The following is a 57,671-nucleotide window of genomic DNA, read 5'->3' on the forward strand; positions in this document are numbered from 1 at the left end:
GTGATCAGAAATAAGTAGCCAGCATCAAACAGATTCACTTGGTTGACCAGATCAGAAAGGGTAGTTAATTCGAGGTCATAAAACATACCGGCTAAAAATTGGCCATTTTCTTTTACTGGCGTACCAACAGAGATGATAACGTTTTTCGAAGACGCATCGACGTACGGATCGGTTACGACCAAATCGCCTTTGCTCTTAGCTGCAATAAACCAAGGACGCTGACGTGGGTCGTAGTCTGGACCCGCATCCCAGCCGTCGTCATTTTCAATCACAAAGCCATTACTTTCATAACCAAAACCGATGGCAAGGAAGCTGCTTTTTGGCGTCGGTCTTTCAAGTATGTTTTGAACATAGCTATGTGAACTGGGATCAAGCTCAATCACTTCAGTAATGGAGCGAGCGAGATCCTTCTTTGCATTCATTTCTGATTGCACAGTGTTACCAACACTGGTCAATATCTCGTTGACACTTGAGTCGATTTGCTCCTGAGTTTGGGAGCGGATGGTCATAACTTGTTGTGTCGACAATAACGACACAGTAATTAGCAGCAAAAATGAAGAGGCTGTGACAACCTTATGTCTGAATTTCATGAGCTTTCCTCTGATTCTCCCGGTTGGTTCCACTTTGCTTTCGCCTCTTTTAAACCGAGCGAATTGGGCATAAAGAGAAACCTATTGTGTTTGGTTATATTTTTATCGACATCTTTGTCAAAAACATGAACTCATTTGTCGTCTTTTTTAACTAAATTTAAACAAACCGACAATTTACGTTAAAACTTGTGAGTGTGATCATGTTTGCGAGCTCGATTAGTGAAATTGTCATAATGAAAAGAATTGCTTAACAAACAGTGGCATTAACTGGCTTTACAGGTGAGGTGATGAAAATTTTGTTGGTGCTGAAAGGTGTTTTGTTGAAGTTTTGTCTTTGTAAATTATGAGCTTTTTACTAAAAGCCTAATGTGGACGGAGTTTTAGGTATAAAAAAGGCCCCGACGATGCGGAGCCTTTGTTAATTGACGTCTCGATTTTAGAAAATAAGATGAGCAACGCCAGCAATCACAGGTAACGTGATTAGCGTACGTAAAATGAAGATTACGAAGAGCTCTACAATGTTTACTGGAATTTTGCTGCCTAACAGTAGGGCACCTACTTCCGACATGTAGATAAGCTGAGTTACTGACATTGCCGCAATAACAAAACGTGTCATTTCGTTATCGATTGAGGCCGCTAAAATTGCTGGAATAAACATATCCGCAAAGCCAACAACGATTGTCTGTGATGCTGCAACAGCTTCAGGGACTTGCAGTAGCTCTAGGTATGGGATAAACGGTTGACCCAGAATCGCAAATACAGGCGTGTATTCTGCAATCACCAATGCAACGGTACCAAGACCCATAACTACAGGTAGTACGCCAAATACCATGTCGACTGCGTTGTGTACGCCTTCTTTAAATACAGACTGAACCGATGTGACTTGACCAGCACGCTTAAGAGCTAGATCCATACCCCAAGAGAATGTGGTGTGGCCTTCTGGCACTGCATCTGCGTCTTTATCTGGGTTGCTGCCGTCAATGTAGCGATCTTTCTTCAGACTAAGCGGAGGCAGGCGAGGAATGATAATCGCAGCTACGATACCAGCTAGACAGATAGCGCCGTAGAAAGGCAAAAATAAGTGCTCTAGTTTTACCTGAGCGATAACAACTAAGCTAAACGTGATCGATACTGCTGAGAAAGTGGTCCCGACAACAGCCGCTTCACGCTGAGTGTAGAACTTATTTTCGTATTGCTTGCTGGTTAGCAAGATACCAACACTTCCGTCGCCTAACCAAGATGCCATACAGTCAATTGCACTGCGGCCAGGTAGGTTGAATACCGGACGCATTATTTTACTGAGTAACGCACCAAATAGCTCCAGAAGACCGAAGTTCAAAAGAAGCGGAAGCAGTAAACCCGCGAAAATGAAAACGGCAAACAGAGTAGGTAGAAGACCAGTAAGAACAAGCCCGCCAGTGTTCTCTTCCCAAATTGCTTTTGGACCCAGTTGGAAGAACGTCATTAACACGGCAGCGCCGCCGATTAAACGAACAACGAGCCAAAGTGGAGATGGATTGAAGAGACCGTTTAAAAAACCATTACGTAAAATTGCAGCTGGCTTAAAAATTTTGCAAAGAACAGAAGCAACGGCCATGAAAGCGATGATACTGGTGACGATAGCAATCAAGGTATCGCCTAACACCGCTGGGATGACTTTTGCCATCACGGCAACGGGAATGGTTAGGCCGCCATCGTAAGAGATCGGAGCCATAAAGAGTAGAAGACCAATTAGGGAAGGGATGAAAAACATCCAAAAGTTGCCCTTAGGAGCTTCAGTAGCATTAGTGGTGTTATGCATAGTTGTCTCGTGTTACTACTAGTCAATACTTGCCATTTCCATGACATAAATATTCACTAAACATCCGTATTTAATCACAGTTTTGCGGAGGGTACCCGCAAACTGCATCCATTGCAATACTATTCATTAAATACATCTAGTTATTCAGCCGATTTGTCGGGTAATTGGTCAAATAACGTCTAAGTGTATGCGAATATGTTGCTTGTGTTAGAAAATTGTAGCACGAGGGGCGAATTGCGCAGTGAATTATGGGGCGCATTGTGACTGGAATAATAAAATGGTAAACAAATGTGATTTTGATCTAACTAACTTCTTTGCCAGAAATTCAGTTAGCCTTATCTATTTTAAGGTTTTTAGTGGTGTCAAAATACCGTTCAGCGTTTCTTGTACCGTTGCAGTGTGAACCTATTGAGCCAAATCCGATTGAAGTATGTCACTTCAATCGGATCGAAATTTTATGCTTTTTGTTGACGGCTAAGTATGTATAGGTAACTCCAGTAAATCAGAGCTGTAGAAAAAGCCAATATTGCTGGGAAAACCAGCGTATATAAACTATATACCGTAAATAGAGCCGCTCCCGCGACGCCGCCAAACAAAAAGCCAAAGAAAATGAATAGGAATAATTTAGCTTTACGTCGGTCAAATTGACGACCTCTCAAGCTCTCTCCAATCATAATCCCTAGATCGGTGATGATTCCGGTCATATGTGTGGTTCTGACTACTGCGCCGCTAAACGTGGTGATCATGGCGTTTTGTAATCCACATGCTGCTGATGCTAGATATTGGCCGTACAAATCCCCTTGCACCAAAAAGCCCAGGCTGAGTAAGAGCAAGCTCCCTTCTATGCACAGTGCAACACCATATCTTCGCCCTAGTTTTAACGCACTGCTTTCAATAAAAAAGCCGCTAAAGGCAGCGCCAATCAAAAAGCTAAATACGATGAAGAGCAGGTGAATGGAGCTATCCACACCTGTTAGCAAGCTGTTCCCTAGCTGAGTTACGGTTCCCGAAAGATGAGTTATCGCTTGGTGTTGAAAGCCGAGAAGACCAACGGCGTTGACGCAGCCCGCGAGAAGAGCTAGTAGAAACGCGCCATATTCCACCCAACGAGGAAGTCTGGAAATCACAATAAACCCCCACCAAATATTAGGAGCCGATTATAACGCTCACACCGAGTTACGAAACCCTTTACAGTAAAACTCGATTGATCATTCTCAAAAAAATCTCACTTATAGGGTGTTTGTCCGAGCCAAAGTAAATATGTGAACGTGGATTGCCCGCTAGCAGATGTGTTCCGTTGTGCATTCGAAACTCACCCACCCGTGTTTCATTTGTTCATAGACTGAAACGGTAGGTTGGTGGAACTCTTTATCGGTAAATAGACCGACGGGAATGATCATGATTTCCGGGTATGCAGAAACGAACAACCTCATTGTCGTGCCGCAGGATGGACAAAAGTCATACTGAACCTCACTGCCATCATCTCCAATTCGGGTATAGCTAGTGACTTCACCGTTTAAAGTGACGTGCTCTTTTTCAAAGCGAGCTTGTACCCCAAAAACACTGCCAGTTCGTTTTTGGCATTCGAAGCAATGGCAGACAGACGTGTGGGTGGGCTCTCCCTTACAACGGATCTCAACTAAACCGCAGGCGCACTCGCATGTATGAATGGTTTTTGTCATCGTGATTACCTATTTGTCCCAATACACCAATAGACCTAGAGCACAGAGCTTGTGTCACTAGCTCGTTATGAGCTCTGGACTTGAAACTATTTGGATACAATCAGTTTAGTTTAATTTTGAAACACTTGAAGAGGTGAAATCATTTGGGTATACAATGGTATACTCGCTTTTCGTTTATACCTTGAAACAAGGAAGTCTTCATGACTCACAAAAAAATCCTGCCGATACCACTTATTCTACTTATTCCAATCGTTTTATTAGTTGTGGTTGTGATCGCAGGTGTTTATCGTTTTAGTTTGTCTGATGACGAGATCATGGCTAAGTTTCCTCAAACAAAAGTAGAAACGAACGTTATTGTGCAAGAGACGCTTGGTATCACTGCACGTAATCCTTGGACGATCCAAGTCCCCGAGCAGGGTGCGGTCACTTTTCTTGATGAGTGGGATAAAGAAAACGGCTATTTGATAGGTGACTATGATGCAGGTGTGACGAAAGGTCAGGTACTTGTTCCAACTGCGTCGATTAGTCAGCGTGAGATTGAAGGTGTTTCATGGGTTGTTGCACCGATGATTGTAACAACACAAGGTAGCGGTTCGTTTAACTATGTTGGCTTGTTCAAGTTTGACCCCTTGCCGAGCCGAGTTGTCCTTTTAGACAGTATTTTTGTTGGTGACCGCGTGAAATTTACTCAGCTCGAATGGAAAAGTGATACAACTATCACGCTTTCATATTTAGCGCACGGTGACGATCAAGCAATGGCAGACACGCCAAATCAATTCAATTCATACACATTACAGCGTGTAGGGAATAACTTACATATGCAACAGTGATGAATTTTTTTTGAGTTCTGTAAAAATTCAGTATTTTCTGCGCTAGATCTCGAAATTTCCTAGTGATTTCTTATTCGGGAATGCATAAGCTATGAGCCTTGTTTGAAAGGAGATAGTAATTCCCGTGTCTACAAATGAAATTACAAGACGGTTGCCGAATCTGACAAGTCGTAGAGCGCTGCTGTTATACTCCTTGCCAGTTTTAGTTGCGATTGGTGTTTCTCACTCTCTCAAAGAGTCATCTTTAACCAAAACCATCGCATTGAACCTACCTGAATCTCAGGTCGTTGAAAAAATTCTTGATGCGACAACTGCCGAAGTTGTCACTCCCCCGAACTTCGAATATCAAATCCAAACAGGTGACAACCTAAGCACTATTTTTAGTCAGCTCGGTTTCGGTTACAGCTCGTTAATGAAAGTAATGGAAACGGATTTGAACTACTTGGCACTTGATACACTTAAGCCGGGCAATACGCTCCGTTTCTGGCGTGATGATGCAACAGGCGAGTTAGCGAAAATGGAACTGCAATTTTCTATTGCAGATAAAGTGGTCTACAAGCTGAATAGTGATGGTAGCTATGACTTTACTGATATTTCCATTCCTGGCGTGTGGAGCCAAGAACCTTTAGTTGGCGTTATTCAAGGCAGTTTTTCTTCTTCTGCCAGTCGTTTAGGTTTAACGTCGGCGGAAGTGAGTCAAGTCGTAAGCTTACTCAAAGAACAACTTAACTTTGGACGTGATCTTCGTGCAGGTGATCGATTTGAAGTTGTTCGTCGCTCACAAAGCATCAATGGTGTACCAACAGGTAAGAACGAAATTGAGGCGATTAAGATTTATAATCGCGGCCGCGAGATCACCGCTTACCTTCATACTGATGGTCAATTCTACAATGCCAAAGGTGAAAGCTTACAGCGCGCATTCCAGCGTTACCCTGTAAGTAGTCGTTGGCGTATCAGTTCTGGCTTCAACCCTAATCGTTTACATCCAGTAACGGGGCGTGTTGCGCCGCATAACGGCACTGACTTTGCTGTACCAACCGGTACACCAGTCGTTTCTACTGGTGATGGTACAGTGATCATGACTCGTAAACACCCATATGCGGGTAACTACGTGGTTGTTGAGCACGGCAGCAAATACAAAACCCGTTACTTACACCTAAGTAAGATTTTGGTGAAGAAAGGGCAAAAGGTTTCTCGAGGCCAGCGTATCGGTCTTTCTGGTAAAACAGGTCGAGTGACTGGGCCACACCTTCACTATGAGTTGATTGAATACGGCCGTCCAGTTAACGCTATGCGAGCAAATATCCCAATGGCGAGTTCTGTTCCTAAGAAAGAGATGGCTACTTTTGTCGCGAACAGAGATGAAATGGATAGACTATTACGCGATAAAGAGAAAGCAGTGCTGTAATAAAGTACTTCGCTTAAAAAACAAAAAGAGACTAAGCATAGCTTGGTCTCTTTTACTTTGTGCATTAACTAGATTTGAATTCTATGACAGCAGTCTGTTCAGTACGTTAGGCACTCCGCACTTCACGTTCATTTATCAGGTGTACGATTTCTTCAACACTGTGTGGACGAGAGTAAAAATAACCTTGGATGTAGTGGCAGCCCATTTCAATTAACTTTTGTAGTGCTCTATCGTCTTCTACGCCTTCGGCAATCAAATCCACATCAAGCAGCTCTGCCAATTGTGCTATCAAAAACACTACTTGTTCAGAGGTTGTATTTGAGAGCATGTTCTGCACAAAGGTAGCATCGATTTTGATGCTATCAATCGGATAATTGTGTATATAGTTCAAGCTTGAGTATCCCGTACCAAAATCATCCAGTGCGACTTTAAAACCCAAGTATCGCAACGAGTTAAGTACCATCTGTTCACGGCCACTTTGTGAGAGTAAGACGGTCTCGGTGAGCTCTATAACAAAGTCTTTTGCTTCGTGCTGATACTTTTCAACCATGTTGGTTAAGTGATTAATATAACGGTTGGAATCAACCAGCTCATACGCTGAGCAATTGATGGAGAGTTTGACTTTATAGCCTAGGTTCGCTTCGAGTTCTTGCTTTGCGATACACGCGAGTTCAATAATCCGTTCACCTAACTCGATAATCAGGCCTGATTGCTCGGCAGCTTCAATGAACTCCGCTGGAGAGATATTTCCATAGATATTGCTATTCCAACGAGTCAAAATTTCAAAGTAATTCCAGCGGTCGCTCGTGATATCGACGATCGGTTGAACCACTACATACAACTCATCGCTGTCTTGTATATCAGTACTTAGCTGGATTCGCATTGCCTCAATAAGCTGCGTCCTACGGTGGTATAACGCACTAAGGTGTGTGTCGTAATGCTGAATCCGTGTATCGCGGTGTTTTTTACAATCTTTGAGAGCGAGACTGGCATTCAAAATCAGCTCATCGCTGTTCAACATATGTACTGGGGCACGTGCAATACCAATACTAACGGTGAAAGAAATCCGGTTAGATTTGTCGCTGTAGCCGCTTTCAATTTTGTCGAGTACTTCCTGACACACGGCGACAGGATCTTCGTCGTACGTGATGAAGGCGAATTCATCTCCTGCAACACGGAACGCATTGTTTGGCGACGACAAGCTCTGTTGAATGGCGTTAGCTGTGAACTTAATGATTTGGTCGCCGATATAGTTTCCGTTGATATCATTGATCGATTTGAAATTATCGATATCAAGATACGCCAAACTGAATGGGCGAGTCGCCTGCTGCGTTAATGTCTCCAAGGTATCAGCTAAACAGCTACGGTTGAGCAGTCCAGTTAGGTTATCATGCGATACCTCATAGCTAAGCTGATTAAGAAGCTTATCTGAACGTTCACTGACCCACTTTTCACGTAAGCTATGAATAATGACATTGGCATAAAATCGGTGGAAGTCGAGGATATCTTGCGCTTCTTTCGCGTGGATGCTTCGGGTAAAGGTAGACAGTAAAATTCCCAGAACTTCGCCATTTTGTGTCTTCAATGGCAGGCCAATGTAAGCTTGAATGCCATCTTCTTGAAACATCTGATCTTCAGGAAAACGCTTGTATACCTGGTCTTGATAGAAAATATGTTCGCCAATGTCTTTCGCCACTTTTTCACAGGGGGTGCCTGAAAGGTGGTAGCTTAGGTTGTCTGTAATTTTTCCATTGCTGGCGAAGGAAATGGTATGAGCCGAATGCTGAAGATGCGCAACTTCTACGACGCAAGTGCAATGGCTCTGCAAGTGTTGATGAATATCTAGCGTGACCCGGTTTAGCTGAGCCGTGCCGTTTAGCTTCAATATCTCATCAATTTTGTGGAAACTGATTTGTACCTGACCCATTGAGCATTTCACCTAGCGTTGTTATTAACATATCGTGTAAGACACGACGAATTATTATTTGATATGCATCAAATAAACTATCGGTTACTAAGGCAGATTTTTCAAATTTTGTGAACGAACAAATCATTATTTTCATGTTTTTATGCTTGAACCTTTTAAAGCTATAGCGATAAAAACGCTAAGCTAGGCTCGCTTCTCCTCTTCTAATCGTGATTTGAGATAATCGAGGAATAGCTTAGTTCGGGTATGCTGATAATCCAGCTTTGGATAGTAGGCATATACAGTGGCTTTATCCGCTGTGATATCGGGCAGGATAGGGACTAACGCGCCGGATTTGAGATCATCTTTGATCATGACGTTGTTCGTCATCAAAATACCCATGCCTCTTTTGGCACCATGAAACAGCGTTTCTGGGTTGGTCGTGGCAAAGTTACCTGACAAGCTGATACGCTTACCTCGATTTGTTTTGATTTCTCGTGAGGGTTTTTCTCCCCAAATCAGGACATTATGCTCTGTCAGATCCTCAACGCATTGTGGGGTGCCATATTTCTTTAGGTAACTAGGCGCGGCGTAAAACTGGGCTTTATGTTCGAAAAGCGCAGTAGCTTTGAAACTTAGAGAGTTCAGTTGCTCTAATTCCCGGCTAATAAATAGGTCTAAACTTAGCTCTGGCAATTGGCCTGGTAGCGTTGTGGTTAATTGAAGTGTGATGTCTGGATATTTATCAAGAAAATCATCAAGATAATGAACTAGAAATTTAGAACCAACGGCCAGCGTTGCCCCAATTTTTAATAGCCCTGCTGGTGATTGGTTGACTGAGCGAGTCTCATCTAATACCGATTGCCATGAATCAAGCTGACTTTTTGCTCGTTGATAAAACAGAGCACCAGCTTCAGTTTGGCTAATTGAGCGGGTCGTACGTTTGAGTAGTTGAACGCCAATTTTATCTTCTAGCCATTGAACTCGCTTACTGATAGCTGAGCTGGTGGTATTGAGTTTCCGCGCTGCTGCATTAAAGCTACCTTCTTCGACCACACGAATATAACTCTTCACGCTTTGAATCCAGTCCATTGTATCTCCTTGGGAATTAATTCCTTTCTAACTTAGCTGATTATCATCTTTGAGTATCAAATATACACTGTTTGCCATCAATCTGTCACAAAGTAGGAGGAACGTTTGCGTAAAACACCATTGTTATTAGCGATGATGATCATTGCCACAGGCCAAGTTGGCGTTAGTATTTATCTTCCTTCTTTGCCATTGATTGGTCATGACTTGAATTTGCCGCAACATTCGATTCAGAATCTCGTCACGCTATTTCTCGTTGGCTTCGGTATCTCTCAGCTTTTTTACGGCCCATTGTCTGATGCGATTGGTCGTCGGCCGGTGTTTATTCTGGGGCAAAGTGTATATCTAGTTGGTACGGTTATTTGCATCGCGTTTTCGGACAACATTGTTGCCCTTGAAGCGGGACGGTTACTGCAAGGCCTAGGAGCGGGCAGCGCTTCGGTACTTGGTCGGTCAGTACTGCGTGATAGTTATGACGGTATGCAATTAACCAAAGCGCTATCTTATATTTCAGTCACTGCTTCAGTGATGCCAATTATTGCTCCGCTGTTTGGTGGCTGGATTGCTTTTCACCTGAGTTGGCATGCTGTCTTCGTGTTTGTGCTGATTTACTTAATGGCAATTTTTACACTTGGTTTATTGGTGCTGCCAGAAACGCTGCCTTATCCGAAGAGAAAATTTAAAGTAGGCGAAGTAAGCGCGAACTATTTGCGTCTGTTAACGAATACACAAGTGATTGGTAGTGCGAGCTACAACTGGCTTAGTTATTTATCGGCTCTGGTTACGCTCTCCTTGTATCCATTTTTAATGCAACAAGAGTTAGGATTAACGGCGGCGGATTACGGCTCGTTGATGATCATACCGTCAGTTGGTTTGCTGACGGGTAGCTTAGTGCTGAATTTGATCAATGCTCGTTACAAAGCTCAGCAAATCTTGCTGATGAGTTTCGCGATTGTTGCTGTTGCTGGCTTCATGTTGTTGGTTACCCCCTTCAGTGTATTTTCATTGCTGACGGCATTCACGTGTTTAAGTTTTGCCCAAGGCATGTCATTCCCAGTATCGATTAGTTTGCTACTCTCGCCACATAAGCAACAGGCAGGCGCGGTTTCTGCGTTATCTGGCTCTATTCAAATGTGTTTAGCAGGTTTGTTTGGTGGGTACTTAGTAGACTCATGGGTTACGAATCAGCAGCAGCTTGGGGTGTTTTATTTGTTTATTGCGTTACTTTCTTGCTTTGTTCTTGTACTAAGCCAATTTCGTAAAGTGCCAGAAGGGACGGTTCAAGCAGAAACTTCCATCTGAATATACTTGCAACCAGAAGGTCGGCTTTCTAAAATGCGCAGCTAAATTAAGTCTGGCTTGTTGTGTATACTGAATGACTTGGTTTGAAAGGAAGAGGGCGAACCTTGATACTTCTCTCAAGCTTGGAATACATTTCTGCCCAATGGCTATCCGATCTCTAATCGTTAGGTGAAAGAATGCAACAAAACGAATTTGAAACACTGGTAAAAGAAATTACTCAGCAAGAAAGCATGCCAAAGGCACTTGAAATCTTGAAGGCGTGTGAGGAAGAAGAAGTTGCACAAGCGGCGCAATCCCTAACGGGTCAGTTTGGCCTTGCAGAAGTTGATGGTGAGAAACGTATTTACCATATTACCACTCAAGAAGATGAGTCCGGAGAAGAGCAAGAATACGTAGAGCACGTCATGAATGAAGGCGATCACTTGATCAAGTTTGCTGCGTGGTTCTTTGAAACATTCTTTGAAATCAAACAGAAAGATACGTACGTCGCAGCGGGTAAAACATACCAACAACCTAAGCGATAGACGCTCATTTCAAGAAATCCACGAAAATCAAACTGAAAGTTAATTACAAAATAAATGTGACTGGAGTCTTGTTTTTATCTAATTGTGGTGTAAAATTACAACATAGTTAAGTCAATACATTCAGGAGAAGGTCATGGGTAACGAACTTGGTGGTGCTTATATTGGCCAGATGATTGCAAAAGACGCGATGCACAAAGCGCTTTACGGTAAAGCGAAGAAGAAAAAAGCTTCTGTTTTTGCTCGTGTTATTAAAAAACTGGCGAAATAATTTAAAAAGCCCTGATTGAAAAATCAGGGCTTTTTGCTTTTCTCTGTTTTGTTGTTAGTAAGTAGCCAACATATTGCACAACATTGGCAAAACGCTACTCAAAGACTGATGACATTTAAATCTAGAATTACGCGGATTGGCTTGGTATCTCCACAACATTGTTAGGCACTTTATCTAGCCCCTTTGCTGATAACCACTTCTCTAAATCGTCAGCCCCTCCAATATATTTTCCATCTAACCAAATTTGCGGCACTGTTACCGGTGTTTTTTCGCCAATGATGGCTTTTACTTCAGGAATCATGCGGTATAAGGCGGCGCTGTCTTTAACTACATCATGGTACTCATACTGAACGCCAGCCTCGTCAAGTAATTGTTTGGCTTTGACACAGTAAGGGCAAGTTGCTTTACCATAAACAATGTTGCCTTTTAGCTCATCGCGTTTTACCCACTCAGCAATAACAGACTGTACAAGCACACCCCGATTCAATGCTTCTCCTTGACTGATAACTTTCCCTTCGACAAGAAGAATGGGTGCATGCCAAGCCCCCGCTTTTAATGGTTCCCACCAGTGAGATAACCAATCTTTTATCTCGAGTTCAACGGGCACATCGGCTAGTTCGTTTTCAAAAGTATCCTTTAAAATATCTTTGGTTAATGTACATTCACCACAAGGAATATTGACTTTGAATGGGCCCCAACTACCAGCCCAGCGATACAGTGTAATTTTGATTGGTTGACTCATATGGGTTCCTCATTTCCTTTCCTGAAAATATAGAACTTTTAAATTAGATTTTTCTTTCAACTAACTTTGTCTTTTTCGCTTCCCAATGCGTAATAAACGCAATAGATGCAATAATAATCGCAGCACCTAACCATAAACGACCAGGTGGCACCCAACCAAACACCAACCAACCAGCAACAACATTCAAAGGCAGTTTGGCGTGATCAAATGGTTGCACAAATGAGGCGTCTGCTACTGCATATGCTTTAACGATAGCCCATTGAGCGAGTGCTGTAAGTGCACCTGCGGCTAAAAGCACACCCCATATCGTCCACGTATCTGGCATAGTAAACGTCGGTATCGCTAACAAGATATTAAATGGCGTTATCAGCAGTAATAAATAGACGACCATGGTTGAAGGCGGATCGTTTACCGACATTTTTTTAACCATTAATGAATACGCTGCCCAGAAAAATGCGGCGCCAACAGGGAGCAGGGTCGCCCATGTAAATGAGTCTGCCCAAGGCTCAAGAATGATCATGGCACCAACAAACCCCGTCAATGTAGCGAGCCAGCGTGCAGTACCTACTTTCTCTTTGAGTAACAAGCCAGAACCAACTGTGGCAAATAACGGGGAGGTCATGAGAAGTGCAATACCTTGCCAAATTGGAACTGGGTAAGCGAGAGCCCATAACCAAAGTTGAATCCCGATAACAGAGAGAAAAATGCGGAATGCATGCCAGCCAAAGTGTTGGGTTCTTAAAGAACGTCTAATCCCAAGTGTACGTAGGTAGGGCAGAATAACAAATAAGGCGATTGCATATTGGAATAACGCAAATGTGGTGGAGGAGACACCAAAGTTGATGCTAGCAATTTGGGCGAAGCTGTTCACTATGGCGAATGCCAAGCCTGCTGTTAGCATCCAGGACGCACCTTGAACAGGATGATGATTCAATTGAAAAATTCCAGTTTGATAGAGGTGGCGGGATCATACGTCCTATTGTTTTTCGCGCCAATAAAAAAATGCCTCCCAGAGGGAGGCGACATTACCAATTCAAAGGACGTGCCTGTTATAACAGGTACAAAGAACGAGAAGCACAAACGCTGCCATGCATTTGCATAAATAATATTGCAGAACACGTGCCAACTTTTATATATTTGATTTTAAATGGTTTTTTGGTTTTTCTATGTTGTCGATTAGATGAAATGCACTAACTTAGTGATCAATCGCATTAAAAGAGGGCAGAAGTAGGCGTCGTTACGCTCGTTTTTCATTGCTGAGCGATGCTTGGATAGTGTGAAAACTTATCGAGTTGTGTTGGGTTAAATAAAAAATGGCCAGCAAAGGTGCTGGCCAAGTGGACTCGCTCTTAGGACAAGAGTGAATTAGAAATCGTAACGTACGCCTAGGCGCAGTGTATCTTCGCCTTCTGTTACTAGACCTGTTGTTGCATCTTTTGCTTCATCAAGTTGGTTGATGTAGTAAGACAGGTAAGTACGGAAGTTGCTGTTTAGTTTGTAGTAACCAACAAGCTCGATACCTTCAACGGTGTCGTACTTTGAACCGTTGTCTGGATCATTCTCTTGAGCTGTGTATAGAGCTGCAAGTGTCACTTTGCTTGCTACTTTGTAGCTTGCGACTAGCTCGTAAGCCGTAAAGTCTTCAGAGTCAGTCAGGGAACCTTGAGAATAAGTACCTGCTAGGTAAAGGTTGTCCATCGAGTAAGCGATACCACCTAGAATTTGATCTTCAGAGTTATCTTTATCTACATCGCCACCAGAGTATGCAAGACCAAAGTCGAGGCCCATTGGTAGTGAGTACATTCCAGAGATGCCGTATTTATCTTCGTTATCGCTAGAGTTTGCTTGGTAGGTTGCTTGAAGTTGTAGTGCATCAAACGCACCACGGTATGCGAAAACGCTGTCTTGCTTATCAGACGACGAATCAATAACTTGCTGAACACCAGAGAATTCAGTGATATCCGTCATGTCAGAGATGATGACTGCAGCCATGTCTTGACGACCTACAGAGAAAGCACCGATATCAGAGTCGACGCCTGCATACATGTAGCGGTTTTTGAATTCACTCTTGCCCGTTTTTTGTTCGGCTTCGTAAACACCGAAAGCAGAAAGGCCGTTGCCGATGTCTGTTTTACCTTTTAGGTTAAGACGAGCACGGCTTTTATCTTCCATAGAACCTTCAACTTCAGCACCGTCTGAACCGATGAAGTCACCACGAAACTCAACGCGGCCGCCAACTTTTAATTCAGTACCGTCGTTTTTGTATACAGTTGCTGCGAATGATGGTGCTGATACCAATGCTGTAAGAATTGCAGTAGTTAGTGCTGCCTTTTTCATTTTCTTATTACCCTAGTTGTAATCGATGGGCTTTCTTGCCCGATGTGTTGATGACGCTAAGGTAAAGGCTGAAAATGAAAGATAGATTTCTGTTAAGTTATGATTTGATTGCACTTTTATTGCTGGCGAGAATAAGTGCCCCTTCTCATACCACTTATAAAAAGAAAGGTTTATCTTTTTTGAGGTTTTTTCCTCTCCGTTGAAGACTGTGTTTTTTTCAAAAAGTTCCTGAATTGTTTCTTGACCCTAAATGTAAGTAAACATTTCAATTTGGCAGGGAAGTTTGGCCTAAAAATAGCGAATCATCAGCTATTTGTGAGCTAACTCTCTCTAAAGCATTTCTTATTGTAAGGTTTTTATTTCTCGATTTCTTGAAGGCTAAGTAAACGATTGCTTTTTAGGTTTTGTCTGAGATCTTTTCACTCGGTTGTCAGGAACTAATCAAATAAAGTGTCGGCAGTTGTTACACAAAGGTAAAACTAATCTGGTGGAAACGATGCCTCGGATAGCCTTTGTATTCCTCTCTTTGTTCATCATTTCGTTTTTACGAAAGTGAAACAAAGCCGGGTCTAAAACTGACTAACCAACTAATAAGTAATGGATTTAGAAATGAATAAAAAATTATTAGCAGCGGCAATCGCGGCAGCAACCTTCGGTACTCAAGCAGTTGCAGTGGAACTATATAATAACGATGGCACAACATTTTCGATGGGCGGCCACGTTTCTGTTAATTTAAATGGATCAGAGCAAGGTGACACGGATGTGGGTACTAACTCTCCTCGTATCAATATCTCTGCGACACAGGATTTGGGTAATGGCTTCACCGCAGACGCACGTGGTGAATGGGCGCTAAACTACTTAGACGGTGGTGAAGAGTCGTTTAAAACTCGTCTAGGTTACTTAGGTATAACGCATGAGGTTTATGGTCGTGCAGTAGGTGGTACGCAATGGTCACCTTACTACGATGTCGCAGGTATTGCAGATATGCCAATCGCGTTTGCCAACGACTTCATCTATGACGATCATGGAAACCTTGGTACTGGCCGTGCGGATAAAATGCTTTCTTACCGTAATGCCATCGAGCTGGGTGAAGCGGGTGTGATCAACTTTGGTCTTGGTTGGCAGGGTGCAAACGATGATTACACGCGCAACGATGCTGGAGTTATAACTGGCGGTGCTAAATACGATGACCGTGTGCAAGCTGCGCTTTCTTACTCAATCATGGGCGCTAAAATCGGTTACTCTTACAATGGCGGCGATTTCCAGCACCCTGCATATGCAGGTAAGCACACGGCGGAATCACACGTTGTATCAGCATCTTACGGTGCGTACGGCCAAGGCCTATTCCTTGCTGCGGTTTATGGTTCAAACGAAAACATGAACTTCAGTGCAAAAGGCGACCGTTTAGAAGAAAGTGATGCGTACGAAGCGATCATCGCATACGCTCTAGCAAACAGCCTAAACTTGAGTGTTAACTATGAGATGGTGGAAGGTAAAGAGTTTAAGAGCTCTAAAACAGAAACTGCTCGTGAAGAAATGGCACTACAAGCAGAATACAACTTCACGCCTAAATTTGTTGGTTACGCGGGTTACCAGTTTGACCTAAATGACGACAATGGTCGTGAAACTGATGACAAATGGGCGTTAGGTGCTCGTTACTACCTATAATAGGGTTTAGCGAGAACTATTATTCAAGCTCATTGATCTAAAGCCAGCCTCGTGCTGGCTTTTTTGTCTATTTGTTTTACAAATACTTTGCTGTTTCAATTAGATGATACAAAACTCAAAACGGGGTGAATGTCTTATTTTTTACACTAGAGGTTGCTATTTAGTGTCGTTAAGTCAATAGGTTAGATTATGATGGGATTTTTGTTTTGCAGGGAAGAATGATGAGTGTTATTCAAGTTGAAGAAAAGAAAGTAGAAGTGGGTAAAGTGCTTTGTGTTGGACGAAATTACGTTGAACATATTCATGAGCTTAATAATGCAATGCCTGAGCAAATGGTGGTATTTAATAAACCCGCAACTTCTGTATCAACAACTCTGCGTTCATTCCATCAAGAGCCCCTTCATTATGAGGCTGAAATCTGCTTTTTGATCAAGGATGGACGTTATTCAGCGGTTGGTTTGGGATTGGATCTGACCAAGCGTGGTTTGCAATCCTCGCTTAAAAATCAGGGGTTGCCGTGGGAGCGAGCTAAGGCATTTGATGGCTCTGCTGTGTTTAGTCGGTTTGTCTCTTTGGATAACATTGATATCAATGATCTTAACCTTGAGCTCTTAATCAACTGTGTTCGTGTACAAAAAGGTCACGTTAACCAAATGCTCTATCCGCCGCTAACTATCCTGGATGAATTAACCAGTTACACAACACTTCAAGATGGCGATGTAGTGATGACTGGTACACCAAAGGGCGTTGGTGAGGTACATGAAGGTGACATCTTCCTTGGTCGATTAAAGTGTGGCGATGTCACCTTGTTGGAGATTGAGTGGTTGGCGGATTAAAGCCAAATTCGCAGAACGAGAAATACCACCATACTGATAACCGTCGTTAAAAGAACATTTTTAGTAAAATACGCGATTAAAGCAGCCAGTACGGCAGCCAGTAAAAATGGGTTTTGCACATTGACGCTGAGCTCCCCATCGGGAATGAAAACGATCGGTGCCCAGATCGCAGTCAGTACTGCGGGGCTAGCGTAATTGAGTACTTTTTGAGTGCGCGTCCCTAATCGCAATGGTAGCTTGGGTTCTAAAAACAAGTAGCGGCTGGTGAAAACAAGTACCGTCATCAGCAAAATAGCCAACATGATCATTAGCGTTTCTCCTTTACTTGTTCCACAAAGTAACCAGTAAGCATGGCTAAAATGCTCGAAATCATCAAACTTCCCTCAATTTGATAATAGGTTAGGGCAACTGAGCTCACCAAAGCCACAATAACACTCGCGAGCACCGCTGCATTTTTAATGGTGGGTACTACTATCGCGATAAAAGTAGCGGCTACAGCAAATTCCAAACCCATTTCGTTCAGTTCAGGGATTAGACTTCCCGCAATAATGCCCGTCAATGTCGCGACATTCCAAAACAGGTAAAAACTCAGACCAGCCCCAAGTGCATACCAGCGATTAAATTGTTTATCGGAATGGTGGCCTACAATCGCAAACAGCTCGTCAGTAAGTAAGAAGCCGAGTGATAATCGCCATTTTAGAGGGAGCGGTGCAATTTTACTGCGCATCGATACACTGTAGAGGAAGTGTCGAGAGGTGATAAAAAACGTTGTCAGTAACATGGTCACTAGACCTGCTCCCGTTTTAATCATTCCCATCGCGACGAGCTGTGCAGAACCTGCGAACAAAATGGCTGATAGTGCTTGTCCTTCCAAAGGGTGAAGCCCAGTATCAATTGCGAATGAGCCTGCGAGTAAGCCCCAAGGGAGCACTGCGATACTCAGAGGCATCATCGCAAGTGTACCTTGCCAAAATAGCGTGGCTTTTGATTCTTTTTTTAACGGCAAAGTGTGGTCCATAGTTTCTTCTTATTTATTCCTAAATCAGATTACCAAGATAGCTCGGTAGTCGCATAACGCCTTGTACAATATTGCTGCTTTAGCTGTGACGGACGTATTGGCCGGGAGTGACGCCCATGGCTTTTTTAAAGTGTCGATGCAGATGGCTTTGATCATGGAAGCCGCATTCTTGTGCCACGTCTGAAATTTTTTGTCCCATTTTTAGTAGCTTCTTCGCCATACGTAAACGTTGCTGAATTTGATAGGCATGAGGCGGAAAGCCAAATTGCTTTTGAAATTCTCTCAGCAGATGAAAAGGGCTTAATCCAGACAGCTTCGCGAGTTCTTCTAGTGAGACGTCCGTTTGTGGAAAGTCTTCCAAAAATTCTCTGACGAGCTGCACTTGTCGCTGAGCTCTGGTTGATTCTTTCAGTGGTGCCCGATGAGTGCTGTGTTTACTGGCTAGCTTGATCAACGTGCCGTAAACTAAAGTTTCTCTCAATAAACGGTTGTCTGATTTTTCTAGTGTTTCAAATACCAATCGTAACTGACTAGCCAGTTCAGGATCGTAAACCACAGGTTGAGGGAAATAGGGCAGAGCTACGTTTGGTGAGCCAAGCTCTTGTCCTAAAGTTTGAAACTGCTGAGGTACGGGGTACATTGCTTTGTATTCCCAGCCGCCTTCCGAGGCTGAATGCCCGTTGTGTACTTCATCTGCATTAACAAGGATGATGCTATCCTGTGGCGCGATATGATTCCCGCCCGTCCTAAAAAATTGTTGTGCACCTTTTTCGATGACACCAATAGTGTAACCTTCGTGGCTATGGCGTGAAAAATTCTGCTTCTCATACTTTGCATCGAGAAGCTCTAAACCTCCGAGCTCTTGAGCTATCTTGAAGGTAGCGATTTCCTTATTCTTTTCTTTCATCTTTATCCGGTCTGCTCAAGAAAATCATTTTAGAAGTGTAACGGATCCATCGTGCTTATTTTTGTACAAAATTGCTATTCGATTTTGATAAACAGGCGAATTGATTGCTATTTTTCGGCTGGGCAAACTATGATTTTTATTTTTTGATTTATCTTGGCTATTTTGGGCTGGATGATGTCATTTTGTTGGTATAACATTCGCCGCCTTGTTGTAGAAAAGCGGTTCCATCATGATTGATTTATCTGTACTTCCTGTTTATCTCACCGCAGTTGTCGCCTTATTGCTCTTACCAGGGCCTGATATGTTGCTGATAGCGAGCTCAAGTATGAGTTACGGTAAGAAGGTCGGTCTTTTTGCTAGCTTAGGCAATGCGACGTCTGGTGTTATTCTTACTTTGCTTGCTGCGATGGGCGTATCTACCCTGATTGCCATGAGCCCAATAGCCCTTAAAGTCCTTCATCTATTAGGTGGCGCTTACTTGTTAAAAATGGGTTGGGACTGCTTACGAGCTGAGGCATCTTCGGCTCCAGAGCTTGATGGTCAAAACAAAATGGCATCAACTTATTATCAGCGTGCTTTGATGAGTAATTTGCTTAACCCTAAAGCCTTGGTCTTTTTTGTGATGTTTTTGCCGCAGTTTGTCTCAAGCAATATCACTGCATCTTCCGGTGAGCAGATGCTAGCGCTAGGGTTATTGTTGAACGTTCTTGGCTTGTCATTCAATTTATTACTTGTTGGGTTAGCAGGCACATTGGGCAAAGGGCTGCTCGAGAACGAAAAATTCCGCACGTATCAACATAAACTAATGGGGTTAGTGTTTGTTATTCTGGCGTTGTGGATGCTGAGTAGTTTCGCCTTGTAAAGTTATCATATTCCATTAGAAAGCCAGCAATTGCTGGCTTTTTGTTTTAGGATATTGGTGTTTCCTAAGGAGAGGATATATGAAGCTTGAATTTTGTTTAAATCCAGATCAAACAGACCTTGATTTTGTTCGTGAAGGTATTCGATCTTATAACCGACTGCATTTACCTGAAGGGGAAGTGCATGCTGTAGGCTGTTTCGCAAAAGATGAGAATGGCAAGATCATGGGTGGCTTGACTGGCGAAATGTTTAAAAATACGGTGTTTGTTGAGTTTTTGTGGGTAGACGCTGAAAGTCGAACCTCTGGTCTCGGTAGTCAATTAATGTCGATGCTAGAACAAAAAGTAAAGCCTCATGGGGTTACCCATGTTTATTTGGATACCTACAGCTTTCAAGCTCTTGAGTTCTATCTCAAATTGGGTTTTGAGAAAGTGGGGCAGTATTCAGGCTATCCTGCAGAGGGCATCCACAAGTACTTTCTACAAAAGGAAATTGTAGGCTAGGGAAAGCACGGGTTAGCTTGACTTGTTCTAGTCAAAATCAAAAAAAGAGGCGCGAATTTGCGCCTCTTGTTGTATCAAATATCTATGTTTCCCTTTGACTTACAAACTTTGCTGGTGCGCGTCGATAAGTTCGTTCATCTTCGCTTCTGCTGCTTGCTGTGCTTGTTCATAGCTCATATCCGCAGGGAAGAGGTTGATGACTTCGTAGTAACATTTTAGTTTTGGCTCAGTACCAGAAGGACGAACAATCACGCGTGATTGATCTTCTAGGTGATAAATCAATACGTCACTTGCTGGTAAGTCAATGGATTCTTCAGAGCCGTCGTCAAACATGCGAACCGATGTTTTAAGATCTTCGGTTACTGCAACTTTTTTACCAGCAATCTCTGTTGGTGGATTTGCTCGGAGTTTGTCGCCGATTGGTGGAGAGTTCGGGTCGAGAGCGATGCTGCGTTGTGCGTTGAAGTAGAAACCGTGCTCGCGGTACAGCTCTTCCAGTTTATCCCACAGTGTTTTGCCTTGCGCTTTAAGCTTGCCTGTTAGCTGTGAAAACGCAACGATTGCAGATAAACCATCTTTATCCCACACCTTGTTACCCACGGTATAACCGAGCGCTTCCTCATAAGCAAACAAGAATGGGTTGGTTTCTGTCTCTTGTTCCATGGCAACGTTAGTAAGCCATTTAAAGCCAGTTAATGTTTGATAGTATTGTGCGCCATGCGCCTTAGCGATGCTGCTCAGCATTCTTGAGGATACGATGGTGTTGCCAACCAAAGCGTTAGGTTGCTGTTCCAGCAAGTAATCGCCAAACAGTGAGCCCACCTGATCACCTGTTAGCATTTGATACTCGCCATCTGGGCGTTTAACTGCCACGGCAAAACGGTCCGCATCTGGATCGTTCGCGCAAGCGATATCGGCATCTACGGACTTACCTAATGCCATCACCATATCCATTGCACCGGCTTCTTCAGGGTTTGGGAAGTTGACGGTTGGGAAGCTTCCATCAGGTTCGCGCTGTTCCTTAACACTTGCCACTTTTTGGAAGCCTGCGTCGGCAAGTAGCGTTTCCGCCATATTCGCGCCAACGCCATGCATTGCGGTGTAAGCAATAGATATATCGGTATTGTTGTCAGGAGTAAGCAGCGCGTTTTCATTCATTGTCTTACGGTAAGTTTGGTAGTAGTCGTCTTCCAACCAAACTAACAAACCGTGCTGTTTTGCATCATCGAGAGACATTAAAGGTAATGGCTTCGTTGTTGCGTCATCAATTTTCGCTGCGATTCCAGAGTCGTGCGGAGGAATAATCTGTGCGCCATTTTCCCAATATACTTTAAAGCCATTGTATTCTGGTGGATTGTGGCTGGCAGTAACAACAACAGCGGCCGCAGCATTCAATGTACGGACACCAAACGCAACAATTGGGGTTGCTGCAACGTCATACGTTAGGTAAACCTTGATACCAAGGGCCGTCAGTACGGAGGCGGTATCATGCGCGAATTGTTTTGAATCGGGACGACCGTCGTAGCCAATAACGACACCACGACTCGCGGCATCTTTGACTTGCTCAAGCAAATAGTTCCCTAAACCAGTGGCGGTCTCTTGAATCACCAAGCGGTTCATTCGGTTTGGACCTGCGCCCACTTTGCCACGTAAGCCTGCAGTACCAAAGGCAAGGCGTGAGCCAAAGCGATCAGTAAGTTCTTGTTCATTGTTCGTATCGACGAGGTGTTGTAGCTCTTCACGAGTCTTAGGATCAGGGTCTCGTTCTAGCCATTGCGTAATTAGTGCTGTCATATCAGTCATTCCTTAGTAGGGGGAGCCTACTTTCTTGGACACTTCGTTTGGTAAGTATCTCAATGTTTTCTTTTAAATCAATGTAAATGGTTCTCAATTACATTTCAAAGAGGGCAATCGATAAACCGAATTAATTTTTCTTATCCGAACAAAATTTAATCATATTTAATTTCTTGAAGAACCTTGGAACTATAACTAGCCTTTTAACATAAATATAACAAACCGTGTCGAAATCGTAGTTTTTGTGATTTTTCGTAAAGTTGTTCGATATTTGCATCGGGACGCAAGGAAGCTCGCGTAGGCGTAGCGGCTGAGCAGAGGAGAGATCTTTTGAAAAGATTAACGACTACTCTAGCCTTATCACTGAATGTGATTTTAATCACATTTTCCTCTTTTGGTTGGTCAAAGGAAAATGACTACAACATGACAAAAGGGGTCACAGAGATAAGTGGGCAAGTGTATGAATTACATATGCTGATTTTCTATATCTGCTGTGTAATTGCTTTGATTGTTTTTGGTGTGATGTTCTATTCCATCTTCCGTCATCGCAAGTCAAAAGGAGCAGTTGCCGCACATTTCCATGAAAGTACAAAAGTGGAAATTATTTGGACGGTCATACCCATCATCATTCTTGTCGCTATGGCGATTCCCGCAACAAAAACTCTAGTAGCAATGGAAGACACAAGCCAATCGGATATCACGGTCAAGATCACAGGCTCGCAATGGAAATGGCATTACAGCTATTTTGGCGAAGATGTTGAGTTTTTTAGTTTGCTTGCCACCAGCCAAAAACAAATTGATGGAATCGAAGCTAAAGGCGCACATTACTTACTGGAAGTAGACAACCCTTTGGTGTTGCCTGTGAATCGCAAAGTGCGTTTTTTGATGACTTCTGATGATGTCATTCACTCTTGGTGGGTACCGGACTTTGCCGTCAAGAAAGACACCATTCCAGGTTTTATTAATGAAGCATGGACAAGAATTGATGAGCCAGGCGTATATCGCGGCCAATGTGCGGAGCTATGTGGTCGTGCACACGGATTTATGCCGGTGGTGGTGCATGCGATGGAAGAAGAGAAGTTCGATGAATGGCTAGCGAGTAAGAAGCAAGAACTCGCACTTCAAAAAGCGGCGGCACAAGAAGCGCTCTCTCAAGACTTATCTATGGATGAATTGATGTCGCAAGGCGAATCGATATACACGGCGCGTTGCGCTGTGTGTCATCAGGCAAATGGTGAGGGGATTCCGGGTGCATTTCCCGCGATTAAAGGCAGTCCTATTGCAACCGGAGATGTTACAGAGCACATAGATATTATTGTCAACGGTCGCCCGGGCACCGCGATGCAGGCTTTTTCTAATCAGTTAAGTGACAAAGAAATTGGCGCGGTTATCACATATCAACGAAATGCATGGGGCAACGATACTGGCGATACAGTGCAAGCATCCGATGTGAATGCCTTTAAAGCACAAGGCAGTGCTAAGGAGGAAATATGAGTAAGCCAATAGATAAGGCAGTGAAGTCTGCGCCAGCAGAAGCCAGTGCGAACAGTACCATTGCGATTGATGATGGTCACGAGCATCATGCACCCCAGGGCATCACTCGTTGGTTGTATTCTACAAGCCATAAAGACATAGGCACCCTCTACCTTTGGTTTAGTTTTGCAATGTTTCTAACAGGTGGTGCGATGGCTATGATCATTCGTGCCGAACTGTTCCAGCCAGGGCTACAGCTAGTCGATCCGCAGTTTTTTAATCAAATGACCACGGTACACGGTTTAGTGATGGTATTTGGTGCGGTGATGCCAGCATTTACTGGCCTTGCTAACTGGATGATCCCGATGATGATCGGCGCTCCAGATATGGCGCTGCCGCGCATGAACAACTTGAGCTTTTGGATCTTACCTTTTGCATTTCTTATTTTGTTGAGCTCGTTGTTTTTACCTGGCGGCGGTCCTGATTTTGGTTGGACGTTTTATGCTCCGCTGTCCACGACTTATGGACCAGATAGCACTGCGCTGTTTGTATTCTCTGTGCATATCATGGGTATCAGCTCCATTATGGGCGCGATCAACGTTATCGTGACGATCGTAAATATGCGAGCTCCGGGAATGACTTGGTTCAAGTTACCAATGTTTGTTTGGACTTGGTTAATTACCGCTTTCTTGTTGATCGCGGTTATGCCGGTATTAGCGGGTGCGGTGACCATGGTTCTTACTGACAAATATTTCGGGACTAGCTTCTTTGACGCAGCTGGTGGTGGTGACCCGGTAATGTTCCAACACATCTTTTGGTTCTTTGGTCACCCAGAAGTGTACATCATGATTTTACCGTCGTTTGGAATCATCTCCGCCATTCTGCCTGCTTTCAGTGGTAAGAAGCTGTTTGGTTATCATTCGATGGTTTACGCGACGTGCAGCATTGCATTGTTATCTTTCCTTGTGTGGGCGCACCACATGTTTACCACGGGGATGCCAGTTTTTGCTGAGCTCTTCTTTATGTATTGCACTATGCTGATTGCGGTACCAACGGGGGTTAAAGTCTTTAACTGGGTTGCCACCATGTGGCGTGGAGCTCTGACATTTGAAACGCCAATGTTGTTTGCCATTGCCTTTATTGTGCTTTTTACTATTGGCGGCTTCTCGGGACTGATGTTGGCGATTGTACCGGCGGATTTCCAATATCATGACACTTACTTCGTGGTTGCCCATTTCCATTATGTGTTGGTATCTGGTGCGGTATTCTCGATCATGGCAGCGGCATACTACTGGCTACCTAAGTGGACGGGCAATATGTACGACCACAAGCTGAGTTTATGGCATTTCTGGTGCTCAATTATTTCCGTCAATGTCCTGTTTTTCCCAATGCACTTCCTAGGCTTAGCGGGCATGCCAAGACGCATACCGGATTACGCCATTCAGTTTGCTGATGTTAATCAAATAGTATCAATTGGTGGGTTTGCATTTGGGTTGTCACAACTGATCTTCTTATGGTTGGTGATCAAGTGTATTCGTGGCGGGGAGAAGGCTTCTGCAAAACCATGGGAACGTGCGGAAGGCTTAGAGTGGACAGTGCCAAGCCCTGCGCCACATCATACGTTTACTACACCGCCTAAGATTGACTAGCAAGTGGGGTGAGTGACATGAAACCGAATCCATCAAACAAGAAGCTCACAGTGAAGTTACTTTTGGCGACCCTGTTAATGTTTGGCTTCGGCTATGCACTGGTCCCACTTTATGACGTGATGTGCGACGCACTGGGAATCAATGGAAAGACAAGTGAAGTGGCCGTCATTCAACCGACAGGTATGCAACCGGACATGAGCCGAACTATTCGCGTGGAGTTTATGGCGCATGTCAGCCCAGATATGCCTTGGGAGTTTAGACCCAAAGTGATTTCGATGGATGTTCACCCAGGTGAAGTCGTGCAAACCGAATACCTTGCATTTAATGAAAGCGGGCAGAAGTTGGTGGGGCAAGCCGTTCCTTCTGTTTCTCCCGGGACTGGAGCTGCTTACTTCAACAAGATTGAGTGTTTTTGTTTTAACCAGCAGCCCCTGGATGGTAAACAGCAAGCTCAAATGCCGTTGATTTTTTATATCGAACCGGACTTGCCGGAGTCTATACACACGTTAACGCTGTCTTACACACTCTATAAACTTCCCCCTCCTACAGGCTCTTAGCCACTCAGGGAGAGAGATACAGACCAAGGTTGGTCAGTAAGGAGAAAAATTATGAGTAACAAGCCAGGAACATATTATGTTCCCGCTCAAAGTAGCTGGCCGATCATCGGTGCATTTGCTCTGTTTTTAGTGGCTGTTGGCGCAGGCATGACCGTCCAGGGGACACAAAGTGACGGTGCAGTGGGAACCATTGGTGGCATTGTGCTAGCGGTGGGCTTCTTGTTCTTGCTTTACATGTTGGCTGGTTGGTTTAGTAATGTGATTACTGAATCACTGAGTGGAAAATACAGCTCGCAAATTACTCGTTCTTTTCGCCAAGGAATGAGCTGGTTTATCTTTTCTGAAGTGATGTTTTTTGGTGCCTTTTTTGGTGCCTTGTTTTACGCCAGAATGATTTCTGTGCCTTGGTTAGGTGGAGCAGATAATAACTTCATGACCAACGAAGTCCTGTGGCCAACCTTCGAAGCGATGTGGCCACTCACACTGACACCGGGGGGAGAAACAACACAAGCTATGCCGTGGCAGGGCATACCCCTTACCAATACTATCTTGCTGCTATTGTCGTCTATTACGCTACATATGGCGCATATAAGCCTTGAACAAGACAAAAGAACGGCACTGATTATTTGGTTAGAGATAACCATCATACTTGCTGGCTTTTTCCTATATTACCAAGCGGTTGAGTATGTTCATGCTTATCAAGACATAGGGCTCACGTTGCAGTCCGGTATTTACGGTAACACGTTCTTCATGTTGACGGGGTTCCACGGTTTACACGTTTGTCTTGGGACTATCTTTTTGATCGTGCTGCTGTTCAGAATCGCTAAAGATCACTTTTCGCCAAAGAACCATTTTGCCTTTCAAGCGGGCAGCTGGTATTGGCATTTCGTGGATGTGGTTTGGTTATGTCTGTTTGTGTTTGTTTACGTACTTTAGGCTCATTGTGAACTCTTGGTCCGACTAATAAGGGCGAGGGTTTGGCGCTAGCCAACCCGAGCTGAGCGCAATAAGCAGAAGGATGACCACCAAAGCGGAGAACATGACTCGACGGCCTAAGTAATGACTCATGGGTTTGTCTCTTTTTTCAGGATTATCTGGGTCTTCACGAACCATTTCGATAAGCGCTTTTGCGAGGTTGAAGATAATGAAAAGCAGCAAAAGGACAAGCGTCAGTTTGAATAGAAATACGGTGGACATGGCACCTCCGGTTTCATCATTGTTGTTATCAAGACAATTATGGCTATCGAAACGGTTTTGGGTTGCAGTTGGTTTAACTGTGGTTGTGTTTTCTCTTTTGGTCAAACTGGGTTTTTGGCAGTTTGAGAGAGGGCAAGAAAAACAAGCATTGGAACAAGCCATTCTCGCGCGTGCGGATAGTGCGTACCAAGCACTAAGCGTCGTTCTTGAAGACAACGACTGGCGAGAGGAAAGTATCCTCGGGAAAAAAGTGGAAGTTAATGTTGTTCCTCAGGCGTTTCCCGTAATTTTGTTAGACAACCAAACGCATCAAGGCAGTGTGGGATATTTAGCATTTCAGATTGTATTGACGAGCGATGAGCCTAGTGCCTATGCGTTATTGGAGCTTGGTTTTGTCGAGGGAAGAGCAGAACGCTCAGTGTTACCAACGGTCACCAAACTCGATAATTCGACTTTCATCACAGGACGCCTGTACCGAAAATCTACTAATCCACTGAGCTCAGAGTTAATGCCGGAAGTTGGCGATGTTATTCGCGTGCAAAACCTAAACATCGCGCAATTGAATCAGCTACTGAATATTGAACTTATGCCCGCAGTCTTGCAGCCAGACAATTTAACTCGTTGGCCCTATGACTTTCCTTGGAATCCATTGCCACTCAATAGTGCCAAACATTTTGGCTATTCGATTCAATGGTTTTCGATGGCAGGTGTTTTCTTATTACTGACTTTAATTGTTTTTGTTCGTTGGCAAAAAAAGTTGCGTCACATGGAGGTGAAGCATGACATCTAAAGTAACCAAAGGACGACTAATGTTGATTGCGCTGGTTTGTACGTTCGCGCTTCCCGCTGTCATTGCAAAAGTCATTCTCACACAAGGGTGGTATCAAAGCGGAGTGACCAATAGAGGCGAGTTAGTCGAACCATACACGACGTTAGAGCAACTTGGTCAAGAGTCACCTCTCAAAGACCATGGTTGGCAACTCGCTTATGTATTGCCTAACGAATGCACTGAAGAGTGTAAACAGCAGCTTTACCTGCTTCAGCAAAGCCATGTTGCTTTAGGTAAGTATCAAGAGCGAGTAGTGCCAGTCGTTTGGCAGACTGAGCATTCAGATCCCATAGAAGTATCGATGTTAGCGATGCAAATGAATGAATTGGTTACCGCAAAAGTGAAACCTGGGCAAATGTTGATCGTTGATCCTCTTGGGCAACTGGTGATGTCTTACTCGCCGAAACCAAATGAGGACTTAGTCCTATTGAATAAAGGTATGTTGGCGGACTTACGCAAGCTCTTAAAACTGTCACGAGTCGGTTAGAGGAAGTGCATATGAAATTAATTCAGTTGGTTAGATTCAGTTTGCTCCTAACTCTCGTGGTGATCATGTTAGGGGCATATACTCGCCTTTCAGATGCAGGGTTAGGTTGCCCGGACTGGCCTGGTTGTTATGGGCACTTTTCTGTGCCGCATCAAGAAGAAGACGTCATACGTGCTAACCTGAACTTCCCCGAGCGGGCAGTAGAGCATGAGAAAGCATGGCTTGAGATGATTCATCGCTATTTTGCAGGAACGTTAGGTTTAGTCATTTTTGCGATGGCAGCGATATCAGTAAGGTCTGAGCGTGTAAATTCAACCATTCCGATGTTGCTAAGCGTATTGGTGATTGGGCAGGCACTTTTGGGAATGTGGACAGTTACTCTTAAATTAATGCCCGCCATCGTGATGCTTCACTTGCTCGGTGGTTTCGTTTTATTGGCGTTACAGGCGATTTTTTACTGCCAATTAAAAGCGCAAAACAATCTCTATTTCTCTCCATCTTCTAGCTCTCTGAGAGGCTTTTCATTGTTGGTTTTTCTGGTTGTTTTGGTGCAAGTGCTCCTTGGAGGATGGACTTCGTCAAATTATGCTGCGCTGATGTGTACCACACTGCCGATTTGTGAGGGAGACTGGATGAGCCATCTCTCATGGAAAGAAGCGTTTTCTTTCTGGCAAACTGGATTCGAGAATTATGAATTTGGTGTCTTGGAGTATCCGGCAAGAATGACTATACACGTCACTCATCGTATAGGTGCTATTGTTACCGCCACCGTGGTATTGGCTTATAGTATTGGGCTTATGAGGCAAGATTCTCATCATTCACAGAGAATCGGAGGGTGGTTGTTATTCACTCTGGTGTGCCAAATTATGCTGGGTGTAAGCAACGTAGTATTTCAACTTCCTATCTATGTCGCGGTGGCGCACAACCTTGGTGCCGCTGTTATGTTGAGTCTCGTTTGTGTTAGCCAGTTTTACTTGTGGCAGGGTAAAACGGCTTGGAATTACACCGCGAAAGGAGTTCGCTATGAGTAAAGAAATCGCGCTGTTGTTAAATGGGCGAAAGCGACTAAGTTCCGTTTATTTGAAGTTAACGAAACCTAAAGTGGTGGCGTTAATGTTGGTGACGGCAGTAGTAGGGATGAGCTTAGCCCCGGTTGATGATTTCCCCTGGTTGCAGGCGGTAGTTGGCCTAACGGGGATTGGTCTGATGGCCGGGTCTGCGGCAGCGTTTAATCATCTAATTGACCGCCGAATTGATGCGAGAATGGCACGCACACACAAACGACCATTGCCATCGGGTGAGACTAAGCCATCATCGGTGATAGCCTTCGCTACAGTTTTAGGTGTCTTAGGGTTTGTACTTCTCTATGCGATAGTCAACCCGCTGACGGCATGGTTGACTTTGATGAGTTTGCTCGGCTATGCGATGGTATACACAATGTACCTCAAACGTGCTACGCCCCAAAATATCGTCATTGCAGGGATTGCCGGTGCGATGCCGCCTCTTCTCGGTTGGACTGCTGTAACAGGGCAATTACATGCGAATGCTTGGCTGCTCGTAATGATCATTTTTATCTGGACGCCACCACATTTTTGGGCTCTGGCTATTCATCGTGTCGCGGATTACCGCAAGGTAGATATTCCCATGCTGCCAGTGACACACGGCATTGAGTACACCAAAACTTCTATTCTGTTGTATACGGTGCTATTGACTTTGGTTTGTGTCCTACCGGTTTTGGTTGGTATGGTCGGCGTGGTGTATCTTTTTGCCTCGCTACTCCTCAATGCTGGCTTTATGTACCATGCATGGAAGCTAAAATATGCACCAGAGCCAAATACCGCGATGGAGACGTTTAAATTCTCTATCTATCATCTTTTGGCGTTGTTCATTGCATTGCTTTCGGATCACTATATTGGTTTTTAACCTCTCTTAAAGCAGAAAACGCCGCGTGGTTCGCGGCGTTTTTGGTTTTGATACTTTGGCTTTAAGACAAAGCTTTCTAGATTTATTGAATTTCTAGCAGCTCAACATCAAAGATCAAAACACTTGCTGGTGGAATTGGGCCAGAGCCACTCTTACCATAGCCAAGCGTGCTTGGTACGAAAAGGCGGATTTTCTCACCCTCTACCATGTATTGTAGGCCTTCTTGCCAGCCTTTAATGACTTGGTTAAGACCAAATGAAATAGGCTCACCACGATTAACAGAGCTATCGAATACCGTGCCATCAATCAAGGTGCCGTGGTAGTGTACTTTTACTTTACTTGTTGCCGTTGGGTGAACCTCACCTTCGCCTTTTTCAAGAACCATGTATTGAAGGCCACTTTCTGTTGTGATGACGCCTTCTTTTTTCGCATTTTCTAGTAAGAATGCTTGGCCTTTGGCAAAGTTTTCATCCGCTACTTTATGGTTTGTCCAAGTACGGTAAATGAAAAAGCCCGCCAAAATAAAAATAATAAGAGGAAACAAAAATTTAGACACGTAATCTCCTTGTCTATTTAGGTTGTTTTAGCAAAAAGTTGATGGTTTCTGCCATGGCTTCAACGCTGTCATGACCACCAGTAATCACTTGATATTTTCCGTTTACGATAAAGGCTGGAACGGAGTTAATTTGGCCGCGAGTCGTGATCGCTTCTGCCTTAGTGATGTACTCAAACAGCGTTTTTTGCTGTGCTTCATCTAAATGGTAAGGGCTGATAAGGTTGCGAGACTCAAAGGCTTTCTCAACAGCGATTTGGCGTTCCTCAGCCGTTGCATCGGCACCCATTTGCACAGCAGTAAAAAGATCCACCATAAACGCTTTATCTGGTGTTGATTCAAGCTGCATTACGGCAGTATAGAAGATGATGGCGCTCACTTGTGCACTTTCATTGAACGTTACATGCATTTTTTCAACGCTTTGATCGGTCAATGATTCAATTTGAGGGACAAACTCTTCCATTGAGCGGCAGTGGCCACAAGTTAAAGAGAATGCTTCAGTCAGGGGAGCTAAATCATACTCTTCAAGGGATACTGGCAAAACTTCGTATTGGTTGCCTTGCTGAGGCTGACTCTTGCCGCTATCGCATGCCGACAAAGCCATTACGGCAACAACAACAGCAAAGCCTTTCGATATGGTTTTTAACATAGTAGTGCTCTAAATGAGAAATTTGCGTTAGTTTATCGGTTAACGATAGTGACTAAAACCATTAAATAACAATAAAGTGAGACCATTGGTAACAGACTTTGCCTGACGTATGGACTGTAAGGGTAGGGTATTTTAGTGTTGCGTTTTATTTGAGAGATGATTTTGCATTGACTCCAGTGGCATGAACGCTGCATAGACAAACCAATCGGTGGACAAAAGCGCTAAAGATTCGGCGTGTTTTGTCGACACAATGAACAAGAGTTTTTCTACGTTGGTAATGGTATGAAGCATTGGTTTTTAATTGTTTGTGGCATTCTGGCCGGGTGCAGCAGCCTCGATCAAGATATGGTCCCAGGTGGGAACATTTTAGATACAGCTCCTAAATCAAACACTGAGCTGAGACACCCAGAGTGGGGATACCCGAGCGCATCCAATGTGGCTTCTTCCCCTCGCTCATATCAAACGGCGAGGGCGTCAGTAAAAAAGTCGCAAAACGTGACCTCTCTGGAAATGTTCCTGAGCAGGCATAACATTCCTCACGAGACGCTCAGTGGTGGTCACCTGATGATACGTTTGAAAGAGCAAGTGCATTTTCAAACGGGTTCTGCACGGTTATCTGCTCAATCTCAAGACTGGATTCGAAACATTGGTCACTATCTGGCTGGAAGAACTGATGTTGATGTCGTGATTGATGGTCATGCGGATAGCACGGGAGCTGAAAGCTTCAATGACACGCTATCTGAAAAGCGAGCTCGTGAAGTAGAAAAACAACTATTGGCGACGAGTATTCCACGTCAACGAGTGTTTTCTAGAGGCTTCGGAGAGTATGTACCGAAGTGCAGCAATGCGACAGCGAGTGGTAAAGCTTGCAATCGGCGCGTAGAGCTAACATTGATCGTGGATGAATAACGCAGACGTTAGGCGGTAATCTTCGTTGTGTTGTTCTCACATACCCGTTATTTGCTTAGTGGAGTTTAAGTTCGGAGTTGAGCAAGAAGACTGAATAAGGAAAGCTCGCACGGCAACATTTAGCTAGAAAAAATAGAAAAGAGGCACCGTTAGGTGCCTCTTTTACATCCGCCAATGTTCATAGGGGGAACTTAGGCAAATTCTTTTTCAACGTAAGCGACGATGTCAGATGACTCGTATAACCACTGTGTTTCGCCATCTTTTTCGATACGAAGGCAAGGGACTTTAACTCGCCCACCACCTTGCTCTAGTTCAGCTCGATGAGTAGGATTATTTTTTGCATCACGTAGCTCAATGTTCACCGATTGACGCTTCATTGCACGGCGGACCTTTACGCAAAAAGGGCAGGCTTCAAATTGGTAAAGTGCGTATTGTTTCGCTTTTTCATCAATACGTTGCTGTTCTTCTGCGGTGCGCTTAATACCACGAGGTGAGAACACCGCGTTCAGCAATAAGATAACCTTGCCTAAAATCCAACGGATAAACTTCATAATGATCCCTTGATGTTCATTGGGTAACTGTCCTTTAAGAATGCAATCATGATGCTTGTTGCACTGAGCGTGAAGTCTATCAGTTGTTTGAAATGGATAAAACCATGTATTTTATGCGGAAAATAGACGTTTAAACCAACCCCAAAAGCCACTTGCTGAAGCCGGACGGGCTTCCTTACCTTGATAAAAACTTTGCATGAGTTCGGTTCTGAATGCATCAACGTCCATGCGTTTTATGACAAGCTCGTGCTGCAATGTATTTTGAGTCTGCTCAGCATGATCGTGCGCCAAGCTGAAATCCATATTTAAATAGCCTTGCGTGTATAACCAAAGGTGGGTGACTAAGATTAGGTCTTCAGCAGATTGGTTAGTAAACTTATCCGCGTGCTCATTACCCAAGGAGTCAGTCAGAACTTGCTGCATACGCTGGGTAGAGTGAGCATGTTGCTCGTAGTTAGCACTTGCTTCAATATGTGATTTGGTCAAAAGGCCAAGCAGGTGAAGAGTAGGTGCTGTTGTGGGTTTGTTCTCACAAACTTTTGTAAATAGTTGTGACTGTTCTTTTAACCAACGTCGCTTTGCTGCTTTATGTTCTTTAACAAAGGGGATTTCTTCAAATCCCATCTCTTGACTCAGTTCACTAAGAGACGTCATGGTTTTTTAGTTCCTTCACCGTTACTTCGATATGCTGATCATTGATATCAACAAAAATTGAGCTGCCAGTAATCATAACAGAAAGGCTAGTACCTCGGTCAAGGTGCTGACAAATCAAGTCGATAGCGTCATAGTCAAAGCTCTCTACGTTGACGGGAAGCATTGAGAACTTTCCTGACATTTTGTCCCACCAGACAGCCGCTTTGGTGTTATAAGTGTAAACTTTTACATGCTTTGCTAGGCGAGAAGCTTTCTTAATTCTGTCTGGTTCTGGTTCGCCAATTTCAATCCAGTGAGTAATGCTTTGATCATCGCCAACATGCCATAAATCAGGCTCTTCAATCGTAGAGAGTCCTTTTGTAAACTTCAGATTGCTTTGAGCATTTACACAGTAAGCTAGAATGCGAGCCAACATTCGTTGCGGCTTTTCAGAAGGGTGAAGGGCGATAGTTAGATTTTTAGAATCGTAATAGTCATTATTCATATCGGAAATGGCGATACGAAATTTGTAAATGGTTGGTTTAAGAGCCATAGATTTATATCGTTTTGTTGGCAAAATAAGTTTTAGGCAAAAAAATAGCCAGCTTTAAAAGCTGGCTATCGTATCAAATTCTTTAAGAATTAAAGTACTTTGATTTGCTCTGCTTGAGGGCCTTTTTGGCCTTGAGAGATAACAAATTCTACTTTCTGGCCTTCAACTAGAGTACGGAAGCCGTCACCAGTGATTGCAGAGAAGTGAGCAAATACGTCAGGACCGTTTTCTTGTTGAATGAAACCGAAGCCTTTAGTTTCGTTGAACCACTTAACTGTGCCAGTAGCTGTGTTAGACATGTCTATTTCCTAAATATCTAAATAATGTAATCTTTCGCCTCAACGGCGCTTATAGCGTGGAAAAATAAATTGCTATTGCGTACCACAGGACGACGGGTTACAAGTAATCCAACGAAATGTGAAAACAAAGAACTTTCTTTCTAGCCGTGTTTGAGTCTAGGTTAATTCCACGAAGAGTCAACATATATTAGTGCTTTATGGACAAATATTTGTATTTAGTCACTATTTAACCAGCATGTTTTTGATTAAATTTCAAATAAATGACGGTGATGTGAAGTTTTTTAGCATAAAATTCAACTAAATCTATAAATTTGACTTATTTATATAATTATTGTCCAATCTGGTTCGACCATTAAGGAGGATTTATGGCAAAGCGTAAAATCAGTCCTCAACCGAGTGGCTCACAACATGAGACCGACTTCGGCAGAGGTGAAATCAAAGACAACGCGTTAAAAGCGGTTGTTACCAGTCAGCTGTTCCAAACACGAGTCGTTAAAGCGAAAAAAGGTAAAGGTAGCTTCAGCCGTAAAATGAAGCATAGAGGCAAAGAGCCCTATTCAAAGTTCTCCCCAAGGTGGATTTTGAATAGGGCTTTTTTATTGGTACTAGGTGTTTGCAAAACTGATGATATTCAATTTTTTAGTACCAGATAAGTTATTCCTAATTTATCATGTACTGCTTCAACTGCTTCAACTGCTTCAACTGCTTCAACTGCTTCAACTGCTTCAACTGCTTCAACTGCTTCAACTGCTTCAGCGAACCAGGCGTTGAAAGTACCAATTAAGTACTAAAACTTACTAAGTTAGATTCATATCAATAAGCGTCACTTCCTGTCTTATGCAACTCTACTATATCTTTAGTCTAATCAAACAGCCGAGATTATGGTTTAAAAAGACTGGTGAGAAGTAGGTATGTCATCGACGAGTTATGGTACTTATGGTTGCAAATGTAAAAAAGCGTGTGCTTCTTTATTACTACTGTGGCTGTCCATTTGTCCGATGGCGCATGCGCACAAATCAGAGTCTCATTCTTTAATTGTTGCTAACTCCAAAGCGTGGAAGCCGTTCTCTTACCTTAGCCCAGATGGTGAACCTAAAGGTATTTTAATCGACTTTTGGAAAGAGTACGCGGCGAACAACCAAATTGACGTTCAGTTTCTCCTTTTGGATTGGGATGCTTCTTTGCAAGCCGTAAAAGAGGGTAAGGCTGACTTTCACGGAGGACTTGTCTACTCGCCCGAAAGAGCGAAGTATATGGACTTTGGCGCCGTCATAATGCCTATCCAAACCAAATTGTACGTAAATAAAGATGTACTTTCGGTTGATATCAGGAGTGTTTTAACTGGCGAAATGACGCTGCCAATTGGCGTTGTTAAAGGAAGTTACGAGTCTGAGTTTGTTCAGACGAATTATCCGAATGCACCTATCGCAGAATACATTAACAATGATTCGATGATACAAGCCGCCGTCGATAAAAAGGTGCTGTACTTTGTTGCAGACCTGCAAGTTGCTAACTTTTATATGGCAACCACGCCGGGAGCGGGTATGTTTGTCCCGACAATTAGCTTATATAGTAAAGATCTTCGGATTGCAGCAGGAATGCACAGTGCAACTTCCATTTTAGAGGTATCAAGAGCGTTTGAAAAAGTCATCGATACGGACCGTGAGCGGATCCTCACCCGTTGGAGTGTGGTGAAAACGGTTTATCCACTTTATCTTTTCCCTATTGCTATTTTCATTATGGCGGTTGCAACGCTTTATCATATTTTTGCCCTCAAACGTATGGTTGCTCTTCGGACAAGGCAATTAACGATTGCCAATCAGCAATTGCTAGAGATGACGTTGACGGATTCTCTCACAAAGCTATACAACCGTAGACACCTGATTGAGCAATTGGCGCTACTGAATCATTTGAAGCGAAACTTAACGGTGATGGTGTTTGATATTGATGATTTTAAATCAATCAATGATCGATATGGCCACCTTGCTGGAGACCGAGCAATAGTTGCCATCGCAGAAGCCGCTAAGTCGATGACTGATGACCGAATGACATTGGCGAGAATTGGAGGAGAAGAGTTCGCACTCGTTACGTCGTCTCTGTCAGAGCGAGAAGCACTCAATTTTGCGAATATGCTTTGTAAAGCCGTTTACGATCAGCCTGTTATACTGGGCGGACAAGCAATTCATTTGAGTATCAGTTTGGGCTGTGCTTACTATCCTGAGTTTACCCACATCGTGAGCTTGCAAGATGCTGACGAGTTGATGTATCAAGGTAAGTCTGAAGGAAAGAATCGTGCAGTTTTCCAAGTCATAACAGACTGTCAGCTTCAACCTGCGCTTCGTCAAGTGAATTAGGTCTCGCTAATTCAACTGATACTTCAAAGCATCCTCAAGCCTCAAAGGTTTAGTCAGAGTAACGTGGTAAGCGTTGACGACCACGTTGCGTTGTTTTCTTTGAGGCCAATTTGCGTACAAATACTATCACTTTCATATATATAAACCCCCGCCTGCTCACGTTTTTATCATAGAAGCAGTAATTGTTTTAAAGTGATAAGTGATTTCTTGGTAAAGATCAGAACCCCTGTCTACACTCAGTGTAAAGTAATGCATATAAAGCATGATGCATACAGTGTTGTACAAAAACAATTAAAGAAGATAAGAAATAAGTTGGCTTGAGAAGGACGGGGAATGAACAACGAATGCTTTGCTAGGTTCCGAGCTGTCACGGATGAACTGTCAATGAAAGAATCGTTGTCAGTTGGGAAAGACCCTTATGCTCACTATCTCAAAGATATTGTGGGGATTGATTTGTTGTCTCGTGAAGAGGAGTTGCATTACGCCAAACTTAATCGAGCTGGTGATGAAGAAGCGCGCGAAATGTTGATTGAGTCTAATCTTCGACTTGTTGTGAAAATCGCAAAAGGTTACCTCAAACGGCCAGGTAATAACTTTACTCTGCTCGATTTAATAGAAGAAGGTAACATTGGTTTGATAAAAGCGGTCGATAAGTTCGATCCTGAGCCAGGCTACCGTTTTTCTACTTATGCGGTATGGTGGATTCGCGAGAATATAGAAGCGGCATTAATGAACAATGGCCGCACGGTACGTTTACCTGCTCATGTGTGCAAAGAGATAAATAGCCTGGCTTTAAAAAAGCTAGATGCGTCAAAAAGTGAGAGCAAGGAGTTGTCTATTTCTGAACTCTCACGCTGCTCAGGGGTGAAAGCAGAACGTATAGATGAACTTGTTGCTCTAAGTGGTTTTATTGATGTATCGACCACTGCGGACCTACATCGTGTTCCATTTGTTCTTGAACTGTGTGAAAGTGAGTACACGCCAGATCCACAACAAGACTGTGAAAACCAGTGCTTTACTCAAGCCATTGAAAATATTATTAAAACTTTGCCAACTAAGTTGCAGAAAGTCTTGATCCATCGATTCGGATTATTTGACCAGAGAGTGAAAACCTTGTCGGAAATAGGCCTGTTATTAAACGTATCTAACGAGCGTGTTCGTCAGATGCAGATAGAGGCGGTTGAACGCGTGCAGAAACGTCTCCGATTCGATGGTTGGGTTTGAGATTTTTAGCCCCTTATCCTAGCTGATTAATTTACTGGCTTGCTACTCTGTTCTTCCGTAAGTAACAGCAGCTCAAGCTGTGCTTTAGCTGCTGCCTCCAATCTCCATACACTCAATAATCGGTTAAGTGCTGCGCGATAAGTACGACTTTTGAGTAAAAAAGCGAGCGTACTTGTGTAGTTGTTTACGACTTGCGCTTGTGTCTCGACCAAAGCAGTTTTGTTTTCGATGTCGATGTGTTGAAGGTTAAAGTCAGGAAGAAACGCACACTCATACCATACCTCTACAATTTCACGAATTTCGAGTTCTTCTTCAGGCACGTCGAAGTCTTGTAACTGGTAGTTTTCTGGTATCGTTGATAAATAAACCACATCCAATTTGTCTGCAACAAATGTATACATCGGATTCCTTAGTGTACGCGCTTACAGAGTAAATAGTCTCATCGTTTACATTTTTGTCAATGACCGTGCTCAAGTATGAATGATGAACCACACCACATTCCGAACTTAACTTAGACTTTTTAAGTACTTATCGGTTAACCCGAAATACTTCAGGTTGCCATCTGGCTCCAAGACTAAGCTCATATTGGATGTAGAGATCATGCCCGGATCATTCGTTGAGAAAATAACGGTCTTATTGAGTAGTTTGTCGCTAAATAACCGCTTGAAGTAGTGGGAATTTTCTTGCTCTGCACCATTAAATGGCTCGTCAATGATAATCAAAGATTGTTCGCAGTTGCCTAGCCCTAATGCGAGCCGCAGTCTTTGTTGAATACCATTTGGTAAACTTTTACAGATATCAACGCTCAATTGAGTGTCCAGGCCTTGTGGCAACCATGTATCGAGCTCAAAGAAACTCACCATTTCACGCATTTTTTCTGTTGGGATTAACCCATTATGCAAGATGAAGTTAGTCTCCAAGGAGCCTTCAAAAATATGCAGGTTAAACGGGATGTAGTTAATCGAGGTTCGATAGCGGTAACTGTTGAATTGTTTGATGTTATAACCATCCACCGAAACTGAGCCTTGATAGCGTTCCTCTAGCCCAGCGATAATAGAAATGAGCGTCGTTTTACCGCAACCTGTTGGTCCACAAATCACAACTTTTGCGCCCGGTGGAATTTTAAAACCAAGATTAGTTAAGCCTGTTGCCGCACCACTATAACGATGGCTCACACCAGAGCCGACGATACTACCTTGAAAGAGGCGAATAGGGGGGCTTTTCTCTAACGTTAGCTTATCGTCATTCATCGCCATAAGGTTGTTGATTTGCGCAGAAGACGCCTTAATGGATTGGAACTTAGAAATAGAGTTGTAGATGCCCATAATAGGCCCCAACGCCTTCCAGACTAAAATTACGGTAGCAAGCATTGCACCTGCATCGGAGGTGCCGTCCATCACGCCGATAACGGCCGCGACGATACTTGCGGTACCAATAACCTGAATCAAACTCCCGCCTGCTGCCTGAACCCTGCTATTAGTCACTGAAACATGTTCTGCATCGTTGGTGCTTTGTAAATGCGATGCGCTAAAGCGGGACTGGATAACACGCAATAATGGCAAGCCTTGGATGGTTTTTATACCACGAAGAATCTCATTCCATTGGTAAGAAACCATGGCGTTGGCGCGAGAGCTCTTGGACGTGGCTTGCGAGTAGATGTAACGAGAATAAACACAGAACACCAACATTAGAATCAACCCCGCCATAACGACTAGCGCTGCGGTACCAGACATAAGAGCAATGGCAATAATGAATACGATAACAAACGGCATGTCGAAGTAGCTTAATGTTGACTCTGCGGTTACCAAACGGCGGAAAGTGTCGATGTCCTTCAATCGTGCTAACTGAGAAGAGACACCAGCGGTAGATGTCATCGAATAAGGAAGCCACAACAGTTTGGATATTACGTTTTGAGAAATATGCACCGCCAAATCCTTTCCTGATGTGGCGATGATGTTGACCCGCATTTTCTTGAAAAAGTATTCCGAGAACCCAACAATCACAGCAAATAACGTGAGCCAATAAAGCGTGGCTTGCGAGCTAGAGGTTAAGGCGAAGTTGTACACACTCATAATAAAAAAGGGCTGGAGTGCGCCGAGAATGCTGACCACGAAGCTGAGAATAATCAGGCTTTTGAGTTCATTGTTGTAGCGATAAAACGCGTATTTAATCCAGTTACTGCGGTCTTGAGATTGAGGTGGCGGCTCTCGGAATAAGCGGGAGTATTCGCTGATCGACACCAACAAGCACGGCTTCTTGCAGAGCGGGTATTCAATGGTGTTGTTATTGGTGTAATCAAACAGGATCAGCTTGCCGTCTTTGGTGCCCAAGAAAATCGCAGTGAGGTTTTCTATCTCGATAAAACAAGGATGAGGGTGCCCCTCGATGTGCTCCAACGTTTTTAGTTTGGTGACGTCACAACGGTAACCAAGGCGTTCAATCGTAGCGATAAAACTGTCGCTGTCTTTTGGTTTAGGGATAAAAGCGTCGCTGAGGATGGAAGGTGTGCCTTCCCATTCAAGCGCTATGAGGGTGTAAGCTAAACCACGAATCAAAGGTGACTCATTGTATCGCTCGTCATAACTGCGAGCCTCAAAGTCCAACAAGCGCTGAGGGACATTATTAAAATCAACCAAAATACTCATTGGTCACCTCCGGTAAGTTTGACGCGTTTGAGGCGATGATTGAGTTTGTCCATCTTGTTGCTGACGATGATGAGGATTTTGTCGTTGGCACGATAGGCGGTACTGGTCAAAACCAATCGAGCAAAGTCGTCATCATAAACACAGTCGATGTCGTCGAAGATCAACACACGTTTGTTCGCAAGTAAGGCACGTACCAGCAACAAGGCATAAGCGACTTGGCGCGAGAATGGGTTGCGTAAATGTCCTTTTAGCTCGGTGTAAAAACCAGCGGGAAGGGCATCGATTTGTGCTTTGATGTTCATGGTTTCGCAAAGCGCAAATGCGGTGTTATTTAAGCTCGGGCGAAAACAAGTCAAGTTGTCGATGATGGTGCCTTCGACGAACGAACTGGTTTTGTCGACCATGAGCACGCTATTACGCCAGACGTTGTAGTTAACGTCATCCAATGGTGTCTCGTAGATTTGGATATCGAGCTTGGCGTCGGTGTTTTGTCGCGTAATGCAATTCGCGAGGTGGGTTTTGCCTGCGCCGCTTTTCCCTGTTAGCAAGTAAGCCTGACCACGTTCAAACTCGATGCGTTGCTTTTCCGAATACTTCACCGAGATGCGCTCGACTTCCGTCGTGTCATTTTGTTGTTCTACTGATGCAGCAAGCTCAAGCAGCTCGGCGATACGTTGAATATGAAGCTTGTTCAACTCCCAGCGGCTCACCGTGCGCATCACTTGCTGGTATGGCGCGAAGTAACGGTTGGTAAGCATGATGATAGCAGCCATGATGCCTTGACTCGATTGCATGTTGATAACGGCCGTTGCCAAAACCACCACCACACAAGCGATGGAGAGCTGTTGTATGAGCGACAAGATCAGGCTGAAGTTTGATTCAATTTGCTCGTACTTGATGTTCTCGACTTCACGCTCTTCCACCATTTGTGTCATCAAGCTCTCAACGCGATATTCCATATTGCGCGCTTTGATATCGAGTGGGCTAGAGATGATCTCGATGATTTTCGAGGTGGTTAAGCCTTCGATGTCGGATTTGTTTTCTAGGCTGTTGATCTTTTGCTTAGAGAGGCTGAGTGCGAACACTGCTAAAACGATGGAGGCGAGCAAGATGGTCACCCCTGCCCAGATGTTGATCAGACCGATAATCAGAATGGTCAGTATGCTGACAGCAAGGTTGATCAATGCCCGTACAGATTCTCCGCCAAAGAAGGATTTAATCTCGGGAATGGTCGCAATACGCTCTAGGTATTCACCGGGTTCTAGGCGACGAAACTTCGATATCTCAGCCAAACAGATGGATTGAAACACCTTGTTGGTTAAGTTGGTTTCGAATTGCTTCATGATCACCGACGAAATCTTCTCTTCCTGATTCTTTAAGTGATAGTCGAGGAAGATGGTGATCAAGATAATGGCAAACAGAAGAAACAGCGTGTCTTTGGCTTGGTTAGGTAAAACACGGTCAAAGATAATAAGAATCGAAAAGGGCAGCACTAAACCAAACAGTGTTGAGATGACCGTTGAGAAAGTCAGATAACACTTGTCAGCAAAGTTAATCTTTTGGGAAAAGTGCTCAGTTTGCATTGCGACCTCCTTTCTTAATCGATGGTTTGGAGAGAAGGTGTTTTGGAACTAAGTCTTGATTGCTTCTGCCTTCGATATCGCTCATCAACTGCATGATGCTTTCGATGGATTGCACCGATAACATGCCTTTGATTTGCTCAAGATTGATCGATTCAATGATGTAGTCATAACGCGCGCTCTCGTAATCACGTAACGCGCTAAACAGTTTACTTTCCGCTGCCAGTAAGTCGGTAATGGTTCGCGTACCAAGCTGGTAAGCGCGTTGAATGCCTTTATAGGAAGCGTAGTTGGCTCGAATGATGTTCTCGTAACTGCTGATGGCGCGGGAGAAGTCATTAATGTTGAGTACTGAGGTGTTAACGCTATTGCGCGTCGTGAACAACGAATCTTGGTACAGCAGCTCCGTTCGCTCGATAGCAGTCGATGATTTTTGAAAACCGTAGTAATCCGAACCGCCTGAGAAAATTGGCACATTCAAGTTCAAGCCGACACTGGTGGAGTTACTGTCCCCTGTTGCGGTTGGGTCGGTTCGGTTATAGTTGTTCGCATCGTCGTAACGGTAACTGGCAGAGAGCGATACGGTCGGCACAAAGTTTGAACCGCTTTCTTTCAAGGCTCTTCGGCTGCGCTCGACGGTTTTCTTCGCAACCAATAAGTCGTTATTGAGCTTCAAAGCTTGTTCAAGAATCTCACGTTGTTCGGATTCGCTGATTTCCGCCAAGGGCACGCTTTCGTAGATGTCCTGTGATGGGGTGACTGGGTATTGAACTTGAATCTCTAAACCGTTCAAAATTACGCGCCGGTCTTTCTCTAAGGTTCTTAAGCGATTAGCAATGCCTTCTTTCTGGGCAATTACCTCATACAACTCGCTCGCCGCAGTGTTGCCAAGTTCCACGTTGCGACGCATTTGGCGCTCACGTGTTTCAGACGATTTAAGTTCTACTTGGGTGGCTTTGATTTGCGCGTTGTTTTTCAGGTATTCGAAATATTGCGTCGCGATTTCAGAAATGGTGCTCTGGATTTTGTTCTCGTGTTTGATTTCTTCAATGTTGAAGTCAAGCTTCGCGGTGCCGTATTTAAAGATGTCACCAAGGTTAAACACCGATTGGGATAAAGACACGCTGTAGCTGTTCGAGTTGTAGCTAGAACGTGTATCCGGTGTTCCCGTTAATATGGTCTCGTTTTCATTCCATGTGGTATCAGCAGCACCGTTTAAAGAGGGTAGAAACTTAGAACGGCTAATGTCGATGTTGTATTCGTTTTCTTCCACGCCTTTGTCACTAGCGCGCAGAGATAAATTGTTTTCCAAGCCGAGTTTGACCGCCTCAAGCAAGGTGGTCGCCATTGCCGAAGGAGCGTTGCTCAATGTAAGCGCTGCCAATACACAGCTAGTTAAGTTTCTGTACCGCCACATACTTGTTGATCACCTTGATGATTTCGTCGTTTTTATAAGGTTTGCTGATCACGTAATCCATTCCAGCTTCGATACAAGCTTGGTGTTCATTACTGCTGGTCAATGCTGTCGCACCTATAATGGTGCAAGGGTTCTGTCCGCTCTCTTGTTCGTATTGTCGAATGCGTTTGGTCGCTTCAATGCCGCCCATGCCCGGCATGATGCAGTCCATAAAAATGATGTCTGAGCGCTGATTCATGAAATGCTGAACGGCGTCTGCGCCATCGCCAACGGTGTCGGCTTCGTATTCTTGCTTGCTCAAAATACGTTTGAGTAGAATCTGTTGAACACGGTCATCCTCCACAATCAGGAATGAGCTGTTCTCCATCTGTTCTTCAGAGGCTTCCGCTTCCATGATTGCTAATAGGTTAGGGATGAACTCATACGGAATCGCAGGGGAGTTCAGAATCTTGTCGACAAAGGTATGGCTCTCTTGTGCTTGCTGAGTGCTCGTGACTGAAAGCAACAACTTCGTGTTCGGGTGATTGCGCAGTTGCGATTTCACCGTTTTGCTCAGTGAGGGCAGCTTGTTTGGCTCGAACGTGTCGGTCAGCATGATGGCATCGTATTCGCCAAAGGTTTTTGCCGCAGAGAAGAGTTCGTTCGGAGTTCGAATTGGCGTAATCTCTAAGCCCAAGTTGACTAACATTTTGTTCATCACATCAATGCGCAGCTGAGAGTTGGCACACAGTAATAGGCGCTTATTGTCGAAGCGAGTTTTCTCGGTGTGGAAGCTTTTGGCTTTCAAATCGAGCTGAATTTGAAAACGTTCCTGATTGCCCGATTGATACCAATGGCTCTCGTAATAGCCATAATCTTTCAACACGCTTTTCGCCAAATCGTCTTTGGTTGCAGTGTGCTGTTTATGGTCGCTCCAGTGTAGGGTATTGAGCTTGGCAAGCGGCACATCCAGCGTGGTTAAGAAGTTTAGATTGATGGTCAGGCGGGTATTTTCAATGTCTGACGCCGCACCTGATTCAATGGTGACAAACAGTTTCTTGTCGGCTTTGAGTTGGATGGCATTTGATAGCTGAAGGAACAACACCCAGAATAAGCTGGTGGATTGTCCTTCAACACGGTTTGGTAAGTTATCTGAGATAAAGCAGTCTAGCTCACCTTCATTTCGCTGCACTTTTGAACTGATGTGAATCATCAATTCAGACAGTACATTCAGCAGTGAAAACTCTTTCGATTTGCTCTCGGTCCCTTGTGAAATGAGTCGGTTGTAGTTCTCTGCCAATTCAGACAGGGTATTGGCAGCCGAGGTTATATCTTGCGCCATCAACACTCCGCTCTCATCGGTCTCTTGAACGAGATATTGCACGCCGCCGTTAATGGTGTTGGTGATGCCACGAATCTCGTAACCAATCAGAGCATAGAGCTGCTTGTAGAGATCGTTATTGCGTTTTTGCTCTTCGAGTTTGCTGAAAATCAGTTTTAGGTGTGAGTAGATCTGACGCTGCTTAGGATTGATGCTCACTTCATTCAGCAACTCTTCCAACCTTTGTAAATCCAGTAGTTTGAGTTCTTGATAAAGCTCATCGAATTCTTGGTCAATGTCACGCTCATTCGAGCTGGATTTTTTCAGTTTAAGGATTGCCACCAAGTTCGATAGCACTGCGATACCAACCAGTACGACAACGACCACAAACAACCAAATGAAGAACTCGTTTTTCTCCATCATTAGGTCGCTCGCATGGTTGTTAAATATGGTCCGGTAGTTGTCGTCCATTTGTAGGTAGTTATTGGTGAGCGAGAGGTACAGTGCCAACACATCGTCGCGTGTTTTTTGGCTGTCTGAGAAGCGATTGATTGCCAGTTCAAGCTGCGTGTATTCGGTCGCGCCCACCAAGCTAAACTCGGTTTTGTTGAGTGACGCGAGCGACTTAAATTGGTCAATTTCGTCTTTCAGAACCTCAAAATCAAGCTCTGTTGTACTGCAATAACGTGTGCTTAAACAGCGTTGAAGCGTTTGAATATCAAACTCGATAGTTTGGTTGAGCTGTTGAGCTTGAACCAACAGAGGCGCGTTTTGCACTTTCTCGACTGAATCCACTTTTTCCCAAGAGATATACAAATAAAAGGCGAGGGCAGCCAGCATCAAGCTGAAAGCGATGCTTAGGCGCATAACAGGAACGGAAATATTGTAAGAAGGTTTGCTACTCATCCATCACCTCTCATCGAATGCGTCTTCGATAGCCGACATAACCGGCTTCGCTGCGTATTCGATCACCCGGCGTGAACCTGTTTTCACGTCTGCGGTAAACTCCATATAAGGGGACAGCTTGTATTGTGTGCCTCCGCGCTCTAGATAGTTTTGACTGATTTGGATTTCCGCGAGATAGAATTCTGCGTCTTCTTCTTCATAAGAAGAACGGCTGATCGATGCAATTCGACCTTCCAAAAATCCGTAATTGGCAAAGTTGTAGGTATCCATCTTCACTTTGACCGCTTGTCCGATTTCTACAAAACCCATGTCTTTACGCGGGATCTTCGCCTCTCCGTGAAGGGCGTTATTGATCGGTGCAATGTCCGCGATGCTTTCACCTGGCGGTATCACAGCGGAGCGGAAGTTGAAGTGCACTTTATCTACTACACCGTCAATAGGGGCGTAAACCACGAGGCGATCCACTTTATCTGAGTGTTGAGGACGTAATATACGTTTCAACTTTAAGTCCTTGTTTGCTTGAATGATTTGCGCTTGATACTCGGCATTACGATTCTCCACCAAGTCTCGGTACTGCTTCTCTAGTTTGTCGAGTTGGAAGCGCTCATTCATGACCGACTCATCAAGGTTTTCAATCTCACGCACCATGTTTGACTCTTGAACCTGCATATTCAGAACATCGACGTAAGACGCCATTTCCTCTTTGTACAAGGTGTTCTTGATATTGAGCTGCTTGCGTATCAAGGAGAGCTGGTTCTCGGAGCTTTTACGGCGCTTGAGCATTGAATCAATAAGCGAATTCTTATGTTGGATATCGTGAGTGATCAACTCTTCATTGGAACGGTTTTTAGAAAATTCTTGCTGCCAGGTATTCATGTTGACTTGCACTAATTCTGGGTACTTTTCGATGTAGGCAGAAAAATCGGGTTCCACCATATCGCGCAGGCTTTCGTAACGAATCTTGTCTAGCTCAAGCTGAATGATCTCTGTGTTTACCGTATCAAGTTGAGTGTTTCTATCCAGAGAGCGAAGGCGTGCAATAGGTTGACCTTCATAAACCACTTCGCCTTTGCGCACTAGCATTTCTTCTAGAATACCGCCTTCAAGGTGTTGCACTTTTTCGATGTCAGATTCGAGCAATAGCTCACCGCGCACCGACACCACAATGTCGATACGAGCCTGAGATGCCACGGCGATAGCCACCATGGAAAGCAAAAAGATAACCAGCAAGGTTTTGTGTACGCTGGTCATTGCACTGGCTAGCACGATTGTATCGTCTGCTGTTACCTTCGAAGCTTCGTTGTTCGAAACGAGCGCCTTTTTGAGGTGATGTTCTATTTGCTTATTACTCATGAGCCACCCCTACGATTCACTACCAGTGCGGCTATCGATTGAATTTTCGATTTTTAACAGCTGGCTAATTTGTTTGTTTACGTTGTTAAGCTCGGTTTTAACGTCCTCAATCAATTCATTAGGAGCAGGGAAATGGTGTTTGTTTAAGTGTTCAAGCTTTGCCAATTTTGGTGGTAAGTCGTCATCACATAACAAGACGAGAATGGTCTTTAGTCTTTTTGAATAACATCTGAGTGCTTCAAAACGGTTTTGTTTATGCAGCATCTCAATATCAATCCCTGCGTCACTGAAATCTTGGTAAAAATCGCCTAATAGCAATTGCAGCCCTTTATGGCTGTTGTCGACTGAGCGCAACAGATTTGTCATATTTATCATTATCCCACCGCACTAATTGCTTTAATGACAACAAGTAAGGATCTTTATACTGGGTTTTCAAATTTTTTTGTTTTTATGGAACTCGAAAGGTATGAAAAAAGTTGTATAAAAAAGTTGGTTTCTAAAAATGGTGTCCTTTACTGCCTCTAAGTACGATCAGTTAGCTAAAAGCAACGGAGGCTGTAATGGCAGGCGACACTAATCAAGAAAAAGACAATGAAAAGCTTAACGATGCGGTAGAGCAAACAGAAACGAAGGATACGGGGACAAAAGAAGAAAAACAGCAGTCGACCGTCTCTTCGACTGTAGCGACCGGTGCTGAAAGTGCAGATGCTGTTGATGAAGCCAATCGTGCGATGGAAGAAAATCCTAGTGGCGCGGGTACGGAAGAAGAAGCAGTGAGCTCGGGTGGCGCAGTTCAAGAAGAGGATACTGAAAGTAGCAGCGACTCTGACGCTGCACAATCCAATGTTGTTGATAGTGTAGCTTCTAGCGGAGAATCAGGTGACGAGGCTCTGGGCAGCGGTGGTTCGGATTCTGGGGCGGGTGCCCAAGCGGTCGGTGGTGGTGATGCCTCTGGCTCTGAAGGTGGTTCGGACGCAGAAGGCAATGAAGCGCAAGGACAAGCGGTACAAACTTCATCTGCGCCAAGTGCTTCTTCAGACTCTGAAGGTTCTCAAGGTGGTGACGAGCTAGATTCAGAAACCACTGAAGAGAGCTTCGCGGTGGATGTACAAGACACCAGCGAAGAAACCACGACGCAAGTAGAAGACGATTTCGACTCCGAAACTACGAGCGAGACGTTCCAAATTAAAGTCGAAGGTGAAAATGACGCGCCAGAAGTAGGGCAAGATCTGGCATACATCATGGATGAAGATGGCACTATTACCTTCACTCAAGAACAACTTCTCGGGTACGCGAGTGATGTTGATGGCGATGATCTTGCCGCATTTAACGTGCAAGTGGGTGCTAATGCATCAGTTGTGGATAATGGTGATGGCACTTATACCGTCACACCTGAAGCTGATTTTAATGGTGAACTCGACTTAACGTTTGATATCAGTGATGGTCAAGAAACCATTTCTAGTTCGATTGATTTAACTGTTCGTCCAATCAATGACGCACCAGTGCCGGAAGATAAAACCTTTGAGGTGGAAGAAGACGGCACGCTGATCTTCACCGATGCTGACCTGCTTGCTGGTGCAACGGATATTGAAGGCGATAACCTCACAGTTGAAGGCGTGAGCTACGACGGTGGCGACGGCATCCTGACCGACAACGGTAACGGGACTTACACTTTTGCGCCAAATGAAAACTTCAACGGTGATGTAAACTTCAGCTTCGACGTGTCTGATGGCACAGATACAGTTTCAGCGAATGTAGATGTGAGCGTTACGCCGGTGAATGATCCTCCTGTGGCTGGTTCAACGTCTTACACGGTTCACGAAGACAACTCTATTACCATTTCTGATGCGCAGCTGTTGGCAAACTCTTCGGATTTAGAAGGGGATGTCTCGATAGATAGCGTGAGCTACTCTGGCAGCGATGGTGTGTTGCAAATCAATGGTGACGGTACGTACACCTTCTCTCCAAATGAAAACTTTAATGGTGAAGTGACGCTTGATGTTGTCGTCGCTGATGAAGAAGGCGCAACGGATGTCACCACTGCCGGCATTACAGTACTGGAAGTGAACGATCCACCAGTCGCAGGACCAACTTCTTACACCATTAATGAAGATTCAGTTCTGACCTTTAGTGAGTCGCAAGTGCTGCTGAATGCCTCTGATGTGGAAGGCGATGTAGAGCTTGTTGGCATTAGTTACGATGGTCCGGATGGTATTTTCACTGTTAACGATGATGGCACGTGCAGCTTCGCGCCAAACGAGAACTTTAACGGACAAGTTCAACTTGATGTGACCATTCGAGATGAAGATGGGGCAGAAGTTGATACCGTCATCAATGTGAATGTATTGCCAATCAATGATGCGCCAGTATCGGGTGATTTGGCTTACAGCGTTGATGAAGACGGTGCGATTACACTCAGCCAAGAGCAGCTTCTTTCTCAAGCGTCTGATATTGAGGGCGATGACCTGACTGCTAGCGATTTGACTGTCGATGGAAACGCAACCGTTACAGCGAACGATGATGGCAGCTTCACGATTACGCCAGATGCGGACTTTAATGGTGACATTGATATCCAATTCAACATTACGGACGGCACAGACACTATCCAAGCAACGGCGGATCTAACGGTTAATCCGGTTAACGATCTTCCTGTTCCTCAAGACCAGCAGTTCAGTGTTGAAGAAGACGGCACGCTGCAGTTTACTGACGCAGACTTGCTTGCTGGTGCGACCGATATCGATGGCGATAACTTAACGGTTGATGGCATTAGCTACACAGGCAGCGATGGTGTGCTGACTGACCACGGCGATGGTACTTACACCTTTGCACCAAATGAAAACTTCAACGGCGACGTCAGCTTTAGCTTTGGTGTTTCTGACGGCACTGAGACCGTACCTGCCAATGTGGATGTGAGCGTCACTCCGGTGAACGATCCTCCGGTTGCGGGTTCAACGTCTTACACGGTTGATGAAGATAATGCGATTACGATTTCCGACGAGCAGCTTCTGGCTAACTCTTCGGATTTAGAAGGGGATGTCTCGATTGATAGCGTGAGCTACTCTGGCAGCGATGGTGTGTTGCAAATCAATGGTGACGGCACGTACACCTTCTCTCCAAATGAAAACTTTAATGGTGAAGTTACGCTTGATGTTGTCGTCGCTGATGAAGAAGGCGCAACGGATGCCACCACTGCTGGCATTACGGTGCTGGAAGTGAACGATCCACCAGTCGCAGGACCAACTTCTTACACCATTGATGAAGATTCAGTTCTGACCTTCAGTGAATCGCAAGTGCTGCTGAATGCCTCTGATGTGGAAGGCGATGTAGAGCTTGTTGGCATTAGTTACGATGGTCCGGATGGCATTTTCACCGTTAACGATGATGGCACGTGCAGCTTCGCGCCAAACGAGAACTTTAACGGGCAAGTTCAACTTGATGTGACCATTCGAGATGAAGATGGAGCAGAAGTTGATACCGTCATTAATGTGAATGTATTGCCAATCAATGATGCGCCAGTATCGGGTGATTTGGCTTACAGTGTTGATGAAGACGGTGCGATTACACTCAGCCAAGAACAGCTTCTTTCTCAAGCGTCTGATATTGAGGGAGATGGTCTGACTGCTAGCGATTTGACTGTAGATGGAAACGCAACCGTCACAGCGAACGACGATGGCAGCTTCACGATTACGCCAGATGCGGACTTTAATGGTGACATTGATATCCAATTCAACATTACAGATGGCACAGACACTATCCAAGCAACGGCGGATCTAACGGTTAATCCAGTTAACGATCTTCCTGTTCCTCAAGACCAGCAGTTCAGTGTTGAAGAAGATGGCACGCTTCAGTTTACCGATGCAGACTTGCTTGCTGGCGCGACCGATATCGATGGCGATAACTTAACGGTTGATGGCATTAGCTACACAGGCAGCGATGGTGTGCTGACTGACCACGGTGATGGTACTTACACCTTTGCACCAAATGAAAACTTCAACGGAGACGTCAGCTTTAGTTTTGGTGTTTCTGACGGTACTGAAACCGTACCAGCAAATGTGGACGTGAGCGTCACTCCAGTGAACGATCCTCCGGTTGCGGGTTCTACGTCTTACACGGTTGATGAAGACAACGCGATTACCATTTCCGACGAGCAGCTTCTGGCTAACTCTTCGGATGTGGAAGGCGCAGTGTCCATCGATAGCGTGACCTATTCAGGCACCGATGGCGTATTCCAAGACAACGGTGACGGCACTTACACCTTCATGCCGAATGAGAACTTCAGCGGTGATATCAGCCTTGATGTGATTGTGGCGGATGAGCAAGGTGCGATTGACGAAACGACTGCAGGCATTACCGTCATTGAAGTGAATGACCCTCCAGTTGCCGGTCCAACGTCTTACACGATTGACGAAGATTCAGTACTGACATTCAGTGAGTCACAAATTCTTGCTAACGCATCTGATATCGAGGGCGATGTAGAGCTTGTTGGCATCAGCTATGAAGGCTCGGATGGTATCTTTACCGTCAATGGCGATGGTACTTGTAGCTTTGCACCAAACGAGAACTTCAATGGTCAAGTTCAGTTGGATGTGACCATTCAAGATGAGAATGGGGCAACCGTTGATACGCACATCAATGTCGATGTATTGCCAATCAACGATCCACCAGTATCGGGTGATTTGGCTTACACCATCAACGAAGACAGCTCAATCACGCTAAGCCAAGAGCAGCTGCTTGCCAAAGCGGGCGATATTGATAGCGAGAACCTTGAAGCCATCAATCTATCGACAGATGACAACGCAACGATTCAATACAACGATGATGGCAGTTACACCATCACACCGGATGAAAACTACAACGGCGACCTAGATCTGACCTTCGATATCATTGATAACGATGGTGGCTCGGTACAAGTTGGTCTGGACATTACGGTTAATCCTGTGAATGACTTGCCACAAGCGCAAGATCAACAGTTCACGGTAGAAGAAGATGGCACCTTGCTGTTCACGGATGCAGACCTATTGGAAGGCGCATCGGATATTGATGGCGATGATCTGTCTATCGAAAACGTTCTCTACACAGGTGCAGATGGTGTGCTTACCGACAATGGCGATGGCACCTACAGCTTCGCGCCGAATGAGAACTTCAACGGTGATGTTCAGTTCACATTCGATGTGTCTGACGGCACAGGTTCAACACCAGCATTCATTGATGTCAGCGTGACACCAGTGAACGATCCGCCGGTTGCAGGTTCTACGTCTTACACGGTTCAAGAAGACGGTCAAATCACCATCAGTGACGAGCAGTTGTTAGCCAACTCTTCTGATGTGGAAGGCGACGTAGCCTTGGCGAATGTTAGCTACTCTGGTAACGACGGTAGCTTCGTGGACAATGGCGACGGCACATATACCTTCACACCAAATGAGAACTTTGACGGTAACATTTCGCTCGACGTTACGGTCATCGACCAAGATGGTGCAACGGATACGACAACCGCAGGCATCGATGTTATCGCGGTGAACGACGCTCCTGAAACATCAGGCATTCAAGCTGAAGTGGATGAAGATAACGCCATCACCATCACGCAAGAACAGTTGCTTGCGAATGCGACAGACATTGAAGGTGATGACCTTGTTGCCAGCAATCTACAAACCAATGACCCAGATGCGACGATCGTAGCCAACGATGATGGTTCATTCACCATTACGCATACGGAAAACTTTAACGGTGAGTTGGACTTCACTTATAACATCAGCGATGGCGAAAATGATGTTCTGACCACGTTGGATCTGACCGTTAATCCTGTCAACGATGCGCCAGAAGCGGGCGACGAGATCTTTATTCAAGCAGAAGAAGACCAAACAGTGGGTGTTTCTCTGCGTGAAGAGCCTGCGTTACGTCTCGACCAAGCCCCTGAAAACGGCATCATTGAAGCAAATCTAAATGACGAATGGGTACAGCTAGAAGTCGGGCAGGAGGTGCCTGCAGACACGGAAGTGCGCTTCATTCCAAACGATGATGCATTGGCGAACGGTACGCATACGAGTAAAATTGGTACCTTTGATGACAACGCTAGCCTCGATGATTGGGGGACTGCTGTTGACCCTTACACACGTGAGTTTGTTGATGGTGATTTGAAAGTTACCGTTCAAAGTAATGACGACCCACTCGGTGCGTGGAATGGTAAAACACACATCGGTCACGGTATTGGCGATACTGACCGCCAAGGCTTGAGCGGTGATGAAAAACTGACTGTGACCGTTGAAGGCCAAGACATCAACGAAATCAGCTTCCACCTAGATGGTCTAGGCGGCTGGTTTATGGAAGAGTCTCGCCACTTTACGGAAGTCGAAATTCGCGCCTTTAACTCTGATGGTGACTTGATCGACTCGATGACTTACCACAAAGAAGATCGTGGTAGCTATGAGACGGATTACACCCTAACGGTGAACGAACCGGTATCTTACTTTGAGCTAGGTACGATTCAAGGTAACGGTACTTACGTGGTTCAAAACATGACGGTTTCGCAAACTTGTCATGATGAAGCGGTGTTCACATCTATTGGCGTGGACGGCACGGAAATCACGGAAACGGTAGAACTGAATATCCGTGAAGGTGACAGTGAAATCGAACTGACGGCTGATCTGCCAAATGTGACCATCGATACCGAAGGTTCTACGCAGTTTGCCTCTGTGGTTATCACTGAAGAGCAGCTTCTCGCACAAGCGAGTGATATCGATAGTGACGTTCTTGATATTCAAAACCTAGAGCTGGTGGGGGATAACGCGGAGCACGCTACGTTAACCGACAACGGCGATGGTACATGGACAGTCACACCGGATGAGAACTTCTATGGTGAGATTGAGCTTGGTTACCAAGTTACGGATGGTGAACTCACCGACGACAACATCATCAACATCAACTTCGAAGCAGTAAACGATGCGCCAATCGTTTCTGGTCCGATTGTGTTGTCGACTGATGAGGATGTGGGCATTACGTTTAGCGCGGATGATTTGCTTGCCAATGCAAGTGACGTGGAAGGCGATGCGCTGTCTATCTCTGATATCTCTTACAGCGGTGACAACGGTGAGCTTGTCGACAATGGCGACGGCACTTACACCTTTATGCCGAATGAAAACTTCAATGGTGAAGTCGACATCGATTACAAAGTCTTCGATGGCACCGATGAAGTCGATACCCATCTAGATCTGACCGTTATTCCAGTCAACGATGTGCCAGTTCCTGGTGCGCCGCTGCATACTCAAATGCTAGAAAACGGCACCATCATCATCGAAGCAAAAGACCTGTTATCAGGTGCGACCGATGTGGATGGCGACATTCTGCATATCGAGAACCTGCTGCTTGTTGACCAGTCACAAGGTACGTTGACAGACAACGGCGACAACACCTTTACCTTCGAGCCAACTTCGAACTTCTACGGCGAAGTGAACCTGACCTTCGACATCAGCGATGGTCAAGCAAGCGCACCAAGCACAGCGAAGATCGATGTTGAGATCGTCAACGAAGGTCCAGAGGTCAGCGGCCCTGTTGATGCGGTCGTCGATGAAGATGGCTCAATTACCATCACTCAAGAAGACTTGTTAGCGAACGCGACGGACGTGGATGGTGACAACCTTGAAGCGGTGAACCTGTCGACCAACGATCCTAATGCAACCATCGTTGAGAACGCTGATGGTAGCTTCACGATTACACCGAGTGAAAACTTCTTTGGTGAAATCGAATTTACTTATGACGTAACTGACGCGATTGAAACCGTCGCTGCAGATCTAAACCTCACCGTTAACCCTGTGAATGACCTGCCAGATGTGCCTGATTTGTCCTTCACTACAGAAGACGGCGAAGCCATCACGATTACTGAAGCAGAGCTGCTGGCTCAAGCGACGGACATCGAAGGCGATGACTTATCTGTTGTGAACGTGACGAGCTTAAGCGATATGGTTCAAGTGACAGACAATGGCGATGGCACCTACACGTTAACGCCAGAGCAGGGCTTCTTTGGTAATGTTGACCTCACGTTTGATGTGAGTGATGGCACCGATGTGGTGGCGGCAAACATCGACTTGAAAGTTGAGTTCGTCAACGACGCACCAGAAGCAGCGCCAATCGTGGCAGACGTGGACGAGGATGGCTCTATTCTCGTGACACAAGAAATGCTGCTTGAAAACGCCAGCGATCAAGATGGTGATGACCTATACGCAACGGCACTAGAAACCAATGATCCGAATGCCTCTATCGTGGATAACGGTGACGGCACCTTTACCGTTACGCCTTCACAACACTTCAATGGAGACATCGAGTTTACTTATGAAGTGAGCGATGGTGAATTGAGTGTTGCCAATGAAATGACATTGACGGTGAACCCAGTCAATGACATTCCAATTGTTGCGCCTGGCATGTACCACATTGAAGAGGATGGCAGCATCCTGTTCACGCAAGAAGATCTGCTAAGTGGTGCGATTGATATTGATGGTGATGACCTCACCGTTACCAGCATTAACTACTCGGGTGATGAAGGTACTGTAACTGACAACGGTGACGGTACATTTAGCTTCGTACCAGAAGAGCACTTCAGTGGTGACTTGCAGTTCAGCTTTACGGTTTCTGACGGTACTGATGAAGTTGAGCAAGACATTAATGTCCATATCGAAGCCGTGGCAGATGCGCCAGACCTAGTCATCACTGATGGCGATGGTCGAAACGTGGATGACCAAGCGATCTTGGTTGAGCCAGGCGGTATTGTTGAAGTGAACATCGCCGCAGCATTGGTTGACCAAGACTTGTCAGAAACGCTGACTGTGACCGTTGATGGCGTTCCAGAAGGTTCGGTGATCAGCTACGACAACGAAGGGGTACTTAACGATCAAGACAACGGTATCACCAGTTTCAACGATACTGAAATCACGGTTACGTTTGAAGGTGAAACCGCGGGTTACCAAAACACAGCGGGTTACTACAAAGTCGATGAAGACGGCAATATCACTGGCGTTGAAGTGGTGTACGAAAACGCCTCTCAAGTTGGCGGAGGCGGTGACCTCATTCCGGGACAAGATCAGTTCAGCTTCCAAATCTCGGAAGGGGAAAGCTTCAACCTATTCTTGATTCCTAACGGTCATAACTTCAATGACTTTGCGTCCATGCAAGATGGCCAGTATGAGTTCCGTGCGGCAGATGGCTCTCCTGCGAACATGGATACGGTCGACCCACAACTCGTGTTTGTGGGTGCTGATGGTTCTGAAACCGTGATTCAAAGCCAATTTGGTGATGCAGTCTTCCATGGCGGCACAAGCTCAGAGCTCAACCAAGATGGCATTGAACATACTCGAACTACTGTGAACGAAGACGGTGAACTGGTTTACGGCTTTGAAGATCTCTACGGTGGCGGCGATGCCGATTATAGTGACTTCAACTTCACCATTGATGTAGGTGAAGTGAACAGCCAGATCTACAGCGGTGAAGTAACAGTCGGTCCAGATGGTTCTGTAACGCTTCCAACCACAGCAATTGAACAAGAGCTACAGATTCAATTGCCAGAAGACTTTAACCAACAGCTAGAAATCAATGTAACGGCAACGGCAACAGAGCTATCAAATAATGATTCTGAAACCGTTTCTCAAACCATCTACGTCAATGCAACGGGTGCTCACATTGAACATACGCCTGAAGCATTGCCTGTTTCTGCTGTGGTTGAAGAAGATGGTTCAATCCTAATCACGCAAGAAGATTTGCTCGCTAATGCGCGTGACTTGGATGGAGACCAACTGACAGCACTGAACTTGGCAACGGATGATGAAAACATCACCATCACAGACAATGGTGACGGTACTTACACCTTAACACCAGATGCGGACTTTAATGGTGATATCACCTTTACGTTCGATGTGTCTGACGGCGATGATGTTGTCTCAACCAACCTTGAGTTATTGGTGTCACCAGTTAACGATGCGCCTGAACCACAAGATCAAGCGTTCACCATTGGTGAAGATGGTGTGCTGACCTTTACTGATGCGGATCTCCTAACAGGCGCTACCGATATTGAAGGGGATGACTTATCTGTTGAGGGCGTCACTTACACAGGCGCAGACGGTGTTCTTACTGACAATGGTGATGGCACCTACAGCTTCGCACCAAACGAGAACTTCAATGGCGACGTGAATTTCACTTTCGATGTTTCCGATGGCACGGATACCGTGACGGCAAATATCGATGTAACAGTGACGCCAGAGAACGATCCACCGGTTGCAGGCAGCACGGCTTACACCGTTCATGAAGACAATTCGATTACCATTAGTAACGAACAGCTGTTGGCTAACTCGTCTGATATAGAAGGCGAAGTGGCGATTGATAGCGTGAGCTACAGCGGTAACGATGGCGTGCTGGAAATCAACGGTGATGGTACGTACACCTTCTCACCAAACGAAAATTTCAGCGGCGAGGTGAGCCTAGATGTTGTCGTTGTCGATGAAGATGGTGCAACGGACTCGACCACTGCAGGCATTACTGTGATTGAGGTAAATGACCCACCAATCGCAGGTCCTACCGCATACAC

At 44.8% G+C, this 57,671-nt stretch carries 49 protein-coding genes (2 of these 49 only partly in view); 22 read left to right on the forward strand and 27 right to left on the reverse strand.

Annotation, left to right across the window (positions count from 1 at the left end):
* From R7P64_RS03045 to R7P64_RS03060, 4 genes are all read right to left on the reverse strand, one after another.
* Window positions 1-590, reverse strand: the 5' end (the start) of a protein-coding gene (locus R7P64_RS03045) for a methyl-accepting chemotaxis protein (protein WP_025768473.1). 1,282 nt of this gene lie to the left of the window's left edge; only the first 590 of its 1,872 coding nucleotides appear in the window; it begins with the start codon at window positions 588-590; its stop codon lies beyond the left edge, outside the window.
* Between the two features lie 436 nt (window positions 591-1,026).
* The gene (locus tag R7P64_RS03050; RefSeq protein WP_262652884.1) at window positions 1,027-2,391 is read right to left on the reverse strand and encodes a YjiH family protein; all 1,365 of its coding nucleotides are present in this window, start codon (window positions 2,389-2,391) and stop codon (window positions 1,027-1,029) included.
* Window positions 2,392-2,846: 455 nt separating this feature from the next.
* Window positions 2,847-3,518 (reverse strand): YoaK family protein, encoded by a 672-nt coding sequence (locus tag R7P64_RS03055; RefSeq protein ID WP_258460880.1) that lies wholly within the window; start codon window positions 3,516-3,518, stop codon window positions 2,847-2,849.
* A gap of 153 nt (window positions 3,519-3,671) precedes the next feature.
* Window positions 3,672-4,073 (reverse strand): GFA family protein, encoded by a 402-nt coding sequence (locus tag R7P64_RS03060; RefSeq protein ID WP_017635849.1) that lies wholly within the window; start codon window positions 4,071-4,073, stop codon window positions 3,672-3,674.
* 200 nt (window positions 4,074-4,273) lie between these two features.
* On the opposite strand from R7P64_RS03060, the gene R7P64_RS03065 reads away from it, so the two are divergent.
* Window positions 4,274-4,903, forward strand: coding sequence for a hypothetical protein (locus R7P64_RS03065; protein ID WP_213972838.1), 630 nt, complete (start codon window positions 4,274-4,276; stop codon window positions 4,901-4,903).
* Window positions 4,904-5,027: 124 nt separating this feature from the next.
* Complete coding sequence (locus tag R7P64_RS03070) at window positions 5,028-6,311, forward strand: peptidoglycan DD-metalloendopeptidase family protein (RefSeq protein WP_064369150.1); 1,284 nt, start codon at window positions 5,028-5,030, stop codon at window positions 6,309-6,311.
* A 106-nt stretch (window positions 6,312-6,417) separates the two neighbouring features.
* On the opposite strand, the gene R7P64_RS03075 is transcribed toward R7P64_RS03070, so the two are convergent.
* Together R7P64_RS03075 and R7P64_RS03080 are read right to left on the reverse strand one after the other, a co-directional pair.
* The gene (locus R7P64_RS03075; RefSeq protein ID WP_005375494.1) at window positions 6,418-8,238 is read right to left on the reverse strand and encodes a putative bifunctional diguanylate cyclase/phosphodiesterase; all 1,821 of its coding nucleotides are present in this window, start codon (window positions 8,236-8,238) and stop codon (window positions 6,418-6,420) included.
* Between the two features lie 183 nt (window positions 8,239-8,421).
* On the reverse strand, window positions 8,422-9,309 hold the full coding sequence (locus tag R7P64_RS03080) for a LysR family transcriptional regulator (RefSeq protein ID WP_318123153.1): 888 nt from the start codon (window positions 9,307-9,309) through the stop codon (window positions 8,422-8,424).
* Between the two features lie 105 nt (window positions 9,310-9,414).
* On the opposite strand from R7P64_RS03080, the gene R7P64_RS03085 reads away from it, so the two are divergent.
* The 3 genes from R7P64_RS03085 to R7P64_RS03095 all read left to right on the forward strand — a co-directional run bounded on the left by R7P64_RS03085 (window position 9,415) and on the right by R7P64_RS03095 (window position 11,400).
* Window positions 9,415-10,608, forward strand: a complete 1,194-nt coding sequence (locus R7P64_RS03085) for a multidrug effflux MFS transporter (RefSeq protein WP_017821607.1) — start codon at window positions 9,415-9,417, stop codon at window positions 10,606-10,608.
* A 176-nt stretch (window positions 10,609-10,784) separates the two neighbouring features.
* Entirely contained in the window at window positions 10,785-11,132 is a 348-nt protein-coding gene (locus R7P64_RS03090) for a hypothetical protein (RefSeq protein ID WP_005375501.1), read from the forward strand.
* A 133-nt stretch (window positions 11,133-11,265) separates the two neighbouring features.
* Window positions 11,266-11,400, forward strand: a complete 135-nt coding sequence (locus R7P64_RS03095) for a hypothetical protein (RefSeq protein WP_017635854.1) — start codon at window positions 11,266-11,268, stop codon at window positions 11,398-11,400.
* 127 nt (window positions 11,401-11,527) lie between these two features.
* On the opposite strand, the gene R7P64_RS03100 is transcribed toward R7P64_RS03095, so the two are convergent.
* The 3 genes from R7P64_RS03100 to R7P64_RS03110 all read right to left on the reverse strand — a co-directional run bounded on the left by R7P64_RS03100 (window position 11,528) and on the right by R7P64_RS03110 (window position 14,479).
* Window positions 11,528-12,142: a glutaredoxin domain-containing protein gene (locus R7P64_RS03100; protein ID WP_053303774.1), complete on the reverse strand. Its 615-nt coding sequence runs from the start codon at window positions 12,140-12,142 to the stop codon at window positions 11,528-11,530.
* A gap of 43 nt (window positions 12,143-12,185) precedes the next feature.
* Window positions 12,186-13,043 (reverse strand): DMT family transporter, encoded by an 858-nt coding sequence (locus R7P64_RS03105; RefSeq protein ID WP_005375542.1) that lies wholly within the window; start codon window positions 13,041-13,043, stop codon window positions 12,186-12,188.
* A 464-nt stretch (window positions 13,044-13,507) separates the two neighbouring features.
* Window positions 13,508-14,479 carry a porin gene (locus tag R7P64_RS03110; RefSeq protein WP_005375535.1) on the reverse strand — a complete coding sequence of 324 codons (972 nt, stop codon included), beginning with the start codon at window positions 14,477-14,479 and terminating at the stop codon, window positions 13,508-13,510.
* A 609-nt stretch (window positions 14,480-15,088) separates the two neighbouring features.
* On the opposite strand from R7P64_RS03110, the gene R7P64_RS03115 reads away from it, so the two are divergent.
* Together R7P64_RS03115 and R7P64_RS03120 are read left to right on the forward strand one after the other, a co-directional pair.
* Window positions 15,089-16,147, forward strand: coding sequence for a porin (locus tag R7P64_RS03115; RefSeq protein ID WP_042521502.1), 1,059 nt, complete (start codon window positions 15,089-15,091; stop codon window positions 16,145-16,147).
* Window positions 16,148-16,368: 221 nt separating this feature from the next.
* Complete coding sequence (locus tag R7P64_RS03120; RefSeq protein WP_017635857.1) at window positions 16,369-16,983, forward strand: fumarylacetoacetate hydrolase family protein; 615 nt, start codon at window positions 16,369-16,371, stop codon at window positions 16,981-16,983.
* Here the strand turns inward: R7P64_RS03120 and R7P64_RS03125 are convergent.
* From R7P64_RS03125 to R7P64_RS03135, 3 genes are all read right to left on the reverse strand, one after another.
* Window positions 16,980-17,291 carry an AzlD domain-containing protein gene (locus R7P64_RS03125; protein WP_005385193.1) on the reverse strand — a complete coding sequence of 104 codons (312 nt, stop codon included), beginning with the start codon at window positions 17,289-17,291 and terminating at the stop codon, window positions 16,980-16,982. The genes R7P64_RS03120 and R7P64_RS03125 overlap by 4 nt on opposite strands.
* Entirely contained in the window at window positions 17,291-18,001 is a 711-nt protein-coding gene (locus tag R7P64_RS03130; protein WP_064354591.1) for an AzlC family ABC transporter permease, read from the reverse strand. Before R7P64_RS03130 ends, R7P64_RS03125 begins: the two co-directional genes overlap by 1 nt.
* A gap of 79 nt (window positions 18,002-18,080) precedes the next feature.
* Complete coding sequence (locus R7P64_RS03135) at window positions 18,081-18,908, reverse strand: AraC family transcriptional regulator (RefSeq protein ID WP_005385198.1); 828 nt, start codon at window positions 18,906-18,908, stop codon at window positions 18,081-18,083.
* Window positions 18,909-19,137: 229 nt separating this feature from the next.
* On the opposite strand from R7P64_RS03135, the gene R7P64_RS03140 reads away from it, so the two are divergent.
* Window positions 19,138-19,770 carry a LysE family translocator gene (locus R7P64_RS03140; protein WP_005375522.1) on the forward strand — a complete coding sequence of 211 codons (633 nt, stop codon included), beginning with the start codon at window positions 19,138-19,140 and terminating at the stop codon, window positions 19,768-19,770.
* A 79-nt stretch (window positions 19,771-19,849) separates the two neighbouring features.
* Window positions 19,850-20,272 carry a GNAT family N-acetyltransferase gene (locus R7P64_RS03145; RefSeq protein WP_005375519.1) on the forward strand — a complete coding sequence of 141 codons (423 nt, stop codon included), beginning with the start codon at window positions 19,850-19,852 and terminating at the stop codon, window positions 20,270-20,272.
* 99 nt (window positions 20,273-20,371) lie between these two features.
* Here the strand turns inward: R7P64_RS03145 and R7P64_RS03150 are convergent, their stop codons facing one another.
* Entirely contained in the window at window positions 20,372-22,066 is a 1,695-nt protein-coding gene (locus tag R7P64_RS03150) for a phospho-sugar mutase (protein ID WP_025768465.1), read from the reverse strand.
* Window positions 22,067-22,396: 330 nt separating this feature from the next.
* Between R7P64_RS03150 and coxB the strand changes: the two genes are divergently transcribed.
* Genes coxB through R7P64_RS03170 form a run of 4 tightly spaced genes read left to right on the forward strand, consistent with a single transcriptional unit; the run spans window position 22,397 to window position 26,681 of the window.
* Entirely contained in the window at window positions 22,397-23,560 is a 1,164-nt protein-coding gene (coxB, locus tag R7P64_RS03155) for a cytochrome c oxidase subunit II (RefSeq protein WP_017821602.1), read from the forward strand.
* Window positions 23,557-25,188 (forward strand): cytochrome c oxidase subunit I, encoded by a 1,632-nt coding sequence (gene ctaD / locus R7P64_RS03160; RefSeq protein WP_005375510.1) that lies wholly within the window; start codon window positions 23,557-23,559, stop codon window positions 25,186-25,188. The genes coxB and ctaD overlap by 4 nt, the downstream gene beginning before the upstream one ends.
* Before the next feature lie 17 nt (window positions 25,189-25,205).
* Entirely contained in the window at window positions 25,206-25,745 is a 540-nt protein-coding gene (locus R7P64_RS03165; protein WP_225496291.1) for a cytochrome c oxidase assembly protein, read from the forward strand.
* Between the two features lie 51 nt (window positions 25,746-25,796).
* Window positions 25,797-26,681, forward strand: coding sequence for a cytochrome c oxidase subunit 3 (locus tag R7P64_RS03170; RefSeq protein WP_137283114.1), 885 nt, complete (start codon window positions 25,797-25,799; stop codon window positions 26,679-26,681).
* A 24-nt stretch (window positions 26,682-26,705) separates the two neighbouring features.
* On the opposite strand, the gene R7P64_RS03175 is transcribed toward R7P64_RS03170, so the two are convergent.
* Window positions 26,706-26,942 (reverse strand): DUF2909 family protein, encoded by a 237-nt coding sequence (locus R7P64_RS03175; protein WP_005391169.1) that lies wholly within the window; start codon window positions 26,940-26,942, stop codon window positions 26,706-26,708.
* On the opposite strand from R7P64_RS03175, the gene R7P64_RS03180 reads away from it, so the two are divergent.
* From R7P64_RS03180 to cyoE, 4 genes are read left to right on the forward strand one after another with little or no spacing between them, the layout of a single operon-like run.
* Window positions 26,941-27,732 (forward strand): SURF1 family protein, encoded by a 792-nt coding sequence (locus tag R7P64_RS03180; protein ID WP_085569294.1) that lies wholly within the window; start codon window positions 26,941-26,943, stop codon window positions 27,730-27,732. The genes R7P64_RS03175 and R7P64_RS03180 overlap by 2 nt on opposite strands.
* Window positions 27,722-28,258, forward strand: a complete 537-nt coding sequence (locus tag R7P64_RS03185; protein WP_025768462.1) for a hypothetical protein — start codon at window positions 27,722-27,724, stop codon at window positions 28,256-28,258. The genes R7P64_RS03180 and R7P64_RS03185 overlap by 11 nt, the downstream gene beginning before the upstream one ends.
* A gap of 11 nt (window positions 28,259-28,269) precedes the next feature.
* Window positions 28,270-29,289: a COX15/CtaA family protein gene (locus tag R7P64_RS03190; protein WP_213866244.1), complete on the forward strand. Its 1,020-nt coding sequence runs from the start codon at window positions 28,270-28,272 to the stop codon at window positions 29,287-29,289.
* Window positions 29,282-30,181, forward strand: coding sequence for a heme o synthase (gene cyoE / locus R7P64_RS03195; RefSeq protein WP_318118405.1), 900 nt, complete (start codon window positions 29,282-29,284; stop codon window positions 30,179-30,181). The genes R7P64_RS03190 and cyoE overlap by 8 nt, the downstream gene beginning before the upstream one ends.
* A gap of 82 nt (window positions 30,182-30,263) precedes the next feature.
* Here cyoE and R7P64_RS03200 read toward each other — a convergent pair whose 3' ends face one another.
* A complete protein-coding gene (locus R7P64_RS03200; RefSeq protein ID WP_005375638.1) occupies window positions 30,264-30,737 on the reverse strand; it encodes an FKBP-type peptidyl-prolyl cis-trans isomerase in 474 nt (157 codons plus the stop codon).
* A 13-nt stretch (window positions 30,738-30,750) separates the two neighbouring features.
* The gene (locus tag R7P64_RS03205; RefSeq protein ID WP_318118406.1) at window positions 30,751-31,383 is read right to left on the reverse strand and encodes a thiol:disulfide interchange protein DsbA/DsbL; all 633 of its coding nucleotides are present in this window, start codon (window positions 31,381-31,383) and stop codon (window positions 30,751-30,753) included.
* Between the two features lie 282 nt (window positions 31,384-31,665).
* On the opposite strand from R7P64_RS03205, the gene R7P64_RS03210 reads away from it, so the two are divergent.
* Window positions 31,666-32,292, forward strand: a complete 627-nt coding sequence (locus tag R7P64_RS03210; protein ID WP_025768460.1) for an OmpA family protein — start codon at window positions 31,666-31,668, stop codon at window positions 32,290-32,292.
* Window positions 32,293-32,483: 191 nt separating this feature from the next.
* On the opposite strand, the gene R7P64_RS03215 is transcribed toward R7P64_RS03210, so the two are convergent.
* The 4 genes from R7P64_RS03215 to R7P64_RS03230 form a co-directional block, all read right to left on the reverse strand.
* Window positions 32,484-32,843, reverse strand: coding sequence for a glutaredoxin family protein (locus tag R7P64_RS03215; protein ID WP_005375631.1), 360 nt, complete (start codon window positions 32,841-32,843; stop codon window positions 32,484-32,486).
* Between the two features lie 111 nt (window positions 32,844-32,954).
* Entirely contained in the window at window positions 32,955-33,497 is a 543-nt protein-coding gene (locus R7P64_RS03220) for a hypothetical protein (protein WP_005375629.1), read from the reverse strand.
* Window positions 33,484-34,029, reverse strand: a complete 546-nt coding sequence (locus tag R7P64_RS03225; protein WP_318123154.1) for a YaeQ family protein — start codon at window positions 34,027-34,029, stop codon at window positions 33,484-33,486. The genes R7P64_RS03220 and R7P64_RS03225 overlap by 14 nt, the downstream gene beginning before the upstream one ends.
* A gap of 89 nt (window positions 34,030-34,118) precedes the next feature.
* Window positions 34,119-34,328: a cold-shock protein gene (locus tag R7P64_RS03230; protein ID WP_005375625.1), complete on the reverse strand. Its 210-nt coding sequence runs from the start codon at window positions 34,326-34,328 to the stop codon at window positions 34,119-34,121.
* 365 nt (window positions 34,329-34,693) lie between these two features.
* On the opposite strand from R7P64_RS03230, the gene R7P64_RS03235 reads away from it, so the two are divergent.
* The 3 genes from R7P64_RS03235 to R7P64_RS03245 all read left to right on the forward strand — a co-directional run bounded on the left by R7P64_RS03235 (window position 34,694) and on the right by R7P64_RS03245 (window position 37,906).
* Window positions 34,694-34,981, forward strand: coding sequence for an alternative ribosome-rescue factor A (locus R7P64_RS03235; RefSeq protein WP_017821594.1), 288 nt, complete (start codon window positions 34,694-34,696; stop codon window positions 34,979-34,981).
* 258 nt (window positions 34,982-35,239) lie between these two features.
* Complete coding sequence (locus R7P64_RS03240) at window positions 35,240-36,682, forward strand: diguanylate cyclase domain-containing protein (protein ID WP_017635871.1); 1,443 nt, start codon at window positions 35,240-35,242, stop codon at window positions 36,680-36,682.
* Window positions 36,683-37,015: 333 nt separating this feature from the next.
* Window positions 37,016-37,906 carry an RNA polymerase sigma factor RpoD/SigA gene (locus R7P64_RS03245; protein ID WP_017635872.1) on the forward strand — a complete coding sequence of 297 codons (891 nt, stop codon included), beginning with the start codon at window positions 37,016-37,018 and terminating at the stop codon, window positions 37,904-37,906.
* A 26-nt stretch (window positions 37,907-37,932) separates the two neighbouring features.
* Here the strand turns inward: R7P64_RS03245 and R7P64_RS03250 are convergent, their stop codons facing one another.
* The 7 genes from R7P64_RS03250 to R7P64_RS03280 form a co-directional block, all read right to left on the reverse strand.
* On the reverse strand, window positions 37,933-38,307 hold the full coding sequence (locus R7P64_RS03250; RefSeq protein ID WP_005375619.1) for a hypothetical protein: 375 nt from the start codon (window positions 38,305-38,307) through the stop codon (window positions 37,933-37,935).
* Between the two features lie 105 nt (window positions 38,308-38,412).
* On the reverse strand, window positions 38,413-40,551 hold the full coding sequence (locus tag R7P64_RS03255) for an ATP-binding cassette domain-containing protein (protein WP_318123156.1): 2,139 nt from the start codon (window positions 40,549-40,551) through the stop codon (window positions 38,413-38,415).
* Window positions 40,548-42,134, reverse strand: a complete 1,587-nt coding sequence (locus R7P64_RS03260; protein ID WP_213885961.1) for an ABC transporter transmembrane domain-containing protein — start codon at window positions 42,132-42,134, stop codon at window positions 40,548-40,550. The genes R7P64_RS03255 and R7P64_RS03260 overlap by 4 nt, the downstream gene beginning before the upstream one ends.
* Complete coding sequence (locus tag R7P64_RS03265) at window positions 42,124-43,548, reverse strand: TolC family protein (RefSeq protein ID WP_318123158.1); 1,425 nt, start codon at window positions 43,546-43,548, stop codon at window positions 42,124-42,126. Before R7P64_RS03265 ends, R7P64_RS03260 begins: the two co-directional genes overlap by 11 nt.
* Entirely contained in the window at window positions 43,523-45,754 is a 2,232-nt protein-coding gene (locus R7P64_RS03270; protein ID WP_318123160.1) for a response regulator, read from the reverse strand. The genes R7P64_RS03265 and R7P64_RS03270 overlap by 26 nt, the downstream gene beginning before the upstream one ends.
* Window positions 45,755-45,757: 3 nt before the next feature.
* The gene (locus tag R7P64_RS03275) at window positions 45,758-47,107 is read right to left on the reverse strand and encodes an HlyD family type I secretion periplasmic adaptor subunit (RefSeq protein WP_318123161.1); all 1,350 of its coding nucleotides are present in this window, start codon (window positions 47,105-47,107) and stop codon (window positions 45,758-45,760) included.
* A 9-nt stretch (window positions 47,108-47,116) separates the two neighbouring features.
* Entirely contained in the window at window positions 47,117-47,485 is a 369-nt protein-coding gene (locus R7P64_RS03280; protein ID WP_031777210.1) for a hypothetical protein, read from the reverse strand.
* Between the two features lie 182 nt (window positions 47,486-47,667).
* On the opposite strand from R7P64_RS03280, the gene R7P64_RS03285 reads away from it, so the two are divergent.
* On the forward strand, window positions 47,668-57,671 hold the 5' portion of the coding sequence (locus R7P64_RS03285) for a tandem-95 repeat protein (RefSeq protein ID WP_318123162.1). 9,250 nt of this gene lie beyond the right edge of the window; only the first 10,004 of its 19,254 coding nucleotides appear in the window; it begins with the start codon at window positions 47,668-47,670; the stop codon falls past the right edge of the window.

This window comes from Vibrio sp. 2304 (genome assembly GCF_033339475.1).
GTDB lineage: Bacteria > Pseudomonadota > Gammaproteobacteria > Enterobacterales > Vibrionaceae > Vibrio > Vibrio alginolyticus.

Excerpts from the sequence above, each read along its gene's own strand:
- R7P64_RS03050 (WP_262652884.1), bottom strand. The coding sequence starts at position 2,391 with ATGCATAACACCACTAATGCTACTGAAGCTCCTAAGGGCAACTTTTGG.
- R7P64_RS03060 (WP_017635849.1), bottom strand. The coding sequence starts at position 4,073 with ATGACAAAAACCATTCATACATGCGAGTGCGCCTGCGGTTTAGTTGAG.
- R7P64_RS03065 (WP_213972838.1), top strand. The coding sequence starts at position 4,274 with ATGACTCACAAAAAAATCCTGCCGATACCACTTATTCTACTTATTCCA.
- R7P64_RS03075 (WP_005375494.1), bottom strand. The coding sequence starts at position 8,238 with ATGGGTCAGGTACAAATCAGTTTCCACAAAATTGATGAGATATTGAAG.
- R7P64_RS03080 (WP_318123153.1), bottom strand. The coding sequence starts at position 9,309 with ATGGACTGGATTCAAAGCGTGAAGAGTTATATTCGTGTGGTCGAAGAA.
- R7P64_RS03090 (WP_005375501.1), top strand. The coding sequence starts at position 10,785 with ATGCAACAAAACGAATTTGAAACACTGGTAAAAGAAATTACTCAGCAA.
- R7P64_RS03095 (WP_017635854.1), top strand. The coding sequence starts at position 11,266 with ATGGGTAACGAACTTGGTGGTGCTTATATTGGCCAGATGATTGCAAAA.
- R7P64_RS03100 (WP_053303774.1), bottom strand. The coding sequence starts at position 12,142 with ATGAGTCAACCAATCAAAATTACACTGTATCGCTGGGCTGGTAGTTGG.
- R7P64_RS03105 (WP_005375542.1), bottom strand. The coding sequence starts at position 13,043 with ATGCTAACAGCAGGCTTGGCATTCGCCATAGTGAACAGCTTCGCCCAA.
- R7P64_RS03110 (WP_005375535.1), bottom strand. The coding sequence starts at position 14,479 with ATGAAAAAGGCAGCACTAACTACTGCAATTCTTACAGCATTGGTATCA.
- R7P64_RS03115 (WP_042521502.1), top strand. The coding sequence starts at position 15,089 with ATGAATAAAAAATTATTAGCAGCGGCAATCGCGGCAGCAACCTTCGGT.
- R7P64_RS03120 (WP_017635857.1), top strand. The coding sequence starts at position 16,369 with ATGAGTGTTATTCAAGTTGAAGAAAAGAAAGTAGAAGTGGGTAAAGTG.
- R7P64_RS03125 (WP_005385193.1), bottom strand. The coding sequence starts at position 17,291 with ATGATCATGTTGGCTATTTTGCTGATGACGGTACTTGTTTTCACCAGC.
- R7P64_RS03130 (WP_064354591.1), bottom strand. The coding sequence starts at position 18,001 with ATGGACCACACTTTGCCGTTAAAAAAAGAATCAAAAGCCACGCTATTT.
- R7P64_RS03135 (WP_005385198.1), bottom strand. The coding sequence starts at position 18,908 with ATGAAAGAAAAGAATAAGGAAATCGCTACCTTCAAGATAGCTCAAGAG.
- R7P64_RS03140 (WP_005375522.1), top strand. The coding sequence starts at position 19,138 with ATGATTGATTTATCTGTACTTCCTGTTTATCTCACCGCAGTTGTCGCC.
- R7P64_RS03145 (WP_005375519.1), top strand. The coding sequence starts at position 19,850 with ATGAAGCTTGAATTTTGTTTAAATCCAGATCAAACAGACCTTGATTTT.
- R7P64_RS03150 (WP_025768465.1), bottom strand. The coding sequence starts at position 22,066 with ATGACAGCACTAATTACGCAATGGCTAGAACGAGACCCTGATCCTAAG.
- ctaD (WP_005375510.1), top strand. The coding sequence starts at position 23,557 with ATGAGTAAGCCAATAGATAAGGCAGTGAAGTCTGCGCCAGCAGAAGCC.
- R7P64_RS03165 (WP_225496291.1), top strand. The coding sequence starts at position 25,206 with ATGAAACCGAATCCATCAAACAAGAAGCTCACAGTGAAGTTACTTTTG.
- R7P64_RS03170 (WP_137283114.1), top strand. The coding sequence starts at position 25,797 with ATGAGTAACAAGCCAGGAACATATTATGTTCCCGCTCAAAGTAGCTGG.
- R7P64_RS03180 (WP_085569294.1), top strand. The coding sequence starts at position 26,941 with ATGGCACCTCCGGTTTCATCATTGTTGTTATCAAGACAATTATGGCTA.
- R7P64_RS03175 (WP_005391169.1), bottom strand. The coding sequence starts at position 26,942 with ATGTCCACCGTATTTCTATTCAAACTGACGCTTGTCCTTTTGCTGCTT.
- R7P64_RS03185 (WP_025768462.1), top strand. The coding sequence starts at position 27,722 with ATGACATCTAAAGTAACCAAAGGACGACTAATGTTGATTGCGCTGGTT.
- R7P64_RS03190 (WP_213866244.1), top strand. The coding sequence starts at position 28,270 with ATGAAATTAATTCAGTTGGTTAGATTCAGTTTGCTCCTAACTCTCGTG.
- cyoE (WP_318118405.1), top strand. The coding sequence starts at position 29,282 with ATGAGTAAAGAAATCGCGCTGTTGTTAAATGGGCGAAAGCGACTAAGT.
- R7P64_RS03205 (WP_318118406.1), bottom strand. The coding sequence starts at position 31,383 with ATGTTAAAAACCATATCGAAAGGCTTTGCTGTTGTTGTTGCCGTAATG.
- R7P64_RS03210 (WP_025768460.1), top strand. The coding sequence starts at position 31,666 with ATGAAGCATTGGTTTTTAATTGTTTGTGGCATTCTGGCCGGGTGCAGC.
- R7P64_RS03215 (WP_005375631.1), bottom strand. The coding sequence starts at position 32,843 with ATGAAGTTTATCCGTTGGATTTTAGGCAAGGTTATCTTATTGCTGAAC.
- R7P64_RS03220 (WP_005375629.1), bottom strand. The coding sequence starts at position 33,497 with ATGACGTCTCTTAGTGAACTGAGTCAAGAGATGGGATTTGAAGAAATC.
- R7P64_RS03225 (WP_318123154.1), bottom strand. The coding sequence starts at position 34,029 with ATGGCTCTTAAACCAACCATTTACAAATTTCGTATCGCCATTTCCGAT.
- R7P64_RS03230 (WP_005375625.1), bottom strand. The coding sequence starts at position 34,328 with ATGTCTAACACAGCTACTGGCACAGTTAAGTGGTTCAACGAAACTAAA.
- R7P64_RS03235 (WP_017821594.1), top strand. The coding sequence starts at position 34,694 with ATGGCAAAGCGTAAAATCAGTCCTCAACCGAGTGGCTCACAACATGAG.
- R7P64_RS03240 (WP_017635871.1), top strand. The coding sequence starts at position 35,240 with ATGTCATCGACGAGTTATGGTACTTATGGTTGCAAATGTAAAAAAGCG.
- R7P64_RS03245 (WP_017635872.1), top strand. The coding sequence starts at position 37,016 with ATGAACAACGAATGCTTTGCTAGGTTCCGAGCTGTCACGGATGAACTG.
- R7P64_RS03250 (WP_005375619.1), bottom strand. The coding sequence starts at position 38,307 with ATGTATACATTTGTTGCAGACAAATTGGATGTGGTTTATTTATCAACG.
- R7P64_RS03255 (WP_318123156.1), bottom strand. The coding sequence starts at position 40,551 with ATGAGTATTTTGGTTGATTTTAATAATGTCCCTCAGCGCTTGTTGGAC.
- R7P64_RS03260 (WP_213885961.1), bottom strand. The coding sequence starts at position 42,134 with ATGCAAACTGAGCACTTTTCCCAAAAGATTAACTTTGCTGACAAGTGT.
- R7P64_RS03265 (WP_318123158.1), bottom strand. The coding sequence starts at position 43,548 with ATGTGGCGGTACAGAAACTTAACTAGCTGTGTATTGGCAGCGCTTACA.
- R7P64_RS03270 (WP_318123160.1), bottom strand. The coding sequence starts at position 45,754 with ATGAGTAGCAAACCTTCTTACAATATTTCCGTTCCTGTTATGCGCCTA.
- R7P64_RS03275 (WP_318123161.1), bottom strand. The coding sequence starts at position 47,107 with ATGAGTAATAAGCAAATAGAACATCACCTCAAAAAGGCGCTCGTTTCG.